The organism is Microbispora sp. H10830 (genome assembly GCF_014161375.1).
In the GTDB taxonomy this organism is placed as follows: Bacteria; Actinomycetota; Actinomycetes; order Streptosporangiales; family Streptosporangiaceae; genus Microbispora; species Microbispora catharanthi.
Genome location: NZ_JABBWX010000029.1, coordinates 1 through 57,671, shown reverse-complemented (window position 1 = coordinate 57,671; position 57,671 = coordinate 1). Strand labels below are relative to the sequence as shown.

51 protein-coding genes (1 of these 51 running past the window's edge) are annotated in these 57,671 nt (G+C 70.8%); 27 read left to right on the top strand and 24 right to left on the bottom strand.

The genetic code is table 11. The features are described from left to right. Positions 1-1,159: the beginning of a GNAT family N-acetyltransferase gene (locus HHX35_RS40720; RefSeq protein WP_182903937.1), read on the bottom strand. 1,307 nt of this gene lie to the left of the window's left edge; the window shows 1,159 of its 2,466 coding nt (coding positions 1-1,159); the start codon lies at positions 1,157-1,159; its stop codon lies beyond the left edge, outside the window. Between the two features lie 428 nt (positions 1,160-1,587). On the opposite strand from HHX35_RS40720, the gene HHX35_RS40715 reads away from it, so the two are divergent. The 5 genes from HHX35_RS40715 to HHX35_RS40695 all read left to right on the top strand — a co-directional run bounded on the left by HHX35_RS40715 (position 1,588) and on the right by HHX35_RS40695 (position 6,499). Next, positions 1,588-4,299, top strand: a complete 2,712-nt coding sequence (locus tag HHX35_RS40715) for a cation-transporting P-type ATPase (RefSeq protein ID WP_182903936.1) — start codon at positions 1,588-1,590, stop codon at positions 4,297-4,299. 193 nt (positions 4,300-4,492) lie between these two features. Then, a complete protein-coding gene (locus HHX35_RS40710; protein WP_139580254.1) occupies positions 4,493-4,702 on the top strand; it encodes a DUF1918 domain-containing protein in 210 nt (69 codons plus the stop codon). A 170-nt stretch (positions 4,703-4,872) separates the two neighbouring features. After that, positions 4,873-5,166: a DUF1876 domain-containing protein gene (locus HHX35_RS40705; RefSeq protein ID WP_182903935.1), complete on the top strand. Its 294-nt coding sequence runs from the start codon at positions 4,873-4,875 to the stop codon at positions 5,164-5,166. 50 nt (positions 5,167-5,216) lie between these two features. Continuing rightward, positions 5,217-6,092: a universal stress protein gene (locus HHX35_RS40700; RefSeq protein WP_182903934.1), complete on the top strand. Its 876-nt coding sequence runs from the start codon at positions 5,217-5,219 to the stop codon at positions 6,090-6,092. 275 nt (positions 6,093-6,367) lie between these two features. Beyond that, positions 6,368-6,499, top strand: a complete 132-nt coding sequence (locus HHX35_RS40695) for a universal stress protein (RefSeq protein WP_310739645.1) — start codon at positions 6,368-6,370, stop codon at positions 6,497-6,499. A gap of 34 nt (positions 6,500-6,533) precedes the next feature. Here the strand turns inward: HHX35_RS40695 and HHX35_RS40690 are convergent, their stop codons facing one another. Beyond that, a complete protein-coding gene (locus HHX35_RS40690) occupies positions 6,534-8,027 on the bottom strand; it encodes an AAA family ATPase (protein WP_182903933.1) in 1,494 nt (497 codons plus the stop codon). Positions 8,028-8,272: 245 nt separating this feature from the next. Here HHX35_RS40690 and HHX35_RS40685 point away from each other — a divergent pair, with 245 nt between their 5' ends. Beyond that, positions 8,273-8,923, top strand: a complete 651-nt coding sequence (locus HHX35_RS40685; protein WP_182903932.1) for a pyridoxamine 5'-phosphate oxidase family protein — start codon at positions 8,273-8,275, stop codon at positions 8,921-8,923. Here HHX35_RS40685 and HHX35_RS40680 read toward each other — a convergent pair. The 7 genes from HHX35_RS40680 to HHX35_RS40650 all read right to left on the bottom strand — a co-directional run bounded on the left by HHX35_RS40680 (position 8,895) and on the right by HHX35_RS40650 (position 14,580). After that, the gene (locus HHX35_RS40680) at positions 8,895-10,253 is read right to left on the bottom strand and encodes a nicotinate phosphoribosyltransferase (protein WP_182903931.1); all 1,359 of its coding nucleotides are present in this window, start codon (positions 10,251-10,253) and stop codon (positions 8,895-8,897) included. The genes HHX35_RS40685 and HHX35_RS40680 overlap by 29 nt on opposite strands. Positions 10,254-10,313: 60 nt before the next feature. Further along, positions 10,314-11,174, bottom strand: coding sequence for a universal stress protein (locus HHX35_RS40675; protein ID WP_182903930.1), 861 nt, complete (start codon positions 11,172-11,174; stop codon positions 10,314-10,316). A gap of 155 nt (positions 11,175-11,329) precedes the next feature. After that, a complete protein-coding gene (locus HHX35_RS40670; RefSeq protein WP_182903929.1) occupies positions 11,330-12,022 on the bottom strand; it encodes a rhodanese-like domain-containing protein in 693 nt (230 codons plus the stop codon). Positions 12,023-12,131: 109 nt separating this feature from the next. After that, positions 12,132-12,578: an archease gene (locus HHX35_RS40665; protein ID WP_220506468.1), complete on the bottom strand. Its 447-nt coding sequence runs from the start codon at positions 12,576-12,578 to the stop codon at positions 12,132-12,134. A 4-nt stretch (positions 12,579-12,582) separates the two neighbouring features. Then, complete coding sequence (locus tag HHX35_RS40660) at positions 12,583-13,980, bottom strand: RtcB family protein (protein ID WP_182903928.1); 1,398 nt, start codon at positions 13,978-13,980, stop codon at positions 12,583-12,585. Between the two features lie 104 nt (positions 13,981-14,084). Continuing rightward, positions 14,085-14,351, bottom strand: coding sequence for a DUF1876 domain-containing protein (locus tag HHX35_RS40655; protein WP_182903927.1), 267 nt, complete (start codon positions 14,349-14,351; stop codon positions 14,085-14,087). A 1-nt stretch (position 14,352) separates the two neighbouring features. Then, complete coding sequence (locus HHX35_RS40650; protein ID WP_182903926.1) at positions 14,353-14,580, bottom strand: hypothetical protein; 228 nt, start codon at positions 14,578-14,580, stop codon at positions 14,353-14,355. Between the two features lie 289 nt (positions 14,581-14,869). On the opposite strand from HHX35_RS40650, the gene HHX35_RS40645 reads away from it, so the two are divergent. The 3 genes from HHX35_RS40645 to HHX35_RS40635 all read left to right on the top strand — a co-directional run bounded on the left by HHX35_RS40645 (position 14,870) and on the right by HHX35_RS40635 (position 16,620). Beyond that, positions 14,870-15,289 carry a CBS domain-containing protein gene (locus HHX35_RS40645; RefSeq protein WP_182903925.1) on the top strand — a complete coding sequence of 140 codons (420 nt, stop codon included), beginning with the start codon at positions 14,870-14,872 and terminating at the stop codon, positions 15,287-15,289. A 93-nt stretch (positions 15,290-15,382) separates the two neighbouring features. Continuing rightward, positions 15,383-16,189, top strand: coding sequence for a sigma 54 modulation/S30EA ribosomal C-terminal domain-containing protein (locus HHX35_RS40640; RefSeq protein WP_182903924.1), 807 nt, complete (start codon positions 15,383-15,385; stop codon positions 16,187-16,189). Positions 16,190-16,245: 56 nt separating this feature from the next. Continuing rightward, positions 16,246-16,620, top strand: coding sequence for a cyclic nucleotide-binding/CBS domain-containing protein (locus HHX35_RS40635; protein ID WP_139580242.1), 375 nt, complete (start codon positions 16,246-16,248; stop codon positions 16,618-16,620). Between the two features lie 33 nt (positions 16,621-16,653). Here HHX35_RS40635 and ppsA read toward each other — a convergent pair whose 3' ends face one another. After that, complete coding sequence (ppsA, locus tag HHX35_RS40630; RefSeq protein WP_182903923.1) at positions 16,654-19,086, bottom strand: phosphoenolpyruvate synthase; 2,433 nt, start codon at positions 19,084-19,086, stop codon at positions 16,654-16,656. Between the two features lie 232 nt (positions 19,087-19,318). Between ppsA and HHX35_RS40625 the strand changes: the two genes are divergently transcribed. Together HHX35_RS40625 and HHX35_RS40620 are read left to right on the top strand one after the other, a co-directional pair. Then, positions 19,319-19,537: a hypothetical protein gene (locus HHX35_RS40625; protein WP_182903922.1), complete on the top strand. Its 219-nt coding sequence runs from the start codon at positions 19,319-19,321 to the stop codon at positions 19,535-19,537. Between the two features lie 133 nt (positions 19,538-19,670). Beyond that, on the top strand, positions 19,671-22,052 hold the full coding sequence (locus tag HHX35_RS40620) for a glycoside hydrolase family 65 protein (protein ID WP_182903921.1): 2,382 nt from the start codon (positions 19,671-19,673) through the stop codon (positions 22,050-22,052). Between the two features lie 37 nt (positions 22,053-22,089). On the opposite strand, the gene trpA is transcribed toward HHX35_RS40620, so the two are convergent. From trpA to HHX35_RS40600, 5 genes are all read right to left on the bottom strand, one after another. After that, on the bottom strand, positions 22,090-22,908 hold the full coding sequence (gene trpA / locus HHX35_RS40615; protein ID WP_182903920.1) for a tryptophan synthase subunit alpha: 819 nt from the start codon (positions 22,906-22,908) through the stop codon (positions 22,090-22,092). Further along, positions 22,905-24,158, bottom strand: coding sequence for a tryptophan synthase subunit beta (gene trpB / locus HHX35_RS40610; protein ID WP_182903919.1), 1,254 nt, complete (start codon positions 24,156-24,158; stop codon positions 22,905-22,907). Before trpB ends, trpA begins: the two co-directional genes overlap by 4 nt. A 120-nt stretch (positions 24,159-24,278) precedes the next feature. Further along, positions 24,279-24,443: a tryptophan biosynthesis modulator TrpM gene (gene trpM, locus HHX35_RS45280; RefSeq protein ID WP_396781818.1), complete on the bottom strand. Its 165-nt coding sequence runs from the start codon at positions 24,441-24,443 to the stop codon at positions 24,279-24,281. Positions 24,444-24,498: 55 nt separating this feature from the next. Further along, the gene (locus tag HHX35_RS40605) at positions 24,499-25,161 is read right to left on the bottom strand and encodes a DUF4097 family beta strand repeat-containing protein (RefSeq protein ID WP_182903951.1); all 663 of its coding nucleotides are present in this window, start codon (positions 25,159-25,161) and stop codon (positions 24,499-24,501) included. 140 nt (positions 25,162-25,301) lie between these two features. Further along, complete coding sequence (locus HHX35_RS40600) at positions 25,302-25,523, bottom strand: hypothetical protein (RefSeq protein ID WP_182903918.1); 222 nt, start codon at positions 25,521-25,523, stop codon at positions 25,302-25,304. A gap of 114 nt (positions 25,524-25,637) precedes the next feature. On the opposite strand from HHX35_RS40600, the gene HHX35_RS40595 reads away from it, so the two are divergent. The 4 genes from HHX35_RS40595 to HHX35_RS40580 all read left to right on the top strand — a co-directional run bounded on the left by HHX35_RS40595 (position 25,638) and on the right by HHX35_RS40580 (position 28,766). Then, positions 25,638-26,051 (top strand): molybdopterin-binding protein, encoded by a 414-nt coding sequence (locus HHX35_RS40595; protein WP_182903917.1) that lies wholly within the window; start codon positions 25,638-25,640, stop codon positions 26,049-26,051. Between the two features lie 9 nt (positions 26,052-26,060). Beyond that, complete coding sequence (gene modA / locus HHX35_RS40590) at positions 26,061-26,858, top strand: molybdate ABC transporter substrate-binding protein (RefSeq protein ID WP_182903916.1); 798 nt, start codon at positions 26,061-26,063, stop codon at positions 26,856-26,858. Positions 26,859-26,967: 109 nt separating this feature from the next. Beyond that, positions 26,968-27,729, top strand: a complete 762-nt coding sequence (locus HHX35_RS40585; RefSeq protein WP_220506475.1) for an ABC transporter permease — start codon at positions 26,968-26,970, stop codon at positions 27,727-27,729. Further along, positions 27,726-28,766 carry an ABC transporter ATP-binding protein gene (locus HHX35_RS40580; protein WP_310739644.1) on the top strand — a complete coding sequence of 347 codons (1,041 nt, stop codon included), beginning with the start codon at positions 27,726-27,728 and terminating at the stop codon, positions 28,764-28,766. The genes HHX35_RS40585 and HHX35_RS40580 overlap by 4 nt, the downstream gene beginning before the upstream one ends. A gap of 56 nt (positions 28,767-28,822) precedes the next feature. On the opposite strand, the gene HHX35_RS40575 is transcribed toward HHX35_RS40580, so the two are convergent. The 9 genes from HHX35_RS40575 to HHX35_RS40535 form a co-directional block, all read right to left on the bottom strand. Next, positions 28,823-33,061, bottom strand: a complete 4,239-nt coding sequence (locus tag HHX35_RS40575; protein ID WP_182903913.1) for a bifunctional nitrate reductase/sulfite reductase flavoprotein subunit alpha — start codon at positions 33,059-33,061, stop codon at positions 28,823-28,825. 660 nt (positions 33,062-33,721) lie between these two features. Further along, on the bottom strand, positions 33,722-35,221 hold the full coding sequence (locus HHX35_RS40570; protein WP_182903912.1) for a non-reducing end alpha-L-arabinofuranosidase family hydrolase: 1,500 nt from the start codon (positions 35,219-35,221) through the stop codon (positions 33,722-33,724). A 769-nt stretch (positions 35,222-35,990) separates the two neighbouring features. After that, complete coding sequence (locus HHX35_RS40565; RefSeq protein WP_182903911.1) at positions 35,991-36,833, bottom strand: hypothetical protein; 843 nt, start codon at positions 36,831-36,833, stop codon at positions 35,991-35,993. Positions 36,834-37,039: 206 nt separating this feature from the next. Further along, positions 37,040-38,428: a hypothetical protein gene (locus tag HHX35_RS40560; RefSeq protein WP_220506467.1), complete on the bottom strand. Its 1,389-nt coding sequence runs from the start codon at positions 38,426-38,428 to the stop codon at positions 37,040-37,042. Beyond that, positions 38,425-39,345, bottom strand: coding sequence for a hypothetical protein (locus tag HHX35_RS40555; protein WP_182903910.1), 921 nt, complete (start codon positions 39,343-39,345; stop codon positions 38,425-38,427). The genes HHX35_RS40560 and HHX35_RS40555 overlap by 4 nt, the downstream gene beginning before the upstream one ends. A gap of 510 nt (positions 39,346-39,855) precedes the next feature. Then, entirely contained in the window at positions 39,856-41,061 is a 1,206-nt protein-coding gene (locus tag HHX35_RS40550) for a cytochrome P450 (RefSeq protein WP_182903909.1), read from the bottom strand. 36 nt (positions 41,062-41,097) lie between these two features. Next, a complete protein-coding gene (phnE, locus tag HHX35_RS40545) occupies positions 41,098-42,807 on the bottom strand; it encodes a phosphonate ABC transporter, permease protein PhnE (protein WP_182903908.1) in 1,710 nt (569 codons plus the stop codon). Beyond that, positions 42,800-43,582 (bottom strand): phosphonate ABC transporter ATP-binding protein, encoded by a 783-nt coding sequence (locus HHX35_RS40540; RefSeq protein WP_182903907.1) that lies wholly within the window; start codon positions 43,580-43,582, stop codon positions 42,800-42,802. The genes phnE and HHX35_RS40540 overlap by 8 nt, the downstream gene beginning before the upstream one ends. Then, positions 43,575-44,567, bottom strand: a complete 993-nt coding sequence (locus HHX35_RS40535) for a phosphate/phosphite/phosphonate ABC transporter substrate-binding protein (RefSeq protein WP_182903906.1) — start codon at positions 44,565-44,567, stop codon at positions 43,575-43,577. The genes HHX35_RS40540 and HHX35_RS40535 overlap by 8 nt, the downstream gene beginning before the upstream one ends. A 166-nt stretch (positions 44,568-44,733) precedes the next feature. On the opposite strand from HHX35_RS40535, the gene HHX35_RS40530 reads away from it, so the two are divergent. From HHX35_RS40530 to HHX35_RS40475, 12 genes are all read left to right on the top strand, one after another. After that, entirely contained in the window at positions 44,734-46,167 is a 1,434-nt protein-coding gene (locus tag HHX35_RS40530) for an alpha/beta fold hydrolase (protein ID WP_182903905.1), read from the top strand. A gap of 175 nt (positions 46,168-46,342) precedes the next feature. Continuing rightward, positions 46,343-47,365, top strand: coding sequence for a PaaX family transcriptional regulator C-terminal domain-containing protein (locus tag HHX35_RS40525; RefSeq protein ID WP_182903904.1), 1,023 nt, complete (start codon positions 46,343-46,345; stop codon positions 47,363-47,365). A 268-nt stretch (positions 47,366-47,633) separates the two neighbouring features. Next, on the top strand, positions 47,634-48,557 hold the full coding sequence (locus HHX35_RS40520) for a PaaX family transcriptional regulator C-terminal domain-containing protein (protein WP_310739643.1): 924 nt from the start codon (positions 47,634-47,636) through the stop codon (positions 48,555-48,557). A gap of 149 nt (positions 48,558-48,706) precedes the next feature. Then, positions 48,707-49,600, top strand: coding sequence for a transporter substrate-binding domain-containing protein (locus tag HHX35_RS40515; protein ID WP_259405861.1), 894 nt, complete (start codon positions 48,707-48,709; stop codon positions 49,598-49,600). Next, complete coding sequence (locus tag HHX35_RS40510; RefSeq protein WP_182903903.1) at positions 49,597-50,472, top strand: amino acid ABC transporter permease; 876 nt, start codon at positions 49,597-49,599, stop codon at positions 50,470-50,472. The genes HHX35_RS40515 and HHX35_RS40510 overlap by 4 nt, the downstream gene beginning before the upstream one ends. Next, positions 50,469-51,290, top strand: coding sequence for an amino acid ABC transporter ATP-binding protein (locus HHX35_RS40505; RefSeq protein ID WP_182903902.1), 822 nt, complete (start codon positions 50,469-50,471; stop codon positions 51,288-51,290). The genes HHX35_RS40510 and HHX35_RS40505 overlap by 4 nt, the downstream gene beginning before the upstream one ends. Continuing rightward, positions 51,287-52,423, top strand: a complete 1,137-nt coding sequence (locus HHX35_RS40500; protein ID WP_259405860.1) for a CapA family protein — start codon at positions 51,287-51,289, stop codon at positions 52,421-52,423. Before HHX35_RS40505 ends, HHX35_RS40500 begins: the two co-directional genes overlap by 4 nt. Continuing rightward, positions 52,416-53,654: a CaiB/BaiF CoA-transferase family protein gene (locus HHX35_RS40495; protein WP_182903901.1), complete on the top strand. Its 1,239-nt coding sequence runs from the start codon at positions 52,416-52,418 to the stop codon at positions 53,652-53,654. Before HHX35_RS40500 ends, HHX35_RS40495 begins: the two co-directional genes overlap by 8 nt. Before the next feature lies 1 nt (position 53,655). Continuing rightward, a complete protein-coding gene (locus HHX35_RS40490) occupies positions 53,656-54,768 on the top strand; it encodes a 2-hydroxyacyl-CoA dehydratase family protein (protein WP_182903900.1) in 1,113 nt (370 codons plus the stop codon). Continuing rightward, positions 54,756-56,003 carry a 2-hydroxyacyl-CoA dehydratase family protein gene (locus tag HHX35_RS40485; protein WP_182903899.1) on the top strand — a complete coding sequence of 416 codons (1,248 nt, stop codon included), beginning with the start codon at positions 54,756-54,758 and terminating at the stop codon, positions 56,001-56,003. Before HHX35_RS40490 ends, HHX35_RS40485 begins: the two co-directional genes overlap by 13 nt. Before the next feature lie 370 nt (positions 56,004-56,373). Then, positions 56,374-57,300 carry an SDR family NAD(P)-dependent oxidoreductase gene (locus tag HHX35_RS40480; RefSeq protein ID WP_182903898.1) on the top strand — a complete coding sequence of 309 codons (927 nt, stop codon included), beginning with the start codon at positions 56,374-56,376 and terminating at the stop codon, positions 57,298-57,300. A gap of 1 nt (position 57,301) precedes the next feature. Next, the coding region (locus HHX35_RS40475) for an amidohydrolase family protein (protein WP_396781804.1) at positions 57,302-57,671 on the top strand (370 nt) is incomplete at its 3' end.

Below are 57,671 nucleotides of genomic sequence, written 5' to 3'. Positions count from 1 at the left end.
GATCGTCTTCCCAGTATTCGAGCAGGTCGTTGCCGCTGACATCCGCCTTGTTCCCGACGGAGGCGAAGGAGGAGACGCCGAGGCCCAGTTGCCCGGTCCGCTCGATGACGGCAGCGGCCACCGCGTCCGACTGCGACATCAGCCCCAGTGGTCCTGCGGGTGGACGTCCGGGCAGGAAGGCGGCGTGCAGGCGGGCCGCGGTGTTCACGACGCCGAGGCAGTCAGGTCCGATCAACCGCATGCCCGCCTCACGGCAGACGCGCAGCAGTTCCCATTCCGCCTCGCGGCCCCCGGCTTCGGCGAAGCCGCCGGTCAGGACGACCAGGGCGCGCACCTGGTGACGGGCACACTCGCGAGCGACGCCGAGCACGGCGGAGGCCGGGACGGCGATCACGGCCAGCTCAGCCTGCCCGGGCAGGGAGGCGAGGTCGGGATGGGCGGCCAGGCCGCACACCTCGGCGGCTCGGGGATTGACGGGGTAGACCGGCCCGGGGAAGCCTCCGTCGACCAGGTTGCGCAGCACTCGATGCCCCACGCGGGCCGGATCACGGCTGGCCCCGATCACGGCCACCGAGCGTGGGGTGAACACGTGTGCGAGGGAGCTGCGCTCCGCTTCGTGCGCCCGGGCCTCGATCTCGGCCACCAGGCTCTCGGTGGGGCGCGTGGCGATGCGGACCTCGACCTGCCCCTGCTCGTACCGCTTGTCCACGGGTAGGCCGAGATCATTCAGGACGCGCAGCATCGCCCGGTTCTCGGGCAGGACGGTGGCGACCAGGTGCTCGATACCCGCGTCCGCCGCGTCCAGTGCGATGTGCTCGAGCAGGAGCGTGCCGAGCCCGTGGCCGTGCACCACGTCATCCAGCAGGATCCCCACCTCGGCCGCCGGCCCGTCGGGGATGTATTCCGCCACCCCGACCATGAGGCCGCCGACCAGAGCGACCAGGGCGTGCCCGCCGTAGCCGGGGCCGGTGATCCGGTCCATGTACGCGTGGGCCGAGGCGGTGCCGCCGGTGAAGAACCGCAGGTACGCCGAGTGCGGGGAGGATCTGGTGATCAGCGCGTGCAGGGCTTCCCGGTCGGCTGACCGCAACAGGCGGATGTGCGCCACCCCGCCGTCACGCAGGAGGACGTCACATGCCTCGGTGACGGTTCGAACCATGCTCCCAGCGTCGGCCGGCACCGGACACATTCCCAGAGGCATCCTCCCCTCTCGGCAGGGACCCTGGTCCCGAGGTTCTCGGACGGGGTCCACTCCCGGCGGCCGGCCGTGAGGCGGACAGCCAGGGTGACGGCGCGGATCCGCGCTGCGAGTCGCGCGTACGGGCCGGAGGCGTGATTTCGACGGTCTTCTCGCCACGCCTCTCCGCCGGGGCCGAAGGTCCCCTGGGCCGGTGGCTTTCGTCCGGAGCCGCCTGCGAGGTCCGGGTGATCTGCTGAGGGCATGGAACCCGCTGTGCGCACTCCGACCGGGCCGCCCGAGGAGGAGGCCGCATGGTCTTCGCCCGCCTGACCCTCGCGTGCGTGGTCACGGCGGGCCGCTGGACGTTCGAGCAGCGCGGTCCAGGTCGATTCTGAGGGTGGTCGCCGATGACGGAAACCGAAGGCCGGCCGTCGGATCCGCGGGAACCCATCGTCCGGCTGTTCCGCGATCTGCGTACGCGCCCTACTGGGCTGTCCTCCAGGGAGGCTGCACGCCGCCTTGTCGTGTACGGGCCGAACCAGTTGGTCAGGAAGGCCCGGGGGAACTGGGCGAAAGAGCTCGGCCGTCAGTTCACCCATCCGCTGGCGTTGCTGTTGTGGGCGGCGGCAGGTCTGGCGGCGGTGGCGCACACGGCTCCGCTCGCCGTCGCGATCGTCGGTGTGATCGTCCTGAACGCGCTCCTGGCCTTCGCGCAGGAACAACAGGCCGAGCACGCGGTCGAGACGCTGGCCCGCTACCTGCCGGCCAAGGCCAAGGTCGTCAGGGACGGCAGGCTCCAGGTCATCGATGCCGGCGGGCTCGTGCCGGGCGACGTGCTGGTCGTCGAGGAGGGCGACCGGGTGTCGGCCGACGCACGGATGCTCGACGGCTCGGCGGAGATCGACCTGTCGACGTTGACAGGCGAGTCGTTGACCGCGTACCGATCCGCCGCCTTCGACGACCGCGCAGGTCCGCTGCTCCAGGCGCGAGACCTGCTGTTCAGCGGCACGACCTGTACGGGTGGGCAGGCCCGGGCGCTGGTGTTCGCCACCGGGATGCACACGGAGCTGGGCAGGATAGCCGCGCTTTCCCAGCGCGTCGGCAGAGACGAGTCGCCGCTGGAACTGCAGGTCAAACGGGTGGCCTGGTTGATCGCGATCGTCGCGGTCGCGGCGGGCGCCGCCGTCCTGCCCGTCGCCGCCCTGGTGGCGCGTCTCCCGCTGGCCGACGCGTTCAAATTCGCCGTCGGCCTGCTGGTCGCGAACGTCCCCGAAGGACTGCTGCCCACCATCACCCTCGCGCTGGCCGTCGGGGTCCGGGCACTGGCCCGAGGCGGCGCGGTCGTCAAGCGGCTGAGCGCCGTGGAGACTCTCGGCTCCACCACCGTGATCTGTACGGACAAGACCGGCACCCTCACGCTCAACCGGATGCGCGTGACCGACATCTGGACCAGCGCCGGCCCGATCCAGAACGCCGGCGGAAAGTGGGCCGGCCTTTCTTCGTCACCGCCGCTGAAGGCGGTGGCAGGGGCGGCTGCCCGTTGCAACAACGCCGCTCTCGGACCCGCCGAGACGGGGGACCCGACCGAGATCGCCCTGCTCCGGATGAGCGTCTCACTCGGGGAGAGCGGCCACAACGGCGAGCGGCGGCGGCAGTTCCACTTCGATCCCTCTCTGCGGATGATGTCCACGGTCGACGCCGTCGACGGAACGCTGTGGGTGCATGCGAAGGGAGCTCCTGAGGAGGTCCTCAGGCGCACCACGATGATGATGACCGCCGACGGCGCCTCGCGACCGCTCGGGGAGCGGGACCGCGCGGAGATCGCCAAGGTGGTCGACGGCTACGCGTCCCAAGGGTTGCGCCTGCTCGCGGTGGCCCGGCGCCCTCTCGGCGCGGAGGTGCCGTTGCCCGCCCGGCGTGAGCATGCCGAGGCCGAGCTGACCTTCCTCGGCGTCGTCGCCATGCTCGACCCGCCCCGCCCCGAGGTGCCCGGCGCCGTCGCTCGCTGCCATACGGCGGGAATCCGGCTCATCGTGGTCACGGGCGACCATGGGCTCACGGCGGCGATGATCGCCAAGCGGGTCGGCATCGCCCGCGACCGTACGCAGGTGGTGACGGGGTCCGAGCTGGACGCGATGACCGACGACGAACTGGACGCTCTGCTCCGCAAGGGCAACGAACTGATCTTCTCGCGCACTTCGCCTGAGGCCAAGCTGCGCATCGCCGACGCGCTGCGGGCCGAGGGCCATGTGGTGGCGATGACGGGTGACGGGGTCAACGACGCCCCCGCCTTACGAAGCGCCGACATCGGCGTCGCGATGGGGGTCTCGGGGACCGACGTCGCCCGCGAAGCGGCCACCATGGTGCTGACCGACGACAACTTCGCCACGATCGTCGACGCCGTGCAGGCGGGCCGGCGCGTCTACGACAACGTACGCAAGTTCATCTGCTACATCTTCGCCCACGCCACACCCGAGGTGCTCCCGTTCCTCGTGTTCGCATTGTCCGGGGGCAGGGTCCCGCTCCCGCTCACGGTGCTCCAGCTCCTCGCGATCGATCTGGGCACCGAAACGCTGCCCGCGCTCGCTCTGGGCCGCGAGCCCGCGGAACCCGGCCTGATGAACCGCCCACCCCGTCGCCGATCGGAGGGGGTGATCCAGGGCGCCATGCTGGCCCGTGCCTGGGGGCTGCTCGGCGGAGTGTCGGCGGTTCTGGTGCTGGGAGCCTTCTTCGGCACGCTTCTGCTGGGAGGCTGGCATCCGGGCGCGGCCACGGGACCCGGCTCGGCGCTGCACCACACCTGGCAGCAGGCCACCACCATGACCTTCCTGGGCATCGTGGTCTGCCAGATCGGCACCGCCTTCGCCGCACGCACCCAGGCGGCGTCCCTGCGGGCCATCGGCGTGACCAGCAACCGGCTGCTGCTGTGGGGGATCGCGTTCGAGATCGCCTTCGCCGCCGTGGTCGTCCTCGTGCCGCCGTTCCGCGCGGTTTTCGGCACGGCGCCGCCCGAGCCGGCTCAGTTCGTGCTCCTCCTTCCCTTCCCGTTTGTGGTGTGGGGCGCCGACGAGGTGTGGCGATGGACACGCCGCCGCTCAAGCACGCGGTCCTGCGGCTGAGACACCGTCGGTGGCCCTCGGTACGGAGGTCCCTCGGTTACGGGACCTCCTGCCCTAAGCAGCAGGAGCGACCCCAACCAGGCTGAATAGCGACAATGGGCCTGGCACACCGCTGGGCGCCGATCACGACCGAGGTCGCGACCCCGGTCGGCAGCGGGACCGAATAAGCCGATCAGGGAGAGATGGGGCAGCCATGAAAGCGGCAGTCGGCGACCGATTGATCATCGAGAGCCGCCACCTCGACGGGCCTCGCCGCACCGGCATCATCACGGGCCTTCATCACAGCGACGGGTCCCCGCCGTATGTGGTGAGGTGGTTGGACGAGAAGCATGAGACTCTCATTTTCCCGGGGCCGGGCGCCCACGTGGTGCACGGTCGCGAATACGGAGAGCGCGGTAGGTGACAACACGCCTCCAGGTGTTTCACCCGTAGAAACGCCGGACGCAGGGGCCTGCCGCCCCCGCTGTGTGAGTGCCAGGGGAGAGGCGTGCCGACGCCGCACCCGCGCAGCCTCTGTGGCCGGTGAGATGCGGCAGATCCGACTTTCCCGGGTTCGCGTCACGGGGAGGAAGGATGACGACCAAGCGCTGGAACATCGGCATCGACATCACCGAGCAGGACGATGAGACCTACGCCTGCGCCAGGCTGACCACGGCCGACGGAGTCGACGTCACGGGCGCCGGTCACGCTCACCGCAGCCCGGACGACCGGTCGATCCCCGAGATAGGCGACGAAATCGCCACAGCCAGAGCCCTGGCCAGGCTCAGCCACTGTCTCAGCCAGATCGCGGTCAGGAAGATAGCCCCCCAGCAGCACGCGCTCCAGGAAGTGGTCGAACCGAACCTGCCGTGGGAGCCGCCTGAATGAGACCTCTCGATCAGGATCGACCACCAACGCTCGCGACGGGAGAACACGCCATGGGCAAACTCATCGTGGTCGGCGTGGACGGATCAGCGCAGGCCCTGTGCGCTGTGGACTGGGCCGCCGCCGAAGCCGGGAGCAGGCGTCTGCCGTTGCGCATCGTGCACATCGCGGTCCGCTGGGAGTACAACGTCGCGATCCGCGAACCCGGCCTGGAGGCGCCACGGCCGGAGGCCGCAGGACTGGAGGTCCTCAGGATCGCCGAGGACCGCGCCCGCACCTTCGCATCCGTCGACGTCGGCTGCAGGCTCGGGATCGGCCCCATCTCCGCCACGCTACTTCAGGAGGCGGCCGACGCCGCCCTGCTGGTGCTGGGCTCGCACGGCACCGGGGGTTTCACGCGGTTGCTGCTCGGCTCGGTGAGCCGCCAGATCGCGGAACACGCCGCGTGCCCTGTCGTCGTCGTGCCCGAGAAGCCGGACATCGGGCCCGGCCGATCCGGGATCGTCGTCGGTGTCGACGGCTCGGAAGCCTCCGTAGACGCCGTGGGATTCGCGTTCGAGGAGGCGTCTCTGCGCTCGGTCGGCCTGCGTGCCGTGCACGCCTGGGCCCACCCCGCATACCCGAGGGAGGTGCGCCCGGTCCGCTACGACATGACGGCGGTCGAACGAGAGGGCGCCAGGCTCCTGTCGGAGTCGCTGGCGGGTTGGAAGGCCAAGTATCCGGACGTCCCAGTGGCCGAAGAGGTGATCGAAGGCGTCCCCGCGTCGGTTCTGGTCGAGGCGTCGAGCGCCGCGGAGCTTCTCGTCGTCGGAGCCAGAGGACGCGGCGGCTTTGCCAAGCTCCGCCTCGGCTCGGTCAGCCACGCCGTCCTTCACCACGCGGAAGGACCTGTGGCCGTCGTACGCAGCCTTCATCCCGAACGGCGGTAGGCGGCGCTGTCCCGCTGGCGCGAGCGCCACGCGCCGCTGCGAGGCGTTGTTCGGCCAGCCCGTGACGGTGCGTCCTGGACGCCACGAGCTGACGGGTGGCCGGGGCGCGGACCAAGACAAGGGTCGGTGGGCGCGACACGCAGGCACGTGAGGCGCACGACCCTTGCCACGCCCCTTCCCACCCGCTGAACCGGACTTGACTGCGAGGAGGCGGAGATGAGCGGACACGAGGAGACGCGCTCCGTGCTGGTCGGATATGACGGATCACCGGCCGCGTGGTCGGCAACCGTGGAATCGGCTCCGCCCCCAAGATGCTCCTTGGACCCGTGACCCAGGCCGCGCTGCACGAGGCGCCCTGCCCTGTGGCGGTGGTGCCGGGACCACAGGGTGGTTCTCCGGACACCTGACCGGGACTGTCGCCGTGGGTGCCGCGGTCGTGGTTCAGCCCGGTTCCATCCGGGGACGCCGAAACCGCCGTGGCACGCCGGCCCAGCGGGCTCGGATCGCCGTCATCGCCCGCTCCAGTGTCTGTTCAGGGGGCGTATCGGTGTCGATCTCGGTCGCGTCCGGCCAGGGCGCCATCGTCGCCGTCATCGCCGCGGCAATCGCCTGGTCCGCGTCCGATATCCCGCCGGTGCGGCGCGCGAGGCGTTCGGCGGTCACCCGCGGAGGGGCGGTGCAGCACAGCGCCAGGAGATCGGCGGAGGCACGCCGGGCCAGGTCCGCCGCGGCGGTGCGAAGCGCGGCGTCCGTCCAGGAGGCGTCGACGACGACCGGCTCGCCGAGGCCGAGTAGCCTCTCGGCCCTGGACAACAGCTCGGTATAGGTCCGTCGGGTGGACTCCGCGCAGTAGATGCCCTCGCCGAAGGGGGCGGCCGCGGGCTGGTGTGGCGATATGCCGGCGAGTTCCTTACGAAGGCGGTCGCTGGTCAGCAGCGTGCAGCCGAGCCGGTCGGCGAGGGCGGCGGCCAGAGTCGATTTGCCGGTTCCCGGGAGCCCGCCGACGAGGACCAGGGTGACCGCGCCCGCCTGGAGATGGCCCAGCGTGAGCTCGGCCAGGCGCCGGGCCTCCCACGCCGCTGTGGAGTCTCCCTGGCCATGGCGCAGGCAGGCGACCTTGGCGCGGACGAAGGCCCGGTAGGCGACGTAGTGATGCCACAGCGAGGGCGGCGAGGGGTCTCCGGAGAACTCGGCGTACCAGCGCAGGAACAGCTCTGCCAGGCGAGGCGCGCCGAGCCGCTCCAGATCCATGGCCAGGAAGGCGGCGTCGTCCAGCCCGTCGACGAAGCGGAGCCGGTCGTCGAATTCCAGGCAGTCGAGGATCCGAGGCCCGTCGTCCAGGCAGAAGATGTCGTCGGCGAGCAGATCGCCGTGGCCGTCCACGATCCGGCCTTCCGCGACCCGGGCGGCGAAGAGCGGTTCCCGGCCGTCGACGAAGCGCAGCGTGAGCCGTTCGATCTCGTCGAGGACCTCGGCGTCCAGGACCGCCTCGGGCAGCGCCCGCACCTCACGGAAGCTCGCGGTCCAGCGGAGTCGCAGCGCCTGCCCGCTCCCTTGCTCGTCGATGCGGGGACTGCGCGGGGACCGGGCGTGCATGCCCGCGATCATTCGCGCGACCTGGCACACGGCGTCCTCCACCGGTTCTCCCGCGCGGACGAGCGCCGACAGGCGGCGTTCGTCCGGCATACGCCGCATCACCACGAGGTGCTCCCAGACCCGTCCGTCCGGGCCGGCCACGTCGGCCACTCCTTCGTAGACGTCCGGCGCGAGCCGGCGGTTGAGCTCGACCTCCTTGCGGCACATCGCCCGCCGGGCCTCCAGCGTGGTGAAGTCCAGGAAGCCCAGATTCACCGGTTTCTTCAGCTTGAAAGCGTGATCTCCGAGGAGGATCACCACCCCGGCGTGCGTCTCCTTGACCTGCGCCCATGGCCTCATCGAGGTGCCCCCGTCCCCGGTCGTTGCCAGGCGGCGACCAGGAGCCGCCAGACAGCGTCCCCACATCCGCTTCCTGGAGACATTCCCGACGGGAGGTGAAGCACAGCGTGGAATAGATGGGCGACTCGTGGCGACCGGTACATGACGTCGCATGCGACGGGCATGCCCGAGGACAGGACCGCGGATCAGCGCGATCACGTACGCGATGCGATCCGCGTTCCGCCGGTAGATAGGGAGGGAAGGTCATGCCGCGTCGAACCGTCATGCCCGGTGACCTCAGTCGTCGCATCACGTACCACCGTGAGAAGCTGGGCCTGACTCGCGAGCAGGTCGCGGAGCGTGCGGGGATGGCCCCCGGATTCCTCGAATACCTGGAGCAGAGACCGTCGTCGCTCACACAGGGGGTGCTGCTCCGGCTCGCCGCGTCCTTGGAGACGACGGCGGACGAGCTGCTGGGCGGCACCACCGATCGGCCGCCCGGCGGCGGCACGGCGGCGGCCCATCCCGTGTTGCGCGCACTCGAACCGCGCGAATGCCTGCGTCTGATCGCCCCGGGCGGTGTCGGCAGGGTGGCTTTCACCGGGCCTACCGGCCCTGTCGTCCTCCCTGTCAACTACACGATCCACCGTGACGCCGTCGTCTTCCGTACGCGCCTGGGGGGTTCCATCGGCGAAGGCGTATCGGAAAGCGTCACTACCATGATCGGTTTCGAGGTGGATCACATTGACGAGGCCAGGCGAGAGGGCTGGAGCGTGCTGATCCACGGGCCGGCCGGCCCCGTCGCCCCGGACGAACTGCCCATACCCGGCCTCGAACCATGGCCCGGAGGCGACCGCGGGCTTTACATCCGTATCGTGCCGTGCCACATCACCGGTCGCCGCATCCACGGCTTCTGAACTCGTCCGCCGCCGTTCTCGCGTGTATCTCGTGGCGGACGCGCTGGGAGAGCAGAGTTAGGCGTTCGCTGTGGCGGACCTGGGGCGCCCGCGGGTCGCGCAACGCCCGCGCGGGCGCCGGAAGGCGCGCGAGTTCCGCGGCGCAGCGGTCGCGCGACGTCGCGATCGCCTCGCTCGGGGCGAGCCGCCGCCCCGCCTCCATCACGGGGGCGAGCAGGGGGCGGTGGCCGGGCGGTGCGGGCTCGTCGCGCAGGCCGACGATGTCGCCGCTCTCCCCGCGGAAGACCTGCTTGGCGCCGGGGAGGGTGACCTTCCCCGCGGAGAGCTTCATCACCGGACGCCCGCCGTAGTCGACCAGCTTGTACGCGCTGTTCAGCGAGGGCGCGTCGGCCGAGACGCCCATCTTCGTGCCGACCGCGTAGATGTCGATCGGCGCGCCCTGCCGCACCAGGTCGTCGATGGCGTACTCGTCCAGCCCGCCGCTGGCGAGGATCTCCGCGTCGGGCAGCCCCGCTTCGTCGAGCATGCGGCGGGCCTGCCGCGACAGGTCCGCCAGGTCTCCGGAGTCGAGCCGTACGACCAGAGGCCCGGGCAGTCGCATCCGCCGGGACACGGCGATGGCCGCCCGGACGCCGGTCAGGGTGTCGTAGGTGTCGACGAGGAAGGTGTTCGCACCGGGCAGATCGGCGGCGAACGCCGCGAATGCGGCTTCGTCGTCGCCGAATGCCTGGATGTACGAGTGCGCCATCGTGCCGGCGGCGCGCAGGCCGTATCGCCGGGCCGCCTCGACGTTGCTGGTGGCGGAGAATCCGGCGATCGCGGAGGCCCGTGCCACCGACATGGCGGCGCCGATTCCCTGGGTGCGCCGGAAGGCGAAGTCGATCAGCCGTGCCCGGCCGGCGGCGAGCACGCATCTGGCGGCCTTGGTCGCCGCGGTCGTCTGGAAGGTGATGTGGTTGAGCAGCACGGTCTCGGCCAGTTGGGCCTCGGCGATCGGACCGCTCACCTCGATGATCGGCTCGTCGGCGAACAGCGTGGATCCCTCCGGTGCGGCCCAGACGTCCCCGGTGAAGCGCATGCGTTCCAGGCCTCGCAGTACGTCGTGGCCGTACTGTCCGGTGCGTTCGAGGTAGTCGAGTTCGGCGGCGGTGAAGTGGAAGCCTTCGAGGAATTCCAGGCAGTCGTCCAGCCCGGCGGTGACGAGGAAGCCGCGGTTCGCGGGCAGCCTGCGGACGAACAGGCTGAAGGTGGCCCTGCCGGTCATGCCACGGCGAAGGTAGCTCGCCGCCATGTTGATCTCGTACAGATCGGTGAGCAGTCCGCTGGCCATGGCCTCCTCCTCGATCTCCCTGTGCGTGACCCCCTCGGCCGTGGCCTCGGCTGCAAGCGGTCAGTGGCGGACCACGATCACGGGCGCGCGAGCGTGATGAAGCACGGCGTGAGCAGTGGCGCCCAGGCCCAGCCAGGCGGCCATTCCCGTATGGGCCCCGATGACGACCAGGTCCGTCTCCGCGGAGGCCTCGATCAAGGCTTTGGCCGGATGCTCCTGCACGACGCGCTCGGTGAGCGTCACGTCGGGGAAGTTCTCCCGCCGGCCGGCGATACTCTCCGCGAGCAGGCGCGCCTCCTCCGCCCCGACGCTGTCCACGTCGTAGACGAGCGGCTGAAGGTAGCCCAGTTCCGCCGCGGCCGGATGCGTCCACGCGTGCACGGCACGCAGGCCGGCATGCCGCAGCGCGGCTTCGCGGAACGCGAACTCCAGGACGGGTTCCTGATCGGGGTGCCCCGTGACGCCGACGGTGATCTCACCGCGGCCGCCTTCTTTCGTCTGCCGGACGACGGCGACGGGGCAGGGAGCCCTGGCCGTGACGTAGCGGCTCACCGACCCCAGCAGCAGCTCGGCGAACCCGCCACGGCCGCGGTTTCCCACGACGATGAGCTGAGCGCCCTCCGCGGCTGCGACGAGCGCCTCCGGCGCTGCGCCGTCGACGATCTCCGCCGACACCGGCAGATGCGGCCTGCCCGCTCTGGCGTGGACCGTCGCCTCATCGAGCACGGCCCGCGCAGCCGCCTCGGCATCGGCTCCCCAGCTCGCCGGCTGCGGGACGAGCGGCACGTAGTACGGCCAGCGCAGCGTCACGTACACGATCCGCAGCGGCGCACCGCGGAGCTCGGCTTCCCGACCGGCCCAGCCGGCGGCCTGAAGCGAGGGCGTCGATCCGTCGACGCCGACGACGATCGGTTCTGCCATGGCGCCACCCCTCACACGTCGCCGACCGACGATCGGCAGGTAAGGCTCTTACAGCAGTTGTGCCCGCATCCGTGCCGTTCGTGCGGATACGCCACATGTGTGCTCTGTCCGGCGAAGAGGCGGACCACAGGCCCTGTGCCGGCCGGAGTTTCCCGCTACCCGAGATCGGGCTCCGTTTCCGGCGCCCGGAGGTCGCCGATTCCGAACAGACCCACGAGCGTGCCGTCCGCCCGGGTCACGACGACATGCCGGACGTCGGCGCGATCCATACGCTCGGTCAGCCTCGCGACCTCCGCGCTCGGACGGGTGGTCGTGGCGCCGACGCACATGACACGCTCGGCCGTGGCCGTGGGATCCGCGCCGATCAGCTCACGCGCACCGATCACCCCGTGAACGACGCCATCCCTGTCGATCACCACAGCCAGCCCTGCCGGATCGGCGATGATTCTGTCCGCTACCTCCGCAAGCGGATCCTCCAGAAAAGCGATCACCGGGTCACGACGCACCTGTTCTCTCACCAGGGCGGCGTTCCCTTCATAGGGAAGATCGGCGGAGATCCAGTCCATCTTGCCCGGCGAGTAGTCGTGGACGGTGTCAAAACCCAGCCTCTCCAGGCGGCGGGCCGCTCGGGGACTCAGATCGCAGAGCCAGTCGTGGCAGTAGACGATGATCGGTCGAGACCTGTCCAGCGTAGCGGCGGACAGATCGTCGAGATCCCGCAGCGGGTGGTTCACGGCGGACGGGAGGTGCGCCCAGTCATACTGCTCCCTGGGGAGCACTTCGACCAGCTGAGCCCGCCCGGCTGAGAGAAGATCCTGCACGGCTTCTCGAGTGACGACCTGCACCATGTTGTGGGGCCGTACCCCGCGGACGGAGAGTATGCCGCGCCCGCCGGCCCGACATTCACTGTTCCCCTGCCGAACCGCTCCGTGCCGGACGACGGCGAGTGCCGGTCGTCTACACGTCCAAGGTCACGGCGCAGACCCATCCGTGTGGTCCGTGATCGAATCGCAGGCCGTGGAGTGCGACGGCCTTGGGCACCGCGCCGATCTGGGGGACGGCCGCCACGTCGGTCATGCCCAGCGTCAGCCACAGTCCTGCCTCGTCCTCGTGCGCATCGATCTCGCAGGGGACGCGGGCCGCCGTGTCCATGAGGTAGATCACCTCGTCGAGCACCGTCAAGAGTTGCTCGTCGGGCGGGGCCGGGTCGACGTGGAGCGTACGTGTGCCGTGGTGCTCGGCTCGGCTGAGGTCGGCGAAGCCGTCGATCATGGCGCGGACGGCCTCGGCGATGCATTCGGCGGCGGTGGGGGCCCATGCCTCCAGGCGGACGTCGGCGGTGTGGGGGAGCGAGCGGTGGCCGCGCCCGCCGATCGGGTTTCTACAGCCGTGGGACCGGGCCACCGGGTCAGCCCTTCACCACGCCGAGCGGGACGAGCCGGGCGACCATGCGGCAGAGCCCGGCTCCGACACTCGCCGCGACCACGGCGTCCACGTCCTTGTAGGCGTCCGGCTTCTCTTCGGCGAGGCCACGCCAGGAGGATCCGCGTACGGCGATGCCCCGGCCCTCCAACCGCGCGCGCAGCTCCCGTCCACTGGTGGAGCGCGCGGCCTGATGGCGGCTCTGGACGCGACCGGCGCCGTGGCAGGTGGAGTGGAAGGCGTGCCCGCCGGGCACGCCGGTGAGCACGTACGAGGCGGTGCCCATGGTGCCGGGGATGAAGACGGGCTGACCGAACGGCGCCAGATCCGCCGGCAGATCGGGATGGTGGGGCGGGAGCGCGCGGGTCGCGCCCTTGCGGTGCACGCACAGCCGCCTCCCGTCGTGCTCTTCCACCTTGGCCAGGTTGTGCGACACGTCGTAGACCAGGGCCAGAGCGGCGCCGGCGACCTGACGGAACGCCCGCCGGGCCGCCTCGGCAAGCAACTGCCGGTTGGCCCGGCCGTAGTTGGCCGCCGCGGCCATCGCGCCCAGGTAGCCGCGGCCTTCCGGCGAGTCCACCGGGACGCAGGCCAGCTGCCGGTCCGGCACACCGATGCCGTAGTCGATCATGGCTTTGTCCATCGCGCGGACGTGATCGGTGCAGATCTGATGTCCCAGGCCGCGCGATCCGCAGTGGATCATCACGCACACCTGGCCGAGCCGCAGACCGAACGCGGCCGCCACCGCCTCGTCGTAGATCTCCTCGACCGCCTGGACCTCCAGGAAGTGGTTGCCGGAGCCGAGACTGCCGACCTGGACCAGGCCTCGTTCCACCGCCCGGGTGCCGACCTGGCCGGGGTCGGCGCCGGCCACGGCTCCCTGATCCTCACAGCGGTCCAGATCGCGAGCCTCGCCGTGCCCCGCCCGTACGGCGAAGCGCGCTCCTTCGCGCAGCACCCGGTCGAGCTGGGCGCGGCCCGGCAGACGCCACACTCCGCCTCCGCCGAGCCCGCGGGGTGTGGCCGCGTCCAGGTCGTCCATCAGCCGGTCCATTACGGGCACGAGTCCTTCGCGGTGCAGGTCGGCGGCCAGCAGGCGCACCCCGCAGGAGATGTCGAATCCCACACCCCCGGGGGAGACCACGCCGCCCGCCGACACGTCCGTGGCCGCCACGCCCCCGATCGGAAAGCCGTACCCCCAGTGCAGGTCGGGCATCCCGTAGGAGGCGCCGACGATGCCGGGCAGGGTGGCCACGTTGACGATCTGCTGAAGGGCCTGCTCCTCGGGCATCAGGTCCCGGGAGACGAACACGACTCCCGGCACCCGCATCGGCGCCTGCCGCTCGATCCGGAACCGAAAGGGTGTCTCCTGTACAAGCTTCATGACCTATCTCACCCGATTGCGACGTCCTGCGGTCTGCGAACGAATCCGGCCGGGATTCGGGCTGGTGCGGACATGCACACCCGCACAATGGCGCGGCTACCCGGCTACCACAGACTGTTCCGCTCAGCGGGCGGGGCGACCTGGGCGATGTCCCTGGACGTGATGACCAGGAGCTTGTCCGCCAGGTCGGCAAGCGCGCGGGCCGTGGCGAGCTCGTCGCCGATTTCGGGGACCGAGGGGTCGACGGGGTTGCGGCGTGCGTGTCCCGCACCGGCCAGATGGCCGTCCCTGGTGGTCAGCACCGCCTTGGCGAAGGTGTCGTCGCCGTGCTCTGAGAGGTAGATCTGCACGGTCCACCGCTTAGTCTCCATGTCAGAAAACCTCCACTCCCCCTGGATCGATGCGGACGGTTGATCTCGTGGCGGGTTCGACCTTGGCGCCCTCCGCGCCCTCGAACTGCGACAACGCGCGCACCGCGCGCTCCACCAGAAGGACGTGGACGCCCCACTGCTGCGTGATGCGATCGAGGATCTGTTCGATCGACTCGTCGAGCGTCTCGGTGTCGGTGAGCACCTGGTCGAGCAGGGAGCGCCCGACCACGTCGCGGACGGTTGTCTGTCGCGGGTGGTGATCGCAGTCGCCGTCGGCGGAGCCTTCCACTCGTGAGCCTCGCTTCGCGCAGTGCGGGGAGGTAGAGAATTTCGTCCGCTCACCTGTGGACGAACGTCCTGGCCGAAGCCGGTCTCCTACCGCGCGAGATCGGAGGCGTCGCGGGTATCGCCGGCCGGTACAACCATGGCGTCGGCTACTGCTCATGGCCAGGGTGGGTATAAGGGCCGGGACGCGAGTCATTGACTGTGTCTCGGGGGCACCGATGAGCGTAACGGATATGGGCAAGAAGGCGCGGGACGTGATGCACGAAGGCGTTCAGTGCATCGGTGAACACGAAACGCTGCGCACCGCCACGCAGATCATGGCCGACCTGGGAGTCGGCGCACTGCCCATCTGCGGGGACGACGACCGGCTCAAGGGGATCATCACCGACCGCGACATCGTGGTCATGTGCTGCGCGCACGGCATGGACATCGACCGGACCACCGCCGGGGAACTGGCCCGTGGCCTGGTGTGGGTCGATGCCGACGCCAGCGTGGAGGAGGCGCTGTTCGCGATGGAGGAGCACCACATCAAGCGCCTGCCAGTGATCGCACATCATCGTCTGGTCGGCATCATCAGCGAGGCGGATCTGGCCAAGGAGTTGCCGGACAGCAAGCTCGCGGAGTTCGTCCACCGCGTCTACGCGCTCGACTGACCGTCGGCGGTCGCACCTCCGCTGACCGGAGATGACGCAGTGCGGGACGGGAACCAGGCCGACGGCCGTGGCCGATGGCGGAGGTGATCCGGTATGGAACGGCGTTCTCCCGTGAGTGGCCTCGATCCCTCCGAGATACAGGTCGAGACCAGGGGACCGGTGCCGGCCGGTTCGGCCGACGAGGCCCGCGAGACGGTCGCGGCCCTGACCGCGCTCGCGCACGAACCGGTGCTCTACGCCCGGGTGAAGCTCGGCGTCTCGGCCGACCCGGCCGTCTCCCGTCCCTGCGTCGCCCAGGCCAACCTCGACGTGAACGGGCGGCTCGTCCGCGCCCAGGCGGTCGGCGAGCACATGCACCAGGCCATCCGCCTCCTGGAGGGCAGGCTCCGGGTCCGGCTGCGCCGTACGTCCCGGGACTGGGAGGACCTGCGCGGGCGATATCCCTTGGACGTCGACCAGGAGTGGCGGCGTTCGAGCCCGCCTCGCCACCCGCTGCCCTACTTCCCCCGGTCTCCCGGCGAGCGGCAGGTCGTACGGCACAAGGCGTACGAACTCGCCTGGGCGACCCCTGACGAGGCCGCCTTCGACATGGAGCAGCTCGACTACGACTTCCACCTGTTCCGGGAGGTGGACACCGGGCAGGACAGCGTCATCTACCGCAGCGGAGAGGGATACCGGCTGGCGCAGGTGTCGCCCCGCCCCGATGGTCTGGGCCCGGTGTCCGTGCCGCTCACCGTCAGCACCGCGCCCGCACCGGTCCACACCCTGGAGGAGGCCACGGCCCGGCTGGAGACGAGCGGCCTGCCCTTCGTGTTCTTCGCCGACAGGCGGACGGGCCGGGGCAACGTCGTCTACCACCGCTACGACGGCCACTACGGGCTCATCACGCCCAGCGGCTGACCGGCGTCCCCGGGCGGTGTGATTGGCTGGATGCGCTGGTGAGGAGGGGAGGCCGCATGCGTATCGCCAACGTTTACCGTCCCCTGGTGTTCGGCTGTCCGGTGAGTGCGAAGCTGCCCGAGGTGGCGCGCCGGATGACGGAGAAGAACATCGGCGCGCTCGCCGTGCTCGAAGGGGACCGGGTCACCGGAGTGATCACAGAACGGGACCTCGTGACGGCACTTGCCACATCCGACGATCCCGCCGGGCTGAGCGCGGGAATGTGCGCGTCGTCGGACATCAAGACCGCGACCTTGGACGAGGATACGCGCGAGGTGGCCCGCCGCATGCTCGATCACGGCATCCGCCACATCCCGGTGGACCAGGACGGGCGCCTGATCGGCATGGTGTCGATGCGCGACCTTCTCTCGGTGGAGACACTCGCGCCGTAGCCGCCGCACGATCTTCAGGCGGGACGCCGGCAATCAGGCCGACGGCCACGACCGCGTTCCGCGGACCGCTGAGGCAGGTTCCCGGCGCTCCTGCCCGCGTTCGGCCGCGGCGACGTTCTCTTTCACCGAGAAGAAGCTGTCGGGTGCGACGGAGATCGAGTCGATGCCCGCCTCGACCAGGAACCGGGCGAAGTCCGGGTCGTCGCTGGGACGTTGCCCGCAGAGCCCGACCTTGCGTCTCTTGGCGTGCGCGGCCGAGATGAGGTGCTCGATGCTGCGGGTGAGGGCGGGATTGCGTTCGTCGAACAGATGCGCCAGCTCGGAGGAGTCCCGGTCGACCCCGAGGGTGAGCTGGGTGAGGTCGTTGCTGCCGATGGAGAACCCGTCGAAGCGGTCGGCGAACTCCTCGGCCAGGATGATGTTGGCCGGGATCTCGGCCATGGCGTAGACCTCCAGGCCGCCTCGGCCCCGCCCCAGGTCCTCCTCGGCCATTACCCGCAGGACCCGGTCGGCCTCCTCGACCGTACGGCAGAACGGGATCATCACGATGACGTTGGTAAGCCCGATGCGCTCCCGCACCCGGCGGATGGCACGGCATTCGAGGGCGAAGCCCTCCCGGTATCCCTCTGTGTAGTAGCGGCTGGCCCCGCGCCACCCGAGCATCGGATTCTCCTCGTGGGGCTCGAACCGCCGCCCGCCGACGAGCCGGGCGTATTCGTTGGTCTTGAAGTCGCTCATTCGTACGATCACGGGGTCGGGCCAGCGGGAGGCGGCGATGCGGGCGATGCCGTGGGCCAGTCGCTCGACGAAGTACTCGGCCAGGTCGTCGTAGCCCCGGGTGAGCTCGGTGATCCTGCGGCGGGCGTCCTCCTCGACGCGGCCGGGGTGCACCAGGGCCATGGGGTGGATCTTGACGTGGTTGTTGACGACGAACTCCATCCGGGCCAGGCCGACGCCGTCGGCGGGCAGCCGCCACCAGCGGAAGGCCGCGGCGGGGTTGGCCAGGTTGAGCATGACCCTGGTCCTGGTGGCCGGGATGTCCTCCAGGCTGATCTCCTCGTCCTCGTAGTCGCGCAGGCCCTCGTAGACGAAGCCCTCGTCGCCCTCGGCGCAGGAGACGGTCACCGTCATGCCGTCACCGAGCAGGGTGGTCGCGTCGCCGGTGCCGATGATGGCGGGGACGCCGAGTTCGCGGCTGACGATGGCGGCGTGAGAGGTGCGGCCGCCGTGGTCGGTGACGATCGCCGCGGCCCTCTTCATGATCGGCTCCCAGTCGGGGTCGGTGATCTTCGTGACGAGCACCGATCCGGCCACGAAGCGGTCGATCTCCGCCGCGCTGGTCAGGTTGCACACCGGCCCTGCCGCTATCGCGTCTCCGATGGCCAGCCCCTTCACCAGCGGCTCGACCATGGGTTCACCGGCGTCGCGGATGCGGTAGGTGCGCAGCAGCGACGCCTCCCGGCGCTGGTGGACGGTCTCCGGGCGGGCCTGGACGAGGAAGATCTCGCCGGTCCTGCCGTCCTTGGCCCATTCCATGTCCATCGGGGTGCCGTAATGGCCCTCCACCGCGGTGGCCCACCGGGCCAGCAGCATGATCTCCTCGTCGTCCAGCGCGTACCGGACCGCCTCTTCCTCTGTGGTGTCGAGCTGGCGGGTTCCTCCCGCCGCGTCGTAGACCACCTTGCGTTCCTTGCGCCCCCGGGTCTTCGACACGATGGGGCACAGGTCCGGGTCGCCGAGGAGCGGCTTGAACACCACGTACTCGTCGGGATCCACCCTGCCGCCGACCACCGTCTCGCCCAGCCCCCAGGAGGCGTCGATCAGGACCGAGCGGGGGAAACCGGTCTCGGTGTCGATCGAGAACATCACTCCGGCGGCGCCCAGGTCGGAGCGGACCATGCGCTGCACCCCGACCGACAGGGCGACGTCCAGGTGACCGAACCCGCTGTCCTCCCGGTAACTGATCGCCCGGTCGGTGAACAGGGACGCGTAACAGCGAAGACAGGCGCCGAGCAACGCCGCCGCACCGCTGACGTTGAGGAAGCTCTCCAGCTGCCCGGCGAAACTGGCCTCCGGCAGGTCTTCCGCGGTCGCGCTGCTGCGTACCGCGACATCCGGATCGATGGTCCCCAGGCGATCGGCCAGCTCACCGTATGCCTGCTCAACGGCTTCCGTGACCGCCGCCGGAAGCTCGGCCGCCAGGATGGCGTCCCGTATCGCGCGGCCGACATCCGGCAGGTCGGCCCCTCGGTGCAGCCGGCCGATGTGCTCCGCGATCACTTCGTTCAGCCCGTTCACCTGGATGAACCGGCGATAGGCGTCGGCGGTGAGGGCGAAGCCCTCCGGCACGCGAACCCCCGCCCGGGCCAGGTTGCGCGTCAGTTCCCCCAGGCCCGCGTTCTTGCCGCCCACCAGGCCGACGTCCGTACGGCCCAGCTCGGCGAACCACCTGACCAACCGCGACATGGCCCACCCCGCTACATGTCGACTACGGGAGTCCCTCCCACCCTTCGCCTCGCGCAGCCGGCGAGGTAGGGAACTTCGTCTCCTGCACGCGGACGAACGTCCCGGCCCGTACTCGCCACCGTCCTGCCGCAAGCTCACCCGGGTCGAAGTGGGATCACCTCGGTTCGTGGGTACGGAGCCAGGAATCAGGGGGTGGACACGCGAGATGCCCAGTCACGTTTTCCAGGACGAGATGCGGCAGGTGCTCGACGAGGTATACCGCGAACGTGAAACGGTCGCGGTCCGGGATGTCTACGCGAACGCGTCGGCGCGTCTGCACCTGACCGCCGACATGCTCGCGCACCTGAACGAGATCCCGGAGGGCGCCTACACCAGGCAGGAGATGACCGAGGCGATCAACAGAGTGATCCTGCACCGTAAAGAGCAGGACGTTCTCGGCTTGATCGAGTAGCCTTCCGGGCCGAGGAAGCGGAGGACACGGGCCGAGACGTAACGCGGCGCCGAATGCCGGACACCACGTCAGAGCGCAGTTGCCGGGTTGGAACCCCGCCCGGGTTGAGCGGGCAGGCCCAAGAGGAGCCGCGTTGAATCCGTGGTCACTGGCGTACGAGGGGTTCGATCCCTGTCACGAAGGGCTGCGCGAGGCGCTGTGCACGCTGGGCAACGGCCGATTCGCCACGCGAGGCGCGGCACCCGAAGCCGAGGCCGATGCCGTCCACTACCCGGGGACGTACGTCGCCGGATGCTACGACCGGCTCACCTCGAACGTCGCGGGCCACCGGCTGACCAACGAGGACATGGTCAATCTGCCGAACTGGCTGCCCCTCACCTTCGCGACACCCGGCTCCGAATGGTTCTCCCCGAGCACGGCGGACCTGCTCCGGTATCGGCAGGAGCTGGACATGCGCCACGCCGTCCTGCACCGGCTGATCCGCTTCCGGGACACCCAGGGCCGTATCACGTCGGTGCGGCAGCGCCGCCTGGTCTCCATGGCCGACCCGTACCTGGCCGCTCTGGAGACGACCTTCACGGCCGAGAACTGGTCGGGGCCTCTTCGCGTACGCTCCGGGCTGGACGGCCGCGTGGCCAACACGGGAGTGGCCCGATACCGCGACCTGCGTGGCGACCATCTGACACAGCACGCGACGGGGGCCGAAGGACACCTGGCATGGCTTCGGGCACGGACCCGGTCCGCCGGTGTCGAGGTCGTCCTGGCCTCGCGAGTCGGCACCTCCTCCAGCAGCGGAGGCGAGCCCGAGGTCGACCGACACGACGACCACGTCATGGAGACACGCGTGCTGCGCCTGGAACGGGGCCACCCTGTCACGGTCGTCAAGACGGTCGCGCTCACCACATCGCGCGATCTCGCCATCGCCGATGCGACCTCCGCCGCGCTGCGGCGGGCCGAACTCGCGCCGGGGTTCGGCGACCTTCTGAAACAGCACGAGATCGCCTGGCGTGACCTGTGGGAACGGGCCCGGCTGGAGGTGACGGGCCCGCGCGTCCAGCGGGACATCCGCCTGAACACCTTCCACCTGCTGCAGACCCTGTCGCCGCACACCGCGGGCCTCGACGCGGGTGTGCCCGCACGTGGCCTGCACGGCGAGGCGTATCGGGGACATGTGTTCTGGGACGAGCTGTTCGTGCTGCCCTGGCTGACCCTGCGGTTCCCCGATATCGCCCGCGGTGCGCTTCGCTATCGCCTGCGGCGGCTTCCGGAGGCCCGGGCCGCCGCCCGCGCCGCGGGCCTGCGCGGGGCGATGTTCCCCTGGCAGAGCGGCAGCGACGGCCGCGACGAGACCCCGCGGTTCCACCTCAACCCCCGCTCCGGCCGGTGGACACCTGACCACACTCACCTGCAGCGGCACGTCGGACTGGCCATCGCCTACAACGCCTGGCAGCACTACGCGATCACCGGAGACATGGAGTTCCTCGCCGGGACGGGCGCCTGCCTGCTGGTCGAGATCGCCCGCCTCTTCGCCTCGCTGGCCCGGCTCAACCCCGTGTCGGGCCGCTACGAGATCCAGGGCGTGATGGGGCCGGACGAGTACCACGACGGCTATCCCGGCGCGGCGTCCCCGGGCCTGGACAACAACGCGTACACCAACATCATGACGGTGTGGCTGTTGCTACGCGCTCGTCAGGCGCTCGACCTGATGCCGCAACGCGCGCGGGAGGATCTGCGCCGCCGTCTCGGCCTGACGGACGTGGAGACCGAGCGCTGGGAGGAGATCACCCGGCGGATGCGCGTGGACTTCCACGATGGCGTCATCAGCCAGTTCACGGGGTACGAGCAACTGGCGGAGCTGGACTGGGATCGTTATCGCGGCGTGCGGCGGCTGGACCGTGCGCTGGAGGCCGACAACGACAGCGCCAACCGCTATCGGGCGTCGAAGCAGGCCGACGTGCTCATGCTGTTCTACCTGCTCACGGCCCGGGAGGTGAGGCAGATCCTCGACCGGCTGGGCTATCCGGCGGCACCGGGCCTGACCCGGCGCACCATCCGCTACTACCTCTCCCGCACCTGCCACGGTTCGACCCTGAGCGCCGTGGTGCACGCCTGGGTGCTGGCGCGATCGGACCGCACCGGCTCGTGGCGATTCTTCACCGAGACGCTGACCGGCGACATCACCGACGTACAGGGAGGGACCACCGCCGAGGGGGTCCACCTGGGCGCCATGGCCGGCACGCTGGACCTGGTCCAGCGCTGCTACCTGGACCTCGAGGCCAGGCCCGACGGCCTGCACCTGAATCCGGTGCTCCCCGAACAGCTCACCACGCTGTCGCTGTGCCTCCGCTACCGAGGTGCGGAACTCGCCATCGAGGCCGATCCCACCCGCGTACGGATCACCCGGGCCGATGACGGCCCTACCGCCCTTGATTTCGTGGTGCACGGCCACCACGCCCGGCTTCGGCGCGGCGACAGCCGTACCTTCCCCCTCCCGGAACGAAGGCGCGACGAGTGATCGGCGGCACGGGCACGCACCATCACACCCACGCCGATCAATCCGCGTACCGACGGGTCGCACGGCTCAGTTCGGCGGTGAGTTCCGCCACGATCGCGGTTCCCGCGGCAGCATCGGGTGCGTCGAGGACAGCCTTGACCAGTACGGACGCGACGATCACGCCGTCGGCGAAGCGAGCCACCTGGGCAGCCTGCGCGGCGTCGGAAATCCCGATCCCGACGCAGACGGGGAGTTCGGTGGTCGCCCTGATGCGCCGCACCAGCGAGCCGGCGGCTGTGCTGACAGCGCCCCGGGCGCCGGTGACCCCCATCAGCGATGAGGCGTAGACGAACCCTGTTCCCGCCGCGGTGAGTTCCCGCAGGCGTTCGTCGGTGGTACTCGGCGCGGCCACGAAGACGGTGGCGAGGCCGTGCCTGGCCGCGGTTTCGCGCCACAGCGCGGACTCCTGCACGGGCAGGTCGGGAAAGATGCATCCCGCGCCGCCTGCCTCGGCCAGCTCGCTGCCGAAGCGCTCGGCGCCGTACTTGTCGATCGGGTTCCAGTAGGACATGACCAGGACTGGCTTGCCGGTGGCCTGGTATGCCTCTCGCACGGTGCGGATGACGTCGGCGATCCGGACGCCGGCGCGCAGGGCGATGTCGTCGGCGGCCTGGATCACCGGGCCGTCGAGCACCGGGTCGCTGTGCGGCAGGCCGATCTCGACGATGTCGGCTCCGCTGTTCAGCATCGCCTGGGTCGCGGCGATGCCGTCGTCGACGGTCGGAAAGCCGGCTGTCATGTACGTGATGAGCGCGGCCCGGTTCTCTCGCCTCGCCCGGGCCAGTGTGTCGGCCAGAAGCCGCAGGTTTCCGCTCACTTCTGCGCTCCCTCTGCCCTGGCCGCGTCGGTGTCCCGCTCGAAGTACCGTGCGGCGGTCTCCATGTCCTTGTCGCCCCGGCCCGACAGGTTCACCAGGATCAGCCCGTCCGGTCCGAGTTCGGTGCCGACTTCGATGGCGCCGGCGAGTGCGTGGGCGCTCTCTATCGCCGGGATGATGCCCTCAGTCGACGCGAGCAGCCGGAAGGCCCGCATCGCGGCGGCGTCGGTGACCGGGAGGTATTCGCCGCGGCCGGTGTCGTGAAGGTATGCGTGCTCCGGTCCGACGCCCGGATAGTCGAGCCCGGCCGAGATCGACCAGGGCTCGGTGATCTGGCCTTCATCGTCCTGCAGCACGTAGGAGCGCGAGCCGTGCAGGATGCCGGGCTCACCCGCCGAGAGCGTGGCCGCGTGCCTCCCGGTCTCCACCCCGTGCCCGGCGGCCTCACAGCCGATGAGGCGTACATCCGTGTCCGGGAGGAAAGCGTGGAACAGGCCGATGGCGTTGGATCCGCCTCCGACGCACGCGATCGCGGCATCGGGCAGGCGGCCGGCTCGCTCGATGATCTGACGGCGGGCCTCAACACCGATGACGCGCTGGAAATCGCGGATCATGGCGGGGAAGGGATGGGGTCCGGCGACGGTGCCGAAGATGTAGTGCGTGGTCTCGACGTTCGCGACCCAGTCCCGGAATGTCTCGTTGATGGCGTCCTTGAGGGTACGGGAGCCAGAGGTTACCGGTATCACCGTGGCGCCGAGCATTTTCATCCGTGCCACGTTGACCGCCTGCCGGCGGATGTCGGTTTCCCCCATGTAGATGGTGCATTCCAGGCCGAACAGCGCGGATGCCGTCGCGGTCGCCACCCCGTGCTGGCCGGCTCCCGTCTCGGCGATAACGCGCGGCTTGCCCATCCGCTTGGTCAGCAGGGCCTGCCCGAGCACGTTGTTGATCTTGTGCGAGCCGGTGTGGTTGAGGTCTTCGCGTTTGAGGAACACGCGTGCGCCGCCGGCGTGCCCGGCGAATCGAGGGACTTCGGTGAGCGCGCTCGGACGCCCTGCGTAGTGGGCGAGCAGTTGCTCGAACTCCGCGGCGAACCCGGGATCCGTCTTGGCCCTCTCGTACTCGATGGCGACCTCGTCCACGGCGGCGACAAGCGCCTCCGGGATGAACGTGCCGCCGAACGCACCGAAATAGCCGTCCCCGCTGGGGGATTCGCCCGGCAACGCCGGGAAGAAGAATTTGCTGTTCATCGCACAAACGCTCCTGGCACGGGCTACGCCCGGCTCTAGGTGGCTGGTAGGGAAGCTTGAGTAAGCCTCGTCGTCCCGGACTCTGGGCGGGAACGACGGAGCCGAGGAGAGCGATCTCGCTCAGATACCTCGCACGGCACGGGGAGTGCCGGACCACCGCGTCCCGTTCACCTGACCAGCCTCGGCGCCAAGCACATACCGCACCTTGCGGCCGAGCACACGCCGCGCCGGAGCCCGGCAACCGCGCGGCCGGCACCCAGGGGCGAGGCGGATGGCGATAGACACAGCAGGATGCTATCCCACGGTCCGGGGCCGGGCCACGGTGCGGCCAGGGTGCGGCTCACAGGCTGCGGGCGGTGATGTCACCGTCGGAGGTGGTGGCGTGGATGTCGAGTTCGGCAGTGCCGTCGTTCTTGAGGGCGTTGGTGATGCGGCCGTGGGTGGTGCCGGCGTCCAGGGCCGCCGAGACTCCGCCGGCAGCGGCGATCGAGATGTCGCCGGACTGGGTGCGGAGCACGACCTTGCCGCCGGTGGCCTCGGCGATCCGGATGTCGCCCCGTGCGGTGCTGATCTCCGCGGGGCCGCCCAGCCGGCCGACCTCGACGTCGCCGTCGGTCGCGGTGAGGCGGAGGCTCGCGGTCTCGTCGAGCTTGATCTGGCGGTACGCGCCTTCGAAGGCGACGTCGCCGAGGCGGCCGACGGTCCGGAATTCGGCGCCGGCCGTCTTCGCCTCGACCTGGGAACCGGCGGGCAGCTCGACCGTCACGTCGATGGATCCGGAGGGGCCGAGGTACTGGTTCTTCACCGAGGTCTCGATCCGCAGGACGCCGTCGGCGTATTCGACCGTGGTCTGCTCGGCCGCCTTCACGTCGCGGCTCTTCGAGGCGTTCGTGGGCCGGGCCTCGACCGCGGTGTCGGCCCGGTCGGCGGCGATGAACTGGACGCGTCCCGCGGGGATGTCCAGGACGGCGGAGATGGGGGCGGGGGTGTCGAACTTCTGCATCATGTGCTCCTTGTGTTGTGTTCTTGCGAGATCCACCTTCGCCGACCGCTCTGATACCGGGCTGTCGCCGTCCTGACGCCGCCGCTGACATGCGGGGCTGGGCCCCGGCCGCGGGCCCAGCCCGGTCAGGCCTCCTGGGTTCACGGCGAACACGTCGTACCCGAGGTGTGCAGGCGAGCCGGCCTACCGGCGGGCCCCGTGCGCAGCGTGACCGGCGCCGCTTCGGGCGTCGCCAGGACGGTGGAGGATGGCCCGGCAGCAGTAGCGGTGGCCGTGGGGGTGAGCGTCGGGGTGAGCGCGGTCAGCGGCACGGCCGTGAGTGCCGACACGGCGCCCCAGCGGTGCGCGGAGCCCACGCCCATGGCGGGCGTGCTCTACGGTCTCGTGAATGCCATGAGAACAACAGAGATCGGGCCGCTGCTGCGGCGGAAGAGAGGTATTCAGGCTGGAATGTGCGAGAGATAAGGTAAGGGTCTGTGACGACGTTTCGGATCAGCGAGGCCGCCGCGTTGCTCGGGGTCAGTTCCGACACCGTCCGCCGGTGGGTGGACGCGGGCCGGCTGGCCGCGGTACGGGACGAGCACGGCCACCGGCAGATCAGCGGGGCCGACCTGGCCGCCTTCGCCCGATCGCAGGTCGAGACGACCGGCGACGGCAGACGGTCCTCGGCGCGTAACCGCTTTCGCGGGATCGTCACCGAGGTCATCAGGGACGCGGTGATGGCTCAGGTGGAGATCGCCGCCGGGCCGTTTCGGGTGGTGTCGCTGATGAGCCGGCAGGCCGCCGACGAGCTGGGCCTGGAGGCAGGGGTGGTGGCGATCGCCGTGATCAAGTCCACCAACGTCGTCGTCGAGATTCCCGGCCATGAGCGCGTGGCCACTACTCCATGAGGAGCTCCCTTGGTGTTCAGGCGCCTTTCGCGATGGGCGGTCGCCGTGCCCGTCGCGCTGGTGATCGCCGGGCTGTCCGGTTGCGGCTCGGGCGAACCGGCCACGTCTTCGGCTTCGACATCGGCGGCCACCGGGACGAAGGAAGTGGACGTGTTCGCGGCCGCGTCTTTGACCGGGACGTTCACCGAGCTCGGCAAGGCCTTCGAGGCCGCCCACCCGGGTGCGACGGTGAAGTTCAACTTCGGTTCCAGCGCGACGCTGGCCCAGCAGATCGTCCAGGGAGCTCCGGCCGACGTGTTCGCCGCGGCCAGTCCGGCCACGATGAAGACCGTCACCGACGCGTCGCTGGCGAGCGGGCCGACCACCTTCGTGCGGAACAAGCTGGAGATCGCCGCCCCGAAGGACAACCCGGCCAAGGTGGACGAGCTGAAGGACCTGACCGATCCCAAGGTGAAGGTGGCGTTGTGCGCCGAGCAGGTGCCGTGCGGGGCGGCGGCGGTCAAGGCGCTGGACGCGGCCGGGCTGAAGGTCACGCCGGTCACCTTGGAGCAGGACGTCAAGGCCACGCTGACCAAGGTCGAGCTGGGCGAGGTGGACGCCGCCCTGGTCTACACGACCGACGTGATCGCGGCGGCGGGCAAGGTGCAGGGCATCGCCTTCCCCGAGGCGGACAAGGCGATCAACGACTATCCGATCGCGACCTTGTCGAAGGCTCCCGCCGGCGACCTGGCCGAGCAGTTCGTCGATCTCGTGCTGTCGCAGCAGGGCAAGGACGTGCTGACCAAGGCCGGCTTCGAGACCCCCTGACCTGATGACCTCCTCCCAGGCGCGGCGCCCCGGCCGCTCAGACACACCCCGCGGCGGTGCGGCCGGCCACCCGGCCGCGCGCCGTGAGGTCTCCGGCCGGCTGCCGTGGATGCTGGTGCTACCGGCCGTGGCGGGGCTGGCCTTCCTGGTGCTGCCGCTGGCCGGGCTGCTGATCCGGGCACCCTGGTCCACGCTGCTCCAGCGGCTGGCCGAGCCGCAGGTGCTGGAGGCGCTGCGGCTGTCGCTGGTGTGCGCCACCGCCGCCACCGCCGTCTGCGTGCTGTTCGGGGTGCCGCTGGCCTGGCTGCTGGCCCGGGTCGAGTTCCCGGGCCGGCGGGTGGTGCGGGCTCTGGTGACCGTGCCGCTGGTCCTGCCGCCGGTGGTGGGCGGTGTGGCGCTGCTGCTGGTGCTGGGGAGGCGCGGGCTGATCGGGCAGTGGCTGGAGTCCGCCTTCGGGATCACGCTGCCCTTCACGACCATCGGCGTGATCGTCGCCGAGGCGTTCGTGGCCATGCCGTTCCTGGTGATCAGCGTCGAGGGGGCGCTGCGCGCCGCTGATCGGCGGTTCGAGGAGGCCGCCGCAACGCTGGGCGCCTCCCGCTGGACCGTCTTCCGGCGGGTCACCCTGCCGCTCATCATGCCCGGCGTCGTGGCCGGAGCGGTGCTGTGCTGGGCACGGGCGCTCGGTGAGTTCGGCGCCACCATCACCTTCGCCGGCAACTTCCTCGGCACCACCCGTACGATGCCGCTGGCGGTTTATCTGGCGCTGGAAACCGAGCCGGACGCGGCCATCGTGCTCAGCCTGGTCCTGCTGGCCGTCTCGGTGGTCATCCTGGCCGGTCTGCGCGATCGGTGGGTGAACAGCCCGTGAGCACCGACGGCCTGCGGGCGACCCTGGTCGTCCGCCGATCCGCCTTCACCCTGGACATCACGCTCGACGTCGCACCAGGAGAGGTCGTCGCGCTGCTCGGGCCGAACGGCGCGGGCAAGACCACCGCGCTGCGCGCCCTGGCCGGGCTGACCGCCATGTCCGGCGGGCACATCAGCCTGGACGGCCGGCCCCTGCACACCGCGCCCCCCGAGCGGCGCCCGGTCGGCGTGGTCTTCCAGGACTACCTGCTTTTCCCGCACCTGTCCGCGCTCGACAACGTCGCCTTCGGACCGCGCTGCCAGGGCGTCCCCAAGGCCGAGGCGCGCCGCGTCGCCGCGGCACTGCTGGAGCGCGTCGGCCTGGCCGACCGGGCGGCGGCCAAGCCCCGCCAGCTCTCCGGCGGGCAGGCACAGCGCGTCGCCCTCGCCCGGGCGCTGGCCGTACGACCCCGGCTGATGCTGCTGGACGAGCCGCTGGCCGCGCTGGACGCGCACACCCGGCTGGAGATCCGCTCCCAGCTCCGCCGCCACCTGGCCGACTTCGACGGCGCCACCGTGCTGGTCACCCATGACCCGCTCGATGCGATGGTGCTGGCCGACCGGCTGATCGTCATCGAGTCCGGCGGCATCGTCCAGCAGGGCACCCCCGCCGAGGTCGCCCGCCGCCCGCGCACCGACTACGTCGCCCGCCTCGTCGGGCTCAACCTCCACCGCGGGCTCGGCGACGGCGCCCGGGTCACGGTCGGCGAACTGCCGCTGCACACCTCGGAACAGCTCGACGGGCCCGCGTTCGTGGCCTTCTCGCCCGCCGCCGTGGCCCTCTACCGCACCCGCCCCGACGGCAGCCCCCGCAACCTGTGGCTAGCCACGATCGGCGGCATCGAGCGGCACGGCGACAACGTCCGCGTCCACCTCGACGGCCCGATCACCGCCTTCGCCGACATCACCCCCGCCGCCCTGGCCGACCTCCAGCTGAGCCCGGGTCAGCGGATCTGGGCCTCGGTCAAGGCCACCGAGACCCACGCCTATCCGGCATGAGCAGGTCCCCGGCGGACGACCGTCGTCGATCAACGTGACCGCCGTCCCCTGCCGGGTCAGTACACGTCGCGTACGTAGCGTCTGGCGGCGGCGAGTTGCTTGACGTAGGCGGCGGCGTCCTCCGCTGACAGGCCGCCGTGGTGGGCCGCGATCGCACGCAACGTCTGGTCGACGTCCTTGGCCATCCGGCTGGCGTCGCCGCACACGTACACGCGGGCGCCCTCCTGGAGCCAGGCCCACAGCCGGCCGCCGTGTTCACGCATGCGGTCCTGGACGTAGATCTTGGCGCGCTGGTCGCGGGAGAAGGCGAGGTCGAGGCGGGTGAGCAGCCCGTCGTCGCGGAGCGCGGTCAGCTCGTCGCGGTAGTAGAAGTCGGTGGCGCGGCGCTGTTCGCCGAAGAAGAGCCAGTTGCGGCCGCGGTGCCCCAGAGCGCGGCGTTCGTCGAGGAAGCCGAGGAAGGGGGCGACGCCGGTGCCGGGACCGATCATGATCACGGGGGTGGCGGGGTCGGAGGGGGGCCGGAAGTGGGTGGTGGGCTGGACGTAGACGGGAACGGACGCGTCCTGTGGGCTGTCGGCCAGGTACGCCGAGCAGGCGCCGCTCCGTAGGACGCCGCGCGTGTTGGCGAAACGGACCACAGAGACGGTCAGGCGTATCTGCTCGGGGCTGGTCAGGGGGCTGGAGGAGATGGAGTACAGCCGCGGCTGCAGCCTCTTGAGGACGCCGGTCCATTCCTGGGCCGTGGCGCGGACCGGCAGGCCGGCGACGACGTCGATGGCCTGGCGGCCCCACACCCACTTGTCCAGCTCGCCCTTGTTGCCCGGGCGGAGGATGCGGGCCAGGTCACGGTCGCGGCTGCGTTCGGCGACGAACTTCAGCAGGCCGGAAGTGATTCTCGTGATGTCGAGGTGGCGGTGCAGGGCCTGGCCGAACGGCAGGATGCCGAGGCCGGGGAGTTCGACGTCGTCGACGGGGCTCAGGCCGGTCACGGCCAGCCATTCCATGACCAGGTCGGCTCCGTTGACCGGCATCACGCCGAGGGCGTCTCCGGCCTGGTAGGTCAGTTCGCCGCCGGTGTCGAAGGTGAATTGGCGCACCTCCTTGGCGGAGCCGGGCAGGCTGAGCAGCCGGTTGCCGGAGAGCGTCGCGGTGAAAGGGGAGGCTTTGCCGTACCGGGCCGATGCGGGGGGAGCGGACGGCTCGGCGAGCACGGCCGCGGCGGCTCCGGGTTCGCGCGCCGCGGGGGCGGTCCCGCCGGTGCCGGACAGGGCGTCGAGGACCTGTTCGAGCCAGCCCAGGGCACGCTCGTGCTCGTCGGCTTCGCAGTCCACACGAGGAACCAGACGTACGGCCCCGAGCTCCGCCAGACGCTGATCGAGCCGCCGCCCGTGCCCGCAGAAGTCGTCGTAGCTGGAGTCGCCGAAGGCGAGCACGGCGTAGCGCACCCCGTCCAGCCGGGGCGCCCCGGCATCGGAGAGGGCCTCCCAGAAGGTCGTGCCGTTGTCCGGCGCATCCCCATCGCCGAACGTGCTGGAGATGACGAGCACGTCCGCCTCCGCCGGCAACGCGGCCGGTGAGCAGTCGGCCATGCTGACCAGCCGGGGGCTGCGGCCGGCCTCGGCGAGGCGGCGGGCGCCCGCCGAGGCGAACTCCTCGGCGTTGCCTGTCTGCGAGGCCCACAGGATGACGATCTCGCGCGCTGGGCTCTCGGGATCACGGTTTTCGGGCGGCGGTCCCGGCACCGGGGCGGGGGAGCGTGAGAAGGCGCCGGCGAGGGCTCCATTGATCCACAGCGCGTGGTCGGGGTCGATGGGTGCGTGGTCCGGCAGGACGGGGACGTCCGCGCCGGGGAGCGGTGAGAGCGTGAGGCCGGACAGGAACCCGGACAGGTAACGGCGCTCCCGCGTGCCGAGGTCCGGTGGAGCCTGGTCGGCCAGCCCGAAGAGGGCGGACAGCGCCGCCACCGTCGCGGAACGGTCGTGATCAGCGAGGATCTGCGCGCCGGCAGAGTTCTGACCGCCCTGGCCGGGCTTCGCCGGAGGGATCGGAGCGGCCTGCGACGAGCCGTGTGCGGCGAGGGCCGGGGCCGGTCTCGGGGCCGCCGCTCCGGCGGGAACCCTGGCGAGGGAGACGGCGCACACCTTCAACTCGGGCTGGAACGAGACCGGATCCACGGCGTCGCTGGTGACGGCGTTGACACTGAGGTACTCGCCGAACAGATCGTTCCAGTGGAACGGCGCGAAGCAGTTGCCCGGCATGACCCGGTCCGTGACGACGGCGGGCAGGACGGCCCGGCCACGCCGGGAGGAAACCGCCACCAGGTCGCCTTCACCGATCCCGTGCTCGGCGGCGTCCAGCGGGTTGATCTCGATGAACGGCCCGGGACTGAGCTTGTTGAGCTTGGCGACCTTGCCGGTCTTGGTCAGGGTGTGCCACTGGTGCTGCAGCCGCCCGGTGTTGAGCACGAACGGGAAGTCGTCGTCGGGCAGTTCGGCGGCGGGCAGGTGGGGGCGCGGGAAGAAGACGGCCCGGCCGTCCGATGTCGCGAAGGCCAGCCGAGGACCGCCGCCGTCGTCCCCGGTGAGCAGTGTTCGGCTGCGGCCGTCGTTGAGGTAGCGGACCGGGTTGCGCTCGCCGGAGTCCGGAGCGGCGGGCCACTGCACGGGTGTGCGGCGCAGCCGGTCGTAGGTGACGCCGCGCAGGTCGTAACCGGTGGCCGGATTCCAGGCCCGCCTGATCTCCTCGAAGATCTCCTCGGCGCTGTCGTACGAGAACGCCTCCTCGAATCCCATCTCGCACGCGACCCTGGCGATGATCCGCCAGTCGGGCAGCGCCTCGCCGACCGGGTCGACGGCCTGCCGGAGCAAGGTGAGGTTCCGCTCGGAATTGATCATCACGCCTTCGGCCTCGGCCCACAGGGCGGCGGGCAGGACCACGTCGGCGTAGGAGTTGGTCTCGGTGGCGGCGAAGACGTCCTGGGTGACGACGAACTCGGCGGCCTCCAGCCCGGCGATGACGGTCTTGCGGTTGGCGACGCTGGCCACGGGGTTGGTGCAGATGATCCAGCACGCCTTGATCTCGCCCGCGGCCATCCGGGAGAACATCTCGATCGTGCCCTGGCCGACGTCGGTACGCAGCGTGCCGGGCGCGATTCCCCACAGGTCCTCGACGAACCGGCGGTCCTCCTCGACCAGGACCGAGCGCTGGCCGGGCAGGCCGGGTCCCATGTAGCCCATCTCCCGGCCGCCCATCGCGTTCGGCTGGCCTGTGAGCGAGAACGGGCCGCTGCCGGGACGGCAGATCGCGCCCGTGGCGAGGTGCAGGTTGCACAGCGCGTTGGTGTTCCAGGTGCCGTGGGTGCTCTGGTTGAGTCCCATCGTCCAGCAGCTCATCCACTCGCCCGCCTCCCCGATCCACTGGGCGGCCCGGCGCAGATCGGCCTCAGGGAGACCGGTGAGCTCGGCGACCACAGCCGGCGGATAGTCGCGCAGGAAGTCCGGCATGGCCTCCCAGCCCCGGGTGTGATCGGCGATGAACTCCTCGTCGACGTGCCCGTTCTCCACCAGCAGGTGTAACAGGCCGTTCAGCAGGGCCAGGTCCGTGCCCGGCCGGATCTGCAGGAACAGGTCGGCCTTGTCGGCCGTGGCGGTGCGGCGCGGATCCACCACGATCAGCTTGGCCCCGGCCTTGACCCGGTCCATCAGGCGCAGGAACAGGATGGGATGGCAGTCGGCCATGTTCGCGCCGATGACGAAGAACACCTCGGCGCGGTCGAAGTCCTCGTACGAGCCGGGTGGGCCGTCCGAGCCCAGCGACAGTTTGTAGCCGCTGCCCGCGCTCGCCATGCACAGCCGCGAGTTCGACTCGATCTGGTTGGTGCCGACGAAGCCCTTGGCCAGCTTGTTCGCCAGGTACTGCGCCTCGAGGGTCATCTGGCCGGACACGTAGAACGCCAGGGCGTCGGGCCCGTGCTCGTCCAGGATCGCGCGCAGCCTCCCGGCGGTCGCCGTGATCGCCTGGTCGACACCCGCCTCCTCCGGCTCCGCGCCCCGGGCGGGTCTGATGAGCGCCCGCTCCAGCCGGCCGGAGGCGGCGAGCATGTCGGCGCTGGTGGCTCCCTTGGTGCACAGGCGACCGGCGTTGGCCGGATGGCTCTTGTCTCCGCTGACCTTGACGACCCGGCGTCGCCCGTCCGCGCCCTGCGCCACATCAAGGACGATCCCGCAGCCGACCCCACAGTAGGAGCAGACGGTCTTCACCTGAGCGTTGGCGTTGTCCGAGCCTGTCGCCGTCATCGGCCCTTCTCCTCTACGGGGCCTGAACGCTGTCCCCGATCAGTGGGCGCGCCGTAGCCGCAGCGGGCAGATCCAACGACGACAACGTAAGAATGAGGCGTTACGCAGATGTCACGAGTGCCGACGGCTACGGGTTACATACGGATCACCGCCGATGCCCGTTCGCCACAGCGAAAACCCGGTACCGCTCGGAATCAGGCCCGGACCGGTTCGGATCCCGCGGCCGGCCTGCTGCTGGTCGAGTACGACCACTGGCTCGAGTTCGGACTCCATGCCCTCTGTGTGGAAGGCGACGATCAAGAGCGAATCGGCGCGGCTGCTCAGGGTGGATGCGGGCTCGCGTCCGGAACGCCACCTGGAAACCGTGCTCATGACTGGTGGGGACCCGTCGGAGAAGGGCATTCGGATGGGTCCGCACGCGCCCGGCTGGACGCAGGTGCCCGGCGGTCACCCGTGTCGTGATGCCGAGGCGAACTCCGCGCCCGGACAGCGGGATGATCTGAGCCCTATGCGTGACTGAGGCGGGCTCGGCCTTGCGCCGAGCCCGCCGGTCCAGGTCCATCCGGTCCTGATCGTGTGCCGTGATGGCGCTCACCCGATTCGGCATGCGCCTTCGGGGCGAGCGTCAGGACCACCCCGAGGTGGACCCGTGTGATGCCGTCAGTGCTGCAGGGTCAGCAGGCCCGGCCGGTAGGGCAGGAGACCGTAGTCGACGCCGTCGGAGCTGGGGCTGCGGCCCTGGTAGAGCAACTGCAGGTTGCAGGGGTCGACGGTCTTGGTCTGGTCGGGGTTGTTGCGGACCAGATCGCCGTGGCTGATGTCGTTGGTCCAGGTGGCGCCGCTGTTGGCCTTACCGGCGAAGGGGTTGCTCTCGGTCGCGGCGTTCGGCGTCCACGACCCGCTCAGGCTGTCGGCCGTGAACGAACGGAAGTAGCGGCCCCGCGAGCCGATCGCCTCGACGAGCATGAGGTACTTGTTCTGGCCCTGGAGCTTGTAGACCTCGACCGCCTCGAACAGGTTGTTGGTCGAGTCGCTCATGATCTGGGTGTAGTTCGAGCCGAAGCTGCCCGGGAAGTTGCCGATGGGCATGCTCTGCCGGTAGATCTTGCCGTTGTCGCCGGCGAAGAACAGGTACATGTTCTGGCCGTCACCGATCAGCGTCTGGTCGATCGGCCCGGTGCCCGAGCCGGAGATACTCGCGGTGGACAGGGTCTGCTGCGAGGACCAGCCGTTGGGGTTGGTGGGGTCGCTGGAGGTGCGGTAGGAGAACGCGGTCCCGCCCCACTGGTAGGCCAGCACCCAGATGTTCTTGGGCGCGAAGTAGAACAGTGTCGGCGCCACGGTGCCCGAGTTCATCTTGGTCTGGGTGGCCGAGGCCATGTCGGACCAGTTGGTGAACGTGCTGAAGCCCATCGAACCCCAGCCCGACCCGGTGTCGTGCGTCGTCGCGTAGACCAGGTGCTTGCCGTTGTAGACGACGTTGGTGAAGTCCTTGAGCGAGACCCACCCCGACTTCGGAGTCGCCAGCGCGCCCGTCGAGGTCCAGCGGTACGTCGACGGAAGAGCGCACGTGCCGGTCGGCGTCGCCGAAGGAGACGGGGACGGGGACGGAGACGGAGACGCGGACGGGGAACGCGTCGGCGACGCGCTGGGCGACTGCGTGGGGGAGGGGCTGGGCGAGCCCGGGCTGCCGGTGCAGGCCACACCGTTCAGGGAGAACGAGGTGGGCACCTGGGCGGAGCCGCTCGAGGAACCGTTGAAGCCGAAGTTCGTGCTGCCGCCGCTGGGAATGCTGCTGTTGTAGGAGACGTTGGTGGCGGTCACCGACGAGCCGGACTGGGTCTGGGTGGCGTTCCAGATCTGGGTGATCTGCTCGCCGGCGCCGAAGGACCAGGTGAGCCGCCAGCCGTCGACCGCGTCACCGAGATTGTTGATGGTGACGCTGGCGTTGAAGCCGCCCGGCCAGCTCGAACTGATGGTGTAGTCGACCCGGCAGGCGACGGCGGCCTGGGCGGGCTGTGTGATCAACAGGCCGCCGGCTCCGGCCAGCAGGATCGGGATGGAGCCGATCACGAGGCCGCGGCGCGAGGCCCGCCGGGGCGGCGCCGCGGTCGTGACGGCGGAAGGACGCGGTGACCGCGCTCTCCAGGGCAGACGCATCTGTGTTCTCCTCATCAACTTTTCCGACCGCCGTCAGGGGCTGGTGCGGGTGGCGATCGGGGTGGGCACGGTGCCGTTCGCGGTGAACCCGAAGGTCGTGGAGCCGCCGACGGCGATGGAGCCGTTACAGGAAAGCGGGCACGCGAGAGTCACCCCGCGCGATCGACGCCGCGTCCCGTGATCAGGGAACGCACACCACCAGGGCGTCGCGAACGGCGGTCCTCACCGCGCACCACCACATGGCAGGAGGAAGCCGCCTCGGGGACACAGCTTGGAAACCACACCGAAATGTGTCAAGTCCCCTTTGAAAGTTTCAACGTAACGCTCCCGCCGTCACGGGCGGTGACCTCTGATATCGCCTGATGAGCCGCCCGCCCGGGCTGCCGCCCCTCCGTGGTGCGAGGTGCCGTCCTTGACGTCGCCTTTCGTCTCGTATTGGCTCCGATCGACCTGCCACCACAGCCGTCCGACAGCGAAGGAACGCGACAGGGAAGATTTGTTAGCGCTAACAAACCGCCTGGGTCATCATCCGGCGGCCATGGCGCGGGGCGGTCCGGCGGACAGACACCACGTCCCTGGAGCCGCCCTTTCGGAGAGTCACCGATAAGGAGGTTCACGACGGCACACAGGAATGCCCCGGGCGGTCGCCTTCGGCGCGTCATCACCGGCGCGGTCGCGGGCCGGCCGGTGCTCGGGAGGGATACGTCACGTGGCTGATACCCCGGACCCGCGCCGGTGGATCAGCTCCGTCCGGTGCAGCCCGATGTTGCTAGGCCTCGGACGTCACCCGGGCCGCGACGATGGGCCTGGTGGCGACGGAATGGAAGGTGCTTTCGTCCGTTCCCCAGCGATACCCGTAGAAGTCACCGGTCGCGTCGGCGTACAGGACCATGAATCCGTATCCCACGCCGCTGTATTCGGTGGAACCACTACTCCGTGAGTCGTCGTGGCCGTCCGCGACAGGGGCGGTCCCGTGCGGGTTGCTCGTCGAGTCCACGACCTCGACCACGTATTCGGTCGTGTTCGGATCACTGTCCGTGACCACCGTGCCCGCCAGCGATCGGACCACCGGCGTGTGCCCGCTCCCCCCGCTGGCACCCGCCTCGTACTTGATCGCGATGATGTCTCCGGGCGCGAGGGAGGCCACCTTGGTGATCTTGTCCATATGGTCGACGGTGTCGGCATTGATGCGATCGTAGTATCGCGCGCTGTTGGGACTGGTACTCGCGAATTCAGTGCTGAAATACGTGCTGGTGGCCCATGAGTACGTATGCGTCAGAAGCTTGGTGACGAAAGGGGCGCACTGACTCTCACTGGAATAGCTCGTCGGAGTTCCGGGTGTGCCCCAGGTCACGACGGAGCCGGTGCATCCGGAACCGCAATACTTGTTGTACGAAGACTCCGTCGGCCAGCCGATCGAATTCAGCGCATCCACCAGCTCTTCCGCCTCGGTGAGGTGATCTGTCACCGGTCCGGCCAGCGCCGCCTGGGGGGCCGACGCGAGGACGGCGAGAATGCCCGCGCCAATCGAAGCGGCCACGTTGCGAAGTCTCATAGCATCCCCATCTTTTTTCGGGTCACCTGAAAGAAAAGCGATCTCGCCCTTCATCATCAGTGTCCATGTGGGGAGGCGCAATACTCTCGCGAGACTTTCATAATCGGATCGGGTAAACCCTTTTATTGTCTCGGCTGAAAATCGGCGCCGAAGGACTTTCCGCACCGGGACCATGTCGTGAACGTCCGGCTCGCCTTCCGGGTGGCGTGTGCCGAGAGGAGCCGCTGCCCGGACCGGGTGGTCCGGGCAGCGGCCCGTGCGGCTCAGCCGGGATAGGGGCGGTTGAACCGAGGCGGGGTGAAGGGGACATAGCGAGGGGCGGGGTCGGCCGCCAGCGCCGCCGCACGGGCGTTCATCGCCGGGGCGGACGTCGCGGGCCAGTGACCGCTCCGCAGCCGGTCGAGCATCGTCGTCAGCGCCGCCTCCTGCTCCGCTGGTGAGAAGTCGCAGTGGCCGACGGTTTCGGTGTAGGTCTGGCGCAGCAGGGAGTTCGCTCCCGCCCGGCGCACATTCTCCCCGTACGACTGCTGCTGGGCGACGGTGGAGATCTGGTCACCGGTGCCGGACACGGTCAGCACGGGGATCCGCAGGTCACCGTCCAGGACGATGCCGCGCGAGAAGCGCTTGACGGCGTCCGGGTCCGCCGCGATGCGGGGCGCGGCGGCCAGGTTCTTCAAGTCGGCCGCGAGGTCCAGGCCTGCCGCCTTGTACAGGTCGCGGACGGCACGCCGGAGGGCGGGATCGGCGAGGCGCAGCTGCTTCTCGTAGTCCACGCCGGTGTTCCAGGACGGGTTCCCGCCGACCACCTCCATGATCTGGCGCCGGCTGCTCATGGCCTGCCCGATGTAGGGCAGGGGCCCACCGGCGAGCGCGAGGTAGGCGCCCTGCTGTAGCGCGGCGGCGTCCCCGCTGTCCGGAGGCGGCGGCACGGACCCGTCAGGATTCCGTCCCCAGGCCGGCAACTGGCCGATCGCGGCGGCCAGTGCGATCCGGGCCCGCCCCTCGGGAGTCCGCTGCGCCGCGGCCAGGGCGTCGATCCATGCCTTCCGGGCCGATTCGACGTCCTGGGGGATGTCGACGACCGGCAGCCCCGGTGCGACCAGGCGCTCGAGCACGAAGACCGTGTCGAGCTTCTGATTCCACTGGCCGACGGACCCGCCGAGGCCGCCGCACATCGGGACGGCGGCGTCGAAGGTGCCGGGGTGGACCTGGGCGACGCCGGCGGCGACGAAACCGCCCATCGAGGTCCCGGAATCGATCGCGTACCGTGCCCGGCCGTAGGCGTCCTCGAAGCGGGCCAGCGCCTCGGCCTGGTTGTCGATGGCGGACCGGATGTTCCAGCCGGTGATCGCCCGGCTCGTGCCGCCGCGGGCCACGCCGTCGGCGAGCAATCGCGCGGTCAGGGGCTCGTTCCGGCCCGAGCCGGCGAAGTCGAGCGCGACCACCACGGTGCCGTTCCAGTGGGCCGGGACGACGAACTCGTAGGGCGTGCCGTCGTCGAGGGTGCCGCTGATGCAGGTGGGGTGGGCGGGGGAGTCCGGCAGGCACGGTGTGCCGCCGGCAGGCCTGGCGGAGGCCGCGGCGGCGGTTCCGCTTCCGACGGCGGTCGCCAACGCGATGGCCAGGCACGCGGTCGCTTTGCGGCGGATCACAGCGACAGTCCCTTCGACTCGACCTTCCACCCGTCCTCGGTGCACAGTCCGCAGTCGGGGCCGACGAAGCGCGCCCCGGCCGCCCGGTCCCCGCGCAGGACGTAGTCGAACCAGTCCGCGGCCACCTGCCAGCCCTTGGTGGCCTCGAGACCCGCGATCAAGCCGGTGTGGCCGGCCGCCGTGTCGCCGACCAGGGCGGCGGGGACGTCGAGCAGGGCGTAGTTGTCGATGCTGTTCTGGTAGGCGACGTCGTCCGGGCCGCCGTTGACCAGCAGCGTCGGCGTGTGCAGATCGGCGAGGCGGTCACGCCCGTAGCCGCCGAAGGCCGGCTCCGCGAAGTACCCGGTGTTGAACCCGGCGACCGCGTCGATCATGGGGTCGGTCCCGGCGGCGAGGGCCTCGACGCCGCCGCAGCTGTGGCCGAGCACGCCGACCCGCGTCGTGTCCACCCGCCCGTCGAACTGCTTGCGGGCCTGCTTCGACTCGGTGGCCCAGTGGGCGGCCGCGAGGAGCGCCTCGGGGTGCGCGATCGTTTTCTCGGGGGTGTTGGGGACGGGGAACTCGTCCACCGCGCCGTTGGCCACGACGATGTATCCCTGGGAGGCCAGGCCGGTGAGGAACGTGATCCCTTCCAGGTTGCTCGTCGCGCAGGCGCCGTTGCCGTAGACGATCACGGGCAGGCTGCCCTTGCGCAGTGCCTTGAGATCGGCGGGGCGGTAAACGGTGTGCCCGGGCAACCCCTCGGCGGCCTCACGGACCGTGGGCAGCACGGCCGGTGTCGAGGCGCCGGCCGAGGGGGTCTTCGGCGGCGGCGGGGTCTGGGCGGGCGACGCCGCGGCGGCGCCGGAGCCGGCGAGGACGACCGCCCCCACGGTCGCCGCCAGCAGGGTCCGCGCGGTCATGGAGCGGGCAGGCATGGTGCGTTTCCTCCACGGTTGATGGACGGGCAGGGGGTGTTGGCTCGGGGTCCGACGAGGTCCGCGAGTGGCCGGCGGGGGCGCCTGGCAGCTGCTGTGAGGCACATGGCCGTCGTCAACGGAGACGATCGTTCAGCTTTCTGTCATCAATGTCAATCCCCCGATTGACGCCTCGGTGACGCGCCGGAGCGACCGGAACGTACGCCGGATGCGGCGCCGGCGTGTCGGCGCCCGGTGAACGGCTGACCACGTCCGCGAAGGTAGGACGTCCGGTCGGCGGCCACGGTCGGGCAACCGGCGACGTCCGGGCCGCCTGCCGTGGTGCGGTTGACGCGTGCGGTCCATGGTCTGAAGAGCGACATTCACGCGGCGCCGGTTTCGGTAAACGTCATGGAGAACCGATGCGCGCCCCTTCGTGCGCGCAGCCAAGGGCCGACAGCTGAAGGCGGTGGTCGTGCTGACGCGGACGCCGATGGCCGGTGCTCACGTCTGACGGCTCCGGAGGCGGAGTCAGCGGCGGGGGAGGAGGCGCAGCGGTGCCGACCTGGGCCCGAACTCCAGCCAGTTGAACATCTCCACCTCGCCGTCCGGTTCGACGCGGGTGGTGCAGGCGAGCAGTTCGCCCAGTGCGGCCGTCATCTCCAGCCGGGCCATCGCCGCGCCGGGGCAGCGGTGCGCACCTCGGCCGAACGCGAGGTGCCGGTTGGGCCGCCGTTCCAGGTCGAGCCGGTCGGCGTCGTCGAACACCGCCTCGTCCCGGTTCGCCGAGGGGAAGATCATCGCGATCGCCTCGCCGGCCCGCACCGTGCGGCCGCCGAGCTCGACGTCCCGGGTGGCGGTCCGGGCGAACACCCGATAGGGGGCGTACAGCCGCAGCAGCTCTTCGACCGCCGCCGGCAGCAGGCCGGGGTCGGCGCGCAGCCGGTCCTGGAGGTCGGGGTCGCGGGACAGATGTACGGCGGCGCTGCCCAGCACGGCGTGCGGCGCCCCGATGCCGGCCACGATGGTCTGCCGGACGGTGGCGACGACCAGGTCGTACGGGATCGGCCGCTCCGGGTCCCCGGACGCCCGCAGCAGGCTGGTCACCAGGTCCTCGTCCGGGTCGCGGGGGTCGGCCCGGCGGTCCTCGACGATGGCCCGGGCGATCGCGTAGAGCTCGTCGCTGGCCGCCATGACCCCGGCCCGGTCCATCTCCTGGATGGCGAAGCTGTACGCGACGCCGATCCGGCGGATCTCCAGCACCTGGTCGACCGGCAGGCCGAGGAAGAGCGCGAAGCACTGCGCCGCGTACGGCAGCGCGAACTCCTGGGAGTAGTCGCCGCCGCCGCGGGCCAGAAGCGGCCCCAGCAGCTCGCGCGCCGCCTCCGCGAAGGCCGGTTCGAGACGCCGCACCACGCTGCGGCGCAGCACCCGGTCCATCGGAGCGCGGTAGATTCCGTGCTCGGGCGGGTCGAAGTGCAGCGGCGGCCGGCGCTGGGCGCGCGGCACGTGCGGGACGACGTTCTGCACCGCGGTGCTGAACGTCTCGCTGTCCCGGGCCACCCGCACCACCTCCGAGTAGCGGGTGGCGGCCCAGAATCCGCCGAAGGCCTCGCTCCACGGCATCGGGCAGCGTCGCCGCAGCTCGGCGTAGACCTCGTGCGAGCTGTCGAAGGTCTCCGGCGCGGTGGGGTCCCAGTCGGAGGCGCGCCCGAGGCCGCCGGCGGTGGTGGTCATGGTGAATCCCTTCCTTCCCGTCATGGGCCCGCCCGCTCACAGCAGGTGCCTGCGTGCGACCCGGGCGAGCGTCTCGATGGCGTACACGACGACGGCGATCGCGATGACGATCGCGGCGGTGGTGTCGTAACGCAGCGTGGCGATCGACTCCTGCATCAGGTAGCCGACGCCGCCCGCGCCGGCGATGCCGAGCACGACCGACTCGCGCAGCGCCAGGTCGGCCACGAACAGGCCGTTGCCGGTGAACGACGGCACGAACTGCGGCCAGATCCCGGCGGCGAACGCCTGCCACCGGCGGGCGCCGACCGAGGTCAGCGCCTCGTGCGGCAGCGGGTCGAGCTGCTCCAGGGAATCGGCGAAGAACTTGGCCGCAAGCGCGGTGGAGGAGATCCACAGCGCCAGGAAACCGGCGAACGGACCGAGCCCCAGTGCGGCCACGAACAGCAGCGCGTACACCAGGTCGGGGACGCCCCGGACCACGACGAGCAGCACCCGGACCACCGCGGACAGCGGCCGCCAGGGGGTGGTGTTGACGGCGGTGAGCAGGGCCAGCACCAGTCCGCAGGCGGCGCCCACCGCGGCGGCGCCCAGCGCCATGAGCAGGCTCTCCAGCACCGCCATGAGCAGGTCGCCGGAGAACGCGGGCGGCCACATGCCGGTGAGTACGCCGCGCAGGTTCGGCCAGGCGCCGGCCAGCCGGCCCGGGTCGGGGTTCAGGGACCACAGCGACACCAGGAAGACCACTCCGGTCGCGACCGCGCCGGCCACCCGCAGCACCCGGCCTCGGTCCCAGCCGACGTCGTGCGGCGCGCGCCCGGCGGGCAGCGCGGGCGTGCCCGTCGTGTCCCCGGCGGACCGGCCGGCCCTCGAGTGGCGGATCGTGCGGCGGCGGCCCGTGCTTTGGCGAACCGTGCTTTGGCGAACCGTGCGGTGGCGGACCGCCACCGACAGCAGCTCCAGCAGCAGCACCAGGACGACGATCACGCAGATGATTCCCGCCGCCCGGTGGTAGTTGAGGCTGCCCAGCGCGGTCTGCAGCGCCACGCCGATGCCGCCGGCTCCGACGACGCCGAGCACGGCCGACGCCCGGATGTTGATGTCGAGGCGGTACAGCACGATGCCGGTCAGCGCCGGGAACACGCGGGGCAGGACGGTGGAGACGGCCACCTGCACCTCGCCGGCCCCGCACGCGCGGGCCGCCTCGGCGGGGACGGGGTCGGTCTCCTCGACGGCGTCGGTCAGCAGCTTGGCGATCATCCCCACCGAGTGCACGGCGACGGCGAGCGCGCCGGCCAGCGGGCCCAGGCCGAAGATCCGCACGAACAGGATCGCGAAGGCCAGCGTCGGCACGGCCCGGGTCAGCACGACGACCACCCGGGCGGCCGGCCGCAGCCAGCGGGGGCCGCGGTGGTCGCGCGCGGCCGTGAAGGCCAGCGGCACCGAGACCAGCGCCGCCAGGCCGGTGCCCGCCACCGCGATGAGCAGCGTCTCGGCGATCATCCAGGCGACGTCGCCGGCGCCGGGCAGGTCCGGCGGCCACATCCGGCGCAGCAGTCGCGCGGTGTCGTCCAATCCGGCGGCCAGGGAGGCGGGGGACAGGCCGATCCACCAGAACGTCAGCCAGGTGACGGCCACGGCCGCGACCAGCAGCCCCGCCGCGATGAGGGCGCGGGCGCTCCACGGCGGCCGCAGCGGGCCCCGGTCCGCCGCGGCCGGGGCGTGCGTGGCGGGGGTGGTGCTAACCATCGCGGGTCCCCGCCGTGTCGTAGATCTCCCGCAGCCGCTCGGTGGTGAGGCCGGCGGCCGGCTCGTCCAGCACCAGCCGGCCGCCACGCAGCGCCACGACCCGGTCGGCGGTGGCGAGCGCGAGCTCGATCTGGTGCAGGCTGCACACCACGGAGATGCCGTCCTCGGCGCTGATCCGTTTGAGGGTCTCAAGCACCAGCACGCTCGCCGCCGGGTCCAGCGAGGCGACCGGCTCGTCGGCGAGGATCAGCTCGGGGCTCTGCAGCAGGGTCCGGGCCACCGCGACACGTTGCTGCTGACCGCCGGAGAGCGTGTCGCAGCGCTGGAACCGCCGGTCCGCCAGCCCGACCCGGTCCAGTTGCTCCACGGCGCGGATCCGCAGCGCGCGCGGATAGCTCATCACCCCATACCTCGGCAGCCGCAGGGTCGCCAGCGACCCCATCAGCACGTTCTCCAGCGCGGACAGCCGCCCGACGAGACCGAACTGCTGGAAGACGAACCCGACCCTGGCGCGCAGGGCGCGCAGCCGGCTCCGCGAACAGGCGGCCGGGTTCTCGCCCAGGGTGCGTACGGTGCCGCTGTCCGGCAGGTGCATGCCGTTGACCAGCCGCAGCAGCGTGGACTTGCCGGCCCCTGAGGGGCCGGCCAAGGCGACGAACTGCCCCTGCGGGACGTCCAGCGAGACACCGTCGAGCACGGTGGTGCCGTGGAAGCCCTTGCCGACCTCCGACAGCCGCAGCACGGGGTCGCCGATCACGGCGGGTTCCTCAGCCACCGGACGTGCAGACCTCGGCCTTGGTGATCTCGCAGATGCGCGCGATCGGCTGGTAGGTGGCGTCGGTGGCCTTGACGAACGTCCAGGCGGTGGAGGCGCCGAGGGTGCAGGCCGCGGCGTCGGCGTATTGGCCCCAATTCTTCGGGCCCTTGATCTCGCTGTCCTTGCACAGCCCGGCGGAGGCGGCGCCGGTGGCGGTCAGGCCGGTCACCGTCTTGGCGATCTTGTCGCGCATGTCCTGCGGAAGCCACTTGCCGACCACGATCGGCGGCCCGGGGATGAGCGGCGAGGTCCACACCTTGGTGACCTGCCCCGGCTTGAGCTGGCCGCGGGCGGGCAGCAGCTGGTCGATGAACACGTCGCCGACGAAGGCGATGTCGCAGTCACCGGCCAGTAACGAGGCGACCGCCGTGTCGTGCCCGTGGGTGAACACCGTCTTGACGTCCTTGTCCACATCGACGCCGGCTTCCCGCAGCGAGGCGAGGGGCTGCAGGTAGCCGGTGGTGGAGCCGGGGTCGGTGAAGCAGACGTCCTTGCCGGCGACATCCTTGAGCGAGGCGATCGACTTGTCGTCGCCGCGGGTCACCCCGTAGGCGTAGGCGCCGGGGTCGCCGCCAGGGGCGGCCAGCGGGACGGCGACGGGCTCGACGTCGGCGCGGCTACGGGCCAGGTAGTAGCTGAAGGCCCCGTAGACGGCGACGTCCACCCGCTTGGCGACCTGTGCCTCCACGACGGCGGCGTTGCTGGTGACGGCCTGGAACCGCACCGGGACGCCGAGGTCCTTCTGCAGCGCGGAGACGATCGGGGCGAACGACGCCTCGAGGTTGTCGCTCTGCTCCGACGGGATGGCGGCGAAGACCAGCTCGTCGGGCCGGCCACCGTCGGCGGATGCGCTGCGGGTACTACCGGGGCCGGCACCGCAGGCGGACAGGAGCGCGATCGCGGCACCCGCCGCGACGACGCCCAGAGCTGACTTTCGGAACATCGAGGCTCCTCACATGCAGGTGGTCGGGCCAAAGTAAGCAGGCCCAAGACCATTGTCAACAGTTCTGTGACGACCGTAAGATTTCTGCCGAACATGATTAGCGGCGGAATTAGGACGACCGTTCAACGAACTGTTGTGCATCTCGCATCGCAGCAGCTTCCCACTCATGGAGGCGGACATCAATCCCCGTTCAGTGATCAATCGGGCGACCCGTGCCGTGACGGCGCTCACGGCCACGGCTCTCGCACTCGCCATCCCTCCGGCCGCCGGACTGCCGCACGCCTCGGCGGCGTCCGGCCAGGCCGGTCCCGTCAGCGTCACGGGCGTCCACCCAAGCGGCGCCACCTACGCGATCGAGGTGCCGCGGAACTGGAACGGCACCGTGCTGACGTTCAGCCCGGGCTACGGCCAGGGCGCAGGCCCGCAGCACCTGCCGGCCGACCTCGGCGCCAACACCGCCGCGCAGAGCTGGCTGCTGGCCCACGGGTACGCGCTGGCCGGCACGCGGCCCTATGGGAGCGGCTGGGCCGTCGAGGAGACCCTGCGGGCCTCCGCCGACACGCTCGCCCGGTTCGCCGAGGTCGCGGGGAAGCCCACGACCACCCTGGCCTGGGGCGGTTCGATGGGCGGCGCCATCGCGGCCGGCCTGGCCGAACGCCGGCCGGACCTGATCGACGGCGCGCTGCCGTACTGCGCCTCGGTGGCCGGACCGGTGGCGATGCTCAACCAGTCGCTCGACGCGGCCTTCGCATTCAAGACGCTGCTCGCCCCCGGCGACGACGCGGTGAGGCTCGTCCGGCTGGCCTCGGCCGACGAGGAAGCGCGGAGCGCCGCGGCCGCCCGCGCCGTCCTGGACGCCGCCCAGCAGACTCCGGACGGCCGGGCCCGCATCGCCCTGGCCGCGTCCTTCGCCCAGGTCTCCACCTGGTCGGTGACCGGCACCGCCGAACCCGCGGCGCGCGACTGGGCGGCGCAGGAGGCCCAGGAGTACGCGGCGTTCATGGCGACCGTCTTTTCTCCCCGCTATCCGCTGGAACAGCGGGCAGGCGGGAACTTCTCCTGGAACACGAGCGTGGACTACCGCAGGGAACTGCAGGAGTCCGGGCGTATGAAGCAGGTGCGCGCCCTCTACGACAGCGCAGGACTGGACCTCGACGCCGACCTCGCGGCCCTGGCGGCGGCGCCGCGCGTCTCCGCCGACCCCGGCGCCGTCACCTACATGGAGAACTACTTCACCCCGCGCGGCGCGCTCGGCGTCCCCGTCCTGACGATGCACGAGCGCGGCGACAACTACCCCACCGTCACTCAGGCCCGCGCCTACTCCGATGTGGTGCGGCGCGCCGGGAAGGGCGCGATGCTGCGCCAGGCGTTCGTCGACCGGCCCGGCCACTGCCGCTACACCGGAGCCGAGTTCGTCGCCGCGGTGCAGACCTTGAGGAACCGGGTCACCACCGGCCGCTGGACGGACGTCGACGCCCACCAGCTCGACAGGCTGGCCGCACGCCTGGCCGCCGAGGACCCGGACCTGGGCACCGCGGAGTTCGTTCACTACACCCCCGGCCGCTTCCTGCGCCCCCACGTCCCCCGCGGTGAAGAGTGAGGAGACACCCCGCGCGATCGTCGTCCCGGCACCGCCGGACCGCGGCCGAGATCGCCGGGAAGGGCCCGGACGCGGAGCCGGGTGACGTAAAATTCACGCAGGTCGAGCCCGGTAGGCGCGCCCGTATTCGGGAGGCGGCCGGCTGGGGCACCTACACCGGCTGAGGAGTCTGACGATGGAGGGACGCCGGGTGACCGCGTCGCCGGAACCCGGCTCCCTGCCCAGGGCTCGGCAAGGGGCCGAACCGCAGCGGCTGCTGACCACGCTGCTCGGCGACTACTGGTTCTGGCGGCAGGAGCACATCCCGTCGGCGGCGCTGGTCCGGCTGCTGGAGGAGTTCGGCATCACCGCGACCAGCGCCCGCGCCGCCCTGCGTCGGGTCGCCTCACGAGGGCTGCTGGACAGCTCCCGCAACGGCCGCACCACCGCGTACGGACTGCCGCCCCGGGCGTCCGACGTGATCGTGGCGCACATGCGCCGGCTGCTGACGTTCGGCGCCACCACACCGTGCTGGGACGGGCAGTGGACGGTTGTCACGTTCTCGGTGCCCGAAGACCAGCGGGACACCCGGCGCGCGCTGCGCGACGGGCTGCGCCTGCTGCACTTCGGCATGATCTTCGACGCGGTGTGGGTGTCCCCGCACGACAAGACGGACGACGTCGTCGAACTCGTGCGAAGGCTGGGCGTGCGCGGGGCGGTCGTGTTCCGGGCCCGCAAGGTCGCCGACGACGACCTGGACCCGGTGCTGGACCGCGCCTTCGACGTCGCCGCGCTGCGCGAGCGCTACCTGCGGTTCATCGATGCCCACCGGCCGGTGGCCGAGCGGCTGGCCATGTCCAGCCCGTGCCCCGGCGAGGCGCTGCGATTACGAACCGCGATCATGACCGACTGGCGGGTGTTCCCCACGCTCGACCCCGACCTCCCCGCCGAGCTGCTGCCCGCCGGCTGGCCGCGCGAGGAGGCTCGGCGGCTGTGCGTGCAGATCTACGACTCGCTCGGGGAGCCGGCGGAGCGGCGGTTCCGCGAGATCCTCGCCGAGTTCGACCCGGAGCTGGCCGGGCTGGCCGCGCACCACACCTTCGCGCAGGTGTCCGCCCTGGAGTCGCCGGCGACTCGCCGTCACACGAGCTTCGACGAGACGACCGACCGCGACCGCCTGGATCTCCTCGCCGGCGGCGACCTAGGTCCTGTCCCGTGATCTTTCCTGCCTACTGCGGTCGCCCAGATGGCGCCTCGCTACGTTCTCGTCGTCACCCATAGCTCCGCTATGGGCTCCTCCTCGGCCTTGCGACGCATCCATCTGGCCGATCCTCGCTACGGCGAAAGATCGCGGGACACTCCCTGGCCGGCTGACGCGGTGGCCGCGGCACGTCGGGGAGATCCGTTCCAATGTGGCTCGAGGTCACCCAAAAGCATGACATTCTGATGACGAGCGCACGCTCAAGCGTTGTCAATATACTCCTGCTGTGAATGATGGTGAAAGGTCCGAGGCAGCGGACCTCGACTTCCCGCGCTTCCAGGTGGGCGCACCCCCGCAGCACCTGATCACGACGCTTCTCGGGGACTACTGGATCAGCCGGCCCGAGCAACTGCCGTCCGCGGCCCTGGTGCGGTTGACCGAGGAGTTCGGCGTCTCCGCCGTGGCGGCCCGGGCCGCACTCAGCCGCCTGACCAAGCGGGATCTGCTGGAGTCGTCCAAGACCGGGCGACGCACCTACTATCGCCTGACGGATCGGGCCGCCGCGGTGATGCTGGAGGGGCGGCAGCGGATCATGTCCTTCGGCCTGGAACAGGGCGCGTGGGACGGGAGATGGGTGATGGCGGCGTTCTCCATCTCCGAGGAACAGCGCGACCTGCGCCACGCGCTGCGCGCGAGGCTGCGCTGGCTCGGGTTCGCCCCGCTCTACGACGGGCTGTGGGTCTCGCCGACGGCGAACGCCGACAGCGCGGCGGCGGTGCTGACCGAGCTGGAGATCCCCATGTCGACGATCTTCCGCGCCGAGGCCCTTGATCTCCCGGGCATGCGCGCCCCACAGGAGGCATGGGACTTCGACCAGCTCCGGCGCACCTATGAGGCGTTCGTGGCCCAGTACTCGGCTCTTCTGGAGCGCGTCCGCAAGGGCGTGGTCGGCGCGTCGGAGGCGCTGGTGGCGCGTACGGGGATCATGGACACCTGGCGGACGTTCCCCAACCACGACCCCGACCTGCCGGCGGAGCTGTTGCCCGCCGATTGGCCGCGTGCCGCGGCCCGAGACCTCTTCGTGGAGATCTACGACACCCTCGGGCCGCTCGCCGAGTTCCGCGTCAAGCAGATCGTCGCGGAGTTCGAGCCCGAACTGGCCGAGCTGGTCGCCCACCACCGGACCAGTTCCATCCTCGCGCTCACCTGATCGCCGCCGGCGACGGGGCGGCGTTCCCGCTCGCCCCGGACGTCTCCGCTGCACAGCCGCCTCTTGACAGGTGTGCACCCATAGGTGTGACACTTATCCCAACGACCGCCAAATTAACTGCATCATTAGCTGGTCGTGGAAGGACCACCATGAGATTGCCCAGGACCATCCTCGCGGGTGCGGCGGCTTTGGCCCTCGCCAGTGCCGCAGCCTGCGGTGGAGACGGCGGTGAGGCGCAGCGGCCGGCCGGTGCGACGGCTCTGTACGACGCCCTGCCCGATGGCATCAAGGAAGCGGGCGTCATCCGATTTGCCGGGGATTCCCACCCGCCCTATCGGATCGTCGCCAACGACGGCAAGACCGTCACGGGCATCGACAAGGAGTTGCAGGACGCCCTCGGCAAGGTGCTGGGGGTCCGCACCGAGATCTCGATCGTCAGTGGCCTGCCCGCGGCGCTGTCCGGCATGCTCGCCTCCCGGTACGACGCCTTCAACGGCCCGGTCAAGGACAGCGCCGAGCGGGAGAAGCAGTTCGACGCGCTCGTGTGGATGGTCACCCGGACCTCCTACCTGATCCCCAAGGCCGGGTCCTCGGCCGTCAAGAGCTCGGGTGACCTGTGCGGCAAGCGCGTCGCCGGCACCGCCGGCAGCATCGTGGAGGACCAGGCCAAGCGCCTGACCGAGTGGTGCGCCAAGCAGGGCAAGCCGGGGCTCGACTTCATCGGCTTCGCCGACACCAACGGCACCATCCTCGCCGCGAAGTCCGGCCGGGCCGACGCGGCCGGCATGACCGAGAGCGCCGCCCTCGACGTGCTCTCCAAGGAGAAGGACGCCTTCACGTACGTCACCCAGACCGAGGAGCAGGGCGCCGGCGTCGACCAGCTGGCGATGCTCGTGCCCAAGTCCAGCGGTCTCGGCCCGGTCATGCTCGACGCGTTCAAGGAGATCTTCAAGAACGGCGAGTACACGAAGATCATGGACAAGTACGGGCTCCAGAAGGTGGCGGTCCAGGAGCCCAAGATGAACACCGCGGCGACGCAATGAGCGTGGCACCACAGACGGTGGCACCACAGGCCGGGGCGCCACAGACCGTGGACGTCGCCGCCGCCCGGCCGCGCATCCGCCCCCTGCGGTGGGTGGCCGGGGCCGTGCTGCTCGTGCTCGTGGCGCAGTTCGCCTGGTTCCTCGTCACCAACCCGCGGTTCGAGTGGCCGGTGGCCGGCAAGTACCTGTTCGACCCGAACGTCCTGCGCGGCCTGGGAATGACGCTGCTGCTCACCGTCATCGTGATGCTGCTGGGCAGCGTGCTCGGGGTGCTTCTCGCGGCGGGCAGGCTGAGCGGCTTCCGGCCGGTGGCCTGGGCCTGCGGCGTCTACGTCACGGTCTTCCGCAGCATCCCGCCCCTGGTCCAGCTGATCTTCTGGTTCAACCTCGGTTATCTGCTGCCGCGGATCCCGCTGGGCATCCCGTTCGGCCCGACGTTCGTCTCGTGGCCGACCAACTCCGTGATCAGCTCGCTGACCGCGGCCGTCATCGGGCTCACCCTGCACGAGGCCGCGTACATGGCCGAGATCGTGAGGGCCGGCATCCTGGCCGTGGACGGCGGCCAGCGCGACGCGGCCCGCGCGATGGGGTTCACGGCGCGGCAGAGCTTCGTCAAGGTCGTGCTCCCGCAGGCGATGCGGGTGATCGTCCCGCCCGCCGGCAGCGAGTTCATCAGCCTGCTCAAGGGCACCTCCCTGGTCAGCGTTATCGCGATGGCCGACCTGCTGTACTCGGTGCAGGTGATCTACAACAGGACCTACGAGATCGTGCCGCTGCTGATCGTGGCCTGCGCCTGGTACCTGGTGGTGGTCATCAGCCTGTCCTTCGGCCAGCGGCGCCTGGAGCGGCACTTCGGAAAGGGGCAGCGGTGAGCGACACGCCGGTCCTGCGCGTCCGCGACGTGCGCAAGCGGTTCGGCGACCACGTGGCGCTCGACGGGGTGAGCCTGGACGTGCACGAGGGCGAGGTCGTCACCGTGATCGGCCCGTCCGGTTCGGGCAAGTCCACCCTGGTCCGCTGCGTCCACCAGTTGGAGAGCATCGACGGCGGGGCCATGCACCTCGACGGGGAGCTGCTCGGCTACGAGTTCCACCGGGGCCACCTGCGCCCCCTGCCGGACCGGCGGGTGGCCGCCCAGCGCGGCCGCATGGGCATGGTCTTCCAGCAGTTCAACCTGTTCCCGCACTGGAGCGTGCTGCGCAACGTCATCGAGGCGCAGGTGCTGGTCCACAGACGGAGGCCGGAGGAGGCCCGCGAGGCGGCGCTGCGGCTGCTGGAGCGCGTGGGGCTCGCCGACAAGGCGGACGCCCATCCCCGGATGCTGTCGGGAGGCCAGCAGCAGCGCGTCGCCATCGCGAGGGCCCTGGCCACCAACCCGCGGATCATGCTGTTCGACGAGCCCACCAGCGCCCTGGACCCCGAGCTGGTGGACGAGGTGCTGAGCGTCGTGCTCGACCTGGCCCGCGGCGGCATGACCATGATCATCGTGACGCACGAGATGAGCTTCGCCCGCGAGGTGGCCGATCGGTGCGTCTTCATGGAGAACGGCCGGGTGGTCGAGACCGGCGCTCCCGAGGAGATCTTCGACAACCCCGCCTCGCCCCGTCTGCGTGCCTTCCTGTCGCGCTACTCCGGGCGCGCGGCGCAAATTCCCGACGAACGCCTCCTGGAGGAGGAGACCACCTCTTGAGCTTCACGGTAATGGCCGTCGGCGACCTCGTCGTCGACGAGCCCGACCCCGCGTCCTTCTTCGCCCCGGCCCGGGAGACGCTGGACCGGGGCGATGTGGTCATCGGCCACATCGAGGTTCCCCACAGCACGTCCACCGCTCAGGTCAGCACCGACGTACCCGCCCCGCCCGCCGATCCCGCCGCGCTCTCCGCGGTCGCCGAGGCCGGCTTCCATGTGGTGACGCTCGCGGGCAACCACGTCTACGACGTCGGCGACCAGGGGGTGGCCGACACGATCGAATACGCGACCGAGGCCGGCCTGACCACCGTGGGCGCCGGCCTGACTCTCGAGGAGGCCCGCCGCCCCGCCGTCGTGGAGCGCGACGGCCTGCGGGTCGGGGTGCTCAGCTACAACTGCGTCGGCCCCCGGGAGTCCTGGGCGACCAGCCGCAAGCCCGGCTGCGCGTACGTCAAGGTGCTGACCCATTACGAACTCGACCACGCCAGCCCCGGCGGGCCGCCCGCCGTCTACACCTTCGCCGACCCCGCCTCCCTGGAGCGGATGGCCGAGGACGTGGCGGCCCTGGCCGCCGAGGCCGACATCGTGACGGTGTCGATGCACAAGGGCGTCGGGCACACGCCAGCCGTGCTGGCGATGTACGAGCGGCCCGTGGCGCACGCCGCGATCGACGCCGGCGCGCACGCCGTGTTCGCCCACCACGCCCACATCATGCGCGGCGTCGAGATGTACCGCGGCAGGCCGATCTACCACGGCCTGGGCAACTTCGTGACCGTCACCCACGCGTTGACGCCCACCACGGGCGACGCGGGCGAACGGGCCGCGTGGGCGCGCCGCAGAGTCGAGCTGTACGGCTTCGCGCCCGACCCGGACATGCCGTACTACCCCTTCCATCCCGAGAGCCGGAACACCGCGATCGCGGTCTGCCGGTTCGACCGGGACGGCCTGGGCGCGGCCGGCCTGATCTCTGCGGGCATCGTGCCCTGCTGGATCGACGACGCGGGCCGGCCGGTGCCGCTCGGCGACGACGAGGAGGGACGGCGGGTCGTGTCGTACATCGAGCGCATCACGCGACAGGCGGGCCTGACGACGGAGTTCCACTGGGAGGGAGACGAGGTGGTGCTGCGTGGCTGACCGTCCGCTCGCCGGCCGCACGGTGATCGATCTGACCACCGCGCTGTCCGGACCGTACGCGACCCTGCTGCTGGCCGGGCTCGGCGCCCGCGTGATCAAGGTGGAGAATCCGCTGACCGGCGGCGACTCCTCCCGCAACAACGCCCCCTATGCCGGTGCGGACGGGCTGACGCTGGCCCGCCACGGGGACGACGACATGTCCGTGTCGATGCTCCTGCGGGGCCGCAACAAGCAGAGCGTCACGCTCAACCTCAAGCATCCCAAGGCCCGCGACGTCCTGGCCGGTCTGGTCAGGGAAGCGGACATCATGATCGACAACTACAGCGCCGGCGTCATGACGCGGCTCGGCATCGGCCACGACTGGGCCAGCGCGATCAACCCGCGCATCGTGTGCACGTCGATCAGCGGCTTCGGCGCGCAGGGCGGTCCCGGCTCGGGAAAGGCGATGGACACCATCATCCAGGCGCTCAGCGGGGTGATGATGACCGCGGGCGCGCCCGGCGAGCCGCCTGTCCGCTTCGGGCTGCCGGTGGGCGACCTGGTCGCGCCGCTGTACGCGGTGATCGGCACGCTCGCCGCGGTCCTGCGGGCCGACGCGACCGGCCAGGGCCAGCACGTGGACGTGTCCATGCTGGGGGCACTGACCTCGCTGGTCGCGTGCGAGCCGTTCGACGCCTACGAGAAGCTGGGCCTGCCCATGCGCACGGGGACGACGGTGCCCAGGCTGGCGCCGTTCGGCACGTTCCCCGCCGCGGACGGCTGGTTCGCGTTGTGCGGTCCCACCGACGCGTTCGCCCGCGGCCTGTTCGCGGCGATGGGACGCGACGATCTGGCCGCAGACCCGCGGTTCGCCTCCAGGGACGCGCGCGTGGCCAACGCCGGCGAGCTGCACGAGCTGGTGGCCTCGTGGGCGGGGGATCGCCCGCTCGCCGTGATCCTCGATCTGCTCACCCGGCACGGCGTCCCCGCCGCCGAGGTGCGTGAGCCCGGCGTCGCCGTGCGCGACCCGCTCGTGCTGGAGCGCGAGGAGGTCGTGCCGCTGGAGCATCCGCGCCACGGTCGCCGCGGGGACCTGTACGGGACCGGCGTGCCGATCCGCTTCTCCGCCTCCGAGGCGGGGCTCGACCGGCCGGCGCCCGCCCTCGGCGAGCACAACGCCGAAATCTACGGCGGCCTGCTCGGCTACTCCGACGACGAACTCAAGGCCCTGGCCGAGGAGGGGGTGATCTGACATGTCCACGGCGCTGGCCGCGCTGGAGGAGGCGTACGCCCGGCGCGGCGCACCTCGCCCCCCGGCCTCCCCGGCCTCCGCGCAGGGCGCTACCGGCGACCGGACGCCGGTCGTCGGCTACGTCGGGGCGGACGTGCCGGTCGAACTGCTGACCGCCGCGGGGGTCCGCGCGTTCCGCCTCACGGGCGACCCGGACTCCGGCTCCCAGCTAGGAGACCGATACCTGGGCCGGGGGGTGGACCCGATGGCCCGCTCGGTGCTCACCCGGCTGCTCGCCGGGTCCTTCGGCGACCTGGATCGCATCGTGGTCTCGCACGACTGCGAGGCGTCCCTGCGGCTGTTCTACGCGCTGCGCGAGCTGTGCCGGGTGGAGCCGGGCACGGGACTGCCCGAGGTGTACCTCGTGGACATCCTGCACCTGCCGCACCGCACGACCGCCCGCTACAACCGTCGCAGGATCGGCGAGTTCGCGGCCAGGCTGGAGGCCTGGACCGGCCGTCCCCTCGACCTCGCCGGGGCGGTGGCGGCGCACAACGAGCGGCGCCGTCTGCTGGCCGCCGCCGCCGAGCTGCGCGGGGCCGTGCCCGCCCGCCTGACGGGGCGGCAGTTCCTCGCGGTGGCCGGCGCGGCCCTGCCCGTGGACGAGCACATCGCGCTGCTGGAGCGGCTGCTGGCCGAGGCGGGACAGCTCGAGGAACACGCCGGGCGGCGGGTCTTCCTGAGCGGCAGCGACCACGACACGCCGCACGTGTACGAGGCCGTCGAGTCCGAGGGCTACGTGATCGTCGGCGAGGATCACTCCTTCGGCGGCCCGTCCCCGCAGGGGCCGGTCGGCGCGGGCGGCCTGGACGCGCTGGCCGAGCATTACCACCACAGCGGTCCGACCGCCCACCGGGCCACCGTGAGCGAGCGCGCCGCGCACGCGGCGAGGGCCGTACGGCACTGCCGGGCCGAGCTCTTCGTCGCCTATTCCAGAACCGGCGACGAGGCCCCGGCCTGGGACTTCCCCGCGCAGCGCGCGGCGCTCGACATCCCCGCCGTTCTGCTGGAGCGCCAGGACTACGGGCGTGCCGACCTGACCGCCCTGCGGAAGGAACATCCATGCGCAGTGTGAAATCCCTCGCCACAGCGGCCGAGGCGGGCAGACACCAGCGCGAATGGTTCGCCGACCTGCGGCGCCGGGTCGCCGCCGGCGAGCCGTTCGCCCTGCTGAACGCGGACGTCCCACACGAGATCTTCCGCACGATGGACATCCCGTACGCGGTCAGCCAATGGTGGGCGTCCCTGGTGGCCGCCAAGCAGCGCTCGGGGCACTACCTGGAGCTGGTGCGGCAGCGCGGGTACCCCGACTACTCCGAGCAGTACAACTCGGTCACCCTCGGCTCCGCCTTCGACCCGGAACCGGAGGCCGGGCCGTGGGGCGGCCTGCCCAGACCGGACATCGTCGTCGGCGACGCCTCCGGCGACGTCACCCGCAAGATCTTCGACATCTGGGGTCACGAGCCCGGGGTCACCTTCTACCCGCTGGAAAGCGCCGCTGAGAACGAGGTCCCCGTCAACTGGTGGGAGCTCATGCCGCACCGCTGGGAGGAGGCCGTCGGCCCGGCCAGACTGGACCTGCTCACCGCGGAGCTGGAGAACCTCGTCAGGTTCCTGGAGACCACCACCGGCAGGCGATTCAGTGAGTCGCGCTTCCGCGAGGTGATGGCCCTGGTCAACGAGCAGGAGGAGTGGAACAGGAAGACACGCGCTCTCATCGCCCGCACCCGGCCGGCCCCGCTCGGCGTCGTCGACAGCATCCCCAGCGTCATGCTTCCCCAATGGCACCGTGGCACCGAGTGGGCCAGGGACATCGCCAAGCGTTTCTATGAGGAGGTGCGCGACCGGGTCGACGCGGGTCAGGCCGCGTGCCCGGGCGAGCGGGCCCGGCTGATGTGGATCGGCCGCGGCCTCTGGTACGACATGGGCTTCTACCAGCGCTTCCAGGACGAGTATGGTGCGGTGTTCGTCTGGTCGATGTACCTGGCCATCGCCGCTGACGGTTACGTCCGCTACGGCGACGACCCCATGAGGGCGCTGGCGGCGCGCTTCGCCGCCTTCACCGACCAGCTCTACACCCCGCCGTGGTCGAGCGAGTGGTACGTGAAGGAGGCCCGCCTGCACGGCATCGACGGGGTGGTCCACCTGGTCTCCGACGACCCCCGCGGCAGCTACTTCACCGCCAGGGCACTGGAGGCGGCCGGGTTCCCGGTGATCGAGATTCACGCCGACAACGTCGACGCCCGCACCTTCGACGACGAGGTGGTCAAGCGCGTCGGTCGGTGGCTGGAGAACGTCGTCCTGGCCTGACCTGAATGATCGCCGACGCCGGTTTCCCCGCGCGCGGTTCGTGGATGCGGGCGAGCGTGTGAAACACCCGCTCGGCGCGGATCGCCGGCCGGTCCTGCGGTTCCGTCCCGTTCGCGGTTCACCGCGCCGGTCTCCCGGACGCGTCGGCGCCCGTCCTGAAGCTCCTGCGTCGCCTGGGATTGTGCCCGCGCGTCCGGTGCCGCCTGCCCTGTGCCGCCTGCCCTGTGCCGCCTGCCCGTTGTCAGCTCCCTCGGTACGGCTCGTCACGGCACGAGAGCAGGCACGCAGGAAATGTTGGGCAGATCTTTGACGGTCGTCATATAAGTGTCATATATTTCGCTGCATCGCCATATAACTCAGGGGGACTCCCATGGATCTTTCCGGCAAGGTCGCCGTTGTCACAGGTGCGGGCCGCGGGCTCGGCCGCGCGTACGCCGAGGCGCTGGCGGCGGCAGGGGCGGCGGTGGTCGTGAACGACGTGGACGTCGACGCGGCCGCGCGGGTCGTCGAGGCCATCACCGGTAACGGCGGCGAGGCGCGGAGCGTCGTCGCCCCGGTCGGATCCGCCGAGGTGGCCGACCGGCTGGTGGCCACCGCGGTCAAGGAGTTCGGCCGGCTGGATGTGATGGTCACGAACGCGGGCATCCTGCGCGACCGGGTGCTGTGGAAGATGTCGGACGACGACTTCGACGCGGTGATCGATGTGCACCTGCGCGGCACGTTCACCTGCGCCCGGGCGGCGGCGATCCGGATGCGTGAGCAGGGGACCGGTGGCCGGCTGATCCTGATCTCCTCGCCGGCGGGCCAGCGCGGGAACTTCGGGCAGACCAACTACGCGGCGGCCAAGGCCGGCATCGTGGCGATGGCCAGGACCTGGGCGATGGAGCTGGCCAGGGCGAACATCACGGTGAACGCGGTCGTCCCGGTGGCGGCCACGGAGATGACCAAGACCATTCCCGTGTTCGCGCCGATCATCGAGGAGTCCGAGCGGACCGGCCGGCCCTTCCCGGCCTGGTTGCGCAGGGACGAGGGCCTGGGCACGGTCGAGGACGTGGCGGGGCTCGTCGTGTTCCTCGCCTCGGACGCCTCCGCCGGGGTGACGGGCCAGGCGATCGGGATCGGCGGCGACCGCCTCGCGCTGTGGTCGCACCCCGGTGAGAAGGCTGTCGCGTTCGCCGACGGAGGGTGGACGGCGGGGGCCATCGCCGCCTCCTGGCAGTCGGGAGTCGGCGCCGAGCCGGAGACGTACGGCATCCCCGCGCCCAAGGTCCCCGCCTCGGACGCTCAGGAGGTCTGACATGGCGGTCATGAACGTCGCCGATCTGGTCGCGATCGACGTGCACACGCACGCGGAGATCTCCAAGGACGGGCACGGCTCGCTGAGCCCGGAGCTGTTCGGCGCCTCGGAGGACTACTTCAAGGCCCACGGGCACCGGCAGCCGACCATCGCGGAGATGGCCGCGTACTACCGTGAGCGGAGGATGGCCGCGGTGGTGTTCACCGTGGACGCCGAGCATGCCACCGGGCACCCGCGCATCTCGAACGAGGAGGTGGCGGAGAGCTGCGCGGAGCACCCGGACGTGCTGATTCCGTTCGCCAGTGTCGATCCCTGGAAGGGCCGGGCGGGGGTGCGCGAGGCGCGGCGGCTGGTGCAGGAGTACGGGGTGC

Coding starts and splice junctions, on each gene's coding strand:
- HHX35_RS40715 (WP_182903936.1), top strand. CDS start 1,588: ATGACGGAAACCGAAGGCCGGCCGTCGGATCCGCGGGAACCCATCGTC.
- HHX35_RS40710 (WP_139580254.1), top strand. CDS start 4,493: ATGAAAGCGGCAGTCGGCGACCGATTGATCATCGAGAGCCGCCACCTC.
- HHX35_RS40705 (WP_182903935.1), top strand. CDS start 4,873: ATGACGACCAAGCGCTGGAACATCGGCATCGACATCACCGAGCAGGAC.
- HHX35_RS40700 (WP_182903934.1), top strand. CDS start 5,217: ATGGGCAAACTCATCGTGGTCGGCGTGGACGGATCAGCGCAGGCCCTG.
- HHX35_RS40690 (WP_182903933.1), bottom strand. CDS start 8,027: ATGAGGCCATGGGCGCAGGTCAAGGAGACGCACGCCGGGGTGGTGATC.
- HHX35_RS40685 (WP_182903932.1), top strand. CDS start 8,273: ATGCCGCGTCGAACCGTCATGCCCGGTGACCTCAGTCGTCGCATCACG.
- HHX35_RS40680 (WP_182903931.1), bottom strand. CDS start 10,253: ATGGCCAGCGGACTGCTCACCGATCTGTACGAGATCAACATGGCGGCG.
- HHX35_RS40675 (WP_182903930.1), bottom strand. CDS start 11,174: ATGGCAGAACCGATCGTCGTCGGCGTCGACGGATCGACGCCCTCGCTT.
- HHX35_RS40670 (WP_182903929.1), bottom strand. CDS start 12,022: ATGGTGCAGGTCGTCACTCGAGAAGCCGTGCAGGATCTTCTCTCAGCC.
- HHX35_RS40660 (WP_182903928.1), bottom strand. CDS start 13,980: ATGAAGCTTGTACAGGAGACACCCTTTCGGTTCCGGATCGAGCGGCAG.
- HHX35_RS40655 (WP_182903927.1), bottom strand. CDS start 14,351: ATGGAGACTAAGCGGTGGACCGTGCAGATCTACCTCTCAGAGCACGGC.
- HHX35_RS40645 (WP_182903925.1), top strand. CDS start 14,870: ATGGGCAAGAAGGCGCGGGACGTGATGCACGAAGGCGTTCAGTGCATC.
- HHX35_RS40640 (WP_182903924.1), top strand. CDS start 15,383: ATGGAACGGCGTTCTCCCGTGAGTGGCCTCGATCCCTCCGAGATACAG.
- HHX35_RS40635 (WP_139580242.1), top strand. CDS start 16,246: ATGCGTATCGCCAACGTTTACCGTCCCCTGGTGTTCGGCTGTCCGGTG.
- ppsA (WP_182903923.1), bottom strand. CDS start 19,086: ATGTCGCGGTTGGTCAGGTGGTTCGCCGAGCTGGGCCGTACGGACGTC.
- HHX35_RS40625 (WP_182903922.1), top strand. CDS start 19,319: ATGCGGCAGGTGCTCGACGAGGTATACCGCGAACGTGAAACGGTCGCG.
- trpB (WP_182903919.1), bottom strand. CDS start 24,158: ATGAACAGCAAATTCTTCTTCCCGGCGTTGCCGGGCGAATCCCCCAGC.
- HHX35_RS40605 (WP_182903951.1), bottom strand. CDS start 25,161: ATGCAGAAGTTCGACACCCCCGCCCCCATCTCCGCCGTCCTGGACATC.
- HHX35_RS40600 (WP_182903918.1), bottom strand. CDS start 25,523: ATGGGCGTGGGCTCCGCGCACCGCTGGGGCGCCGTGTCGGCACTCACG.
- HHX35_RS40585 (WP_220506475.1), top strand. CDS start 26,968: ATGCTGGTGCTACCGGCCGTGGCGGGGCTGGCCTTCCTGGTGCTGCCG.
- HHX35_RS40575 (WP_182903913.1), bottom strand. CDS start 33,061: ATGACGGCGACAGGCTCGGACAACGCCAACGCTCAGGTGAAGACCGTC.
- HHX35_RS40570 (WP_182903912.1), bottom strand. CDS start 35,221: ATGCGTCTGCCCTGGAGAGCGCGGTCACCGCGTCCTTCCGCCGTCACG.
- HHX35_RS40565 (WP_182903911.1), bottom strand. CDS start 36,833: ATGATGAAGGGCGAGATCGCTTTTCTTTCAGGTGACCCGAAAAAAGAT.
- HHX35_RS40555 (WP_182903910.1), bottom strand. CDS start 39,345: ATGCCTGCCCGCTCCATGACCGCGCGGACCCTGCTGGCGGCGACCGTG.
- HHX35_RS40550 (WP_182903909.1), bottom strand. CDS start 41,061: ATGACCACCACCGCCGGCGGCCTCGGGCGCGCCTCCGACTGGGACCCC.
- phnE (WP_182903908.1), bottom strand. CDS start 42,807: ATGGTTAGCACCACCCCCGCCACGCACGCCCCGGCCGCGGCGGACCGG.
- HHX35_RS40535 (WP_182903906.1), bottom strand. CDS start 44,567: ATGTTCCGAAAGTCAGCTCTGGGCGTCGTCGCGGCGGGTGCCGCGATC.
- HHX35_RS40530 (WP_182903905.1), top strand. CDS start 44,734: ATGGAGGCGGACATCAATCCCCGTTCAGTGATCAATCGGGCGACCCGT.
- HHX35_RS40525 (WP_182903904.1), top strand. CDS start 46,343: ATGGAGGGACGCCGGGTGACCGCGTCGCCGGAACCCGGCTCCCTGCCC.
- HHX35_RS40515 (WP_259405861.1), top strand. CDS start 48,707: ATGAGATTGCCCAGGACCATCCTCGCGGGTGCGGCGGCTTTGGCCCTC.
- HHX35_RS40510 (WP_182903903.1), top strand. CDS start 49,597: ATGAGCGTGGCACCACAGACGGTGGCACCACAGGCCGGGGCGCCACAG.
- HHX35_RS40490 (WP_182903900.1), top strand. CDS start 53,656: ATGTCCACGGCGCTGGCCGCGCTGGAGGAGGCGTACGCCCGGCGCGGC.
- HHX35_RS40485 (WP_182903899.1), top strand. CDS start 54,756: ATGCGCAGTGTGAAATCCCTCGCCACAGCGGCCGAGGCGGGCAGACAC.
- HHX35_RS40480 (WP_182903898.1), top strand. CDS start 56,374: ATGGATCTTTCCGGCAAGGTCGCCGTTGTCACAGGTGCGGGCCGCGGG.